Origin of the sequence: Desulfoferrobacter suflitae (assembly GCF_022603395.1) — a bacterium.
GTDB classification, from domain to species: Bacteria; Desulfobacterota; Syntrophobacteria; order Syntrophobacterales; family Syntrophobacteraceae; genus Desulfoferrobacter; species Desulfoferrobacter suflitae.
The window spans coordinates 57,672-115,042 of record NZ_JAIBKA010000002.1 but is presented as its reverse complement, the minus strand read 5'-3'; the positions used below and the strand labels follow the sequence as shown (position 1 = coordinate 115,042).

The following is a 57,371-nucleotide window of genomic DNA, read 5'->3' as shown; positions in this document are numbered from 1 at the left end:
ACAATGCTCAGGCCATCATCGATCAATATGTAGTCAGCGCTGAAGTCAAATGGGGACGGCGCAGCGGTTTGGTCATGCTGCTGCCGCATGGTTTTGAGGGCCAGGGGCCGGAGCACTCCAGTGCAAGGCTGGAGCGGTTTCTGCAGCTGTGCGCCGAGGACAATATTCAGGTGTGCCATCCCTCCTCTCCCGCCCAATATTTTCATTTGCTGCGCCGGCAGGTGAAGCGCCGCTTCCGGAAGCCGCTGATCGTCATGACGCCCAAGAGCCTGTTGCGACGTCCATTGGCGGTTTCAACCCTGCAGGACATGGCGCAGGGCCATTTCCGCGAAGTGCTCGATGACCCCCTGGCAATAACGGATCCGCAAAAGGTGCTGATGTGCAGCGGGAAAATCTATTACGATCTGTTCGAGCGAAGAGAAGAGCTGCAGGAGCATCGCACTGCCATTGTCAGAATTGAGCAGTTCTATCCCTTTCCGTCACATCAATTGAAACAGCTGATTGAAAAATATGCCGGCGCCAATCACTGGTTTTGGGTGCAGGAGGAACCGGAAAACATGGGTGGCTGGAGATTCGTACAGCCCTATTTGCAAAGCATGATCGACACACGGGTGGGCTACACAGGAAGGCGCGCTGCCGCCAGTCCTGCCACCGGCCATTTTTCCGTGCATAAAGTGGAGCAGGAAAAAATTTTGCAGGAAGCAGTTGGAGGCGGTAGCAAGCCAGTTTAGCCAAACTTCAGTGCAGGAGCTTCCATGAAGATAGAAGTCAAGATCCCGGAAGTGGGTGAATCGGTCCAGGAAGCTCTCCTGGCCGAATGGTTCAAGCGAGACGGTGACAGGGTTGCGAAGGATGAGGTGCTGTTTGTTATTGAAACCGATAAGGTGACGCTTGAAATAGCCGCTGAAGCGGACGGCATTTTGCATATCGAAATCGGAGCAGGCGAGACGGTTTCCGTCGGAACGACCGTTGCGACCATAGAAACCGAGGCCGCCGGGCGGGAGGGGGAAAGGACGAAAGCCGCTGAGGAGCTTCGCCCAGAGACACCGCCTGGAGCAGTGGACGCTCGTCAAGAACCTCAAAGGCCGGAGGAAAAAACGGTTCCTGCAGAATCGGGGGAGACCAGGTCCCCTGCTCAACCTCAAGAGCCAGCCGTCGGAGAGGACCAGGGCGAACCGCCTCTGTCGCCCGCCGTTCGGCGGCTGGTGTCGGAAAATCAAATTGATGTGGCCGCGCTTTCGGGGTCGGGCCCGGGAGGAAGAATAACCAAAGGGGACGTCCTGCTGCATTTGGAGGGAGCGGCTGCGAGGCAACCTTCAACCGCGGCGGACGATACAGAAGCAGCAAAAGACAAACAGGCTGCTGCGGAAGACGAGGAGGAAAGTGCCGCGAGGTCGGCTACGACCGGGACACGACGTCAATTAGAACAGAGCCAACAGACTACCCGGAAAGCGATGACTCCCATCCGGCAGAAAATTGCTCAGCGTTTGCTCGAAGCCAGACAAAACACGGCCATGTTGACCACTTTCAATGAAATTGACATGAGCCGAGTGCAAGAGACAAGGGGCCGGTTCAAACAAAAATTCCAGGAAAAATACGGAATATCCCTGGGCATCATGTCTTTTTTCATAAAGGCCGCCGTTGCCGCCTTGAAAGAATTTCCCGAGGTCAACGCGGTGATTGAAGGTAAAGATATCGTCTATCACCATTACTACCACATCGGAGTTGCGGTAGGGGGAGAACGGGGACTGGTGGTGCCGGTCATCCGTCATGCCGACGGTTTGACCTTTGCTGAAATCGAACGGGCGATCAGCGACTATGTGCATAAGATCAAGGAAAATCGGCTGGAAATCTCGGATTTGGAGGGAGGGACCTTCACCATCAGCAATGGCGGCGTCTACGGGTCGCTTCTGAGCACGCCGATCCTCAATACCCCGCAAAGCGGCATCCTCGGCATGCACAAAATTGAAGAACGGCCGGTGGTCGTTGACGGGGAGATCACTATTCGCCCCATGATGTATGTGGCCCTGAGCTACGACCATCGCATCGTTGACGGCAGAGAGGCGGTATCGTTTCTCAAGCGTATCAAAAAATGTGTGGAGCAACCCGAACGAATTATGCTGGAGATATGATATGGCCGGGCGCGAGAGTTATGATCTGGTTGTCATAGGGGCTGGCCCCGGCGGGTATGTGGCCTGTTTGCGCGCCGCCCAGCTGGGATTGAAGGTTGCCTGTGTGGAAAAGAATAAGCGCCTGGGGGGGGTCTGCCTCAACGTCGGCTGTATTCCAAGCAAAGCATTGCTGGACTCCAGCGAGTATTTCTATTTGGCGAAGAATCGCCTGGCCGAGCACGGCATACGGGCAGGCCGGCTGGAGCTCGATCTGGGGGCAACGATGGCCCGAAAAGACCAGGTGGTCGAGGATTTGACCCATAGCGTGCGAAAACTTTTGGAGGGTCGCAAGGTCAAGATTTTTCACGGCTCTGGCCGTTTGCTTGACGAGCATACTGTGGAGGTTCGTGCCGACGCGGAAGGGTCGGCCGATGCCAAAGGTTTGCTACTGACTGCGGATCATGTTCTTTTGGCTACCGGCAGTGAGCCGATAGAGATTCCGACTGCTCCATTCGATGGAAAGCGCATCGTCAGTTCCACAGAGGCCCTTTCCTTTGACGCGGTGCCGGAGCATCTGGCAATAGTCGGCGGAGGCTATATCGGTTTGGAGCTTGGGTCACTGTGGAGTCGTTTGGGCGCTGCGGTTACCGTGATCGAAATGATGCCTAAAATTGCCACCGTTTTGGATGGTCAGATCAGCCGGTCGCTGCAGCGCGTCCTGGCAGGACAGGGGCTCTCCTTCAAACTAAAGACCAAGGTCCTCGGGGCCGAAGTAAGAGAGGGGCGTGTGGTGCTGACGTTGGAATCGGATGAACAGAACGATGAGATGACCTGCGACCGCTTGCTTGTTGCAACCGGGCGCCGGCCCCTGACGCGTGGCCTGAACCTCGATCAGGTTGGGGTGAAAATTGAGGTCAAAACCGGGCAGGTGCTGGTGGACCACACCTATCGGACCAATATCGGCAGCATTTATGCCATCGGCGATCTGACAGCGGGACCCATGCTGGCGCACAAGGCATCGGCAGAGGCAGTTGCCGCCGTCGAGGGGATAGCGGGGTTGGCAGGAGCAGTCAATTACGACGTCATTCCCTCGGTGATCTATACTTCTCCCGAAGTGGCCGGCGTCGGGTTGACTGAAGAACAGGTCAAGGAACGGGGCATTGACTACTGTGTGGGCTCCCGCCCGTTCTCCGGGGTGGGGCGCGCCCGCTGTATGGGGGAAACGGAAGGCCTGGTCAAGGTCATAGCCCACAGCAGAACCGATCGTGTTCTCGGCATCCATATCATCGGCGCGCGGGCATCGGAGATCATCGCCGAATGCGCGCTGGCCCTGGAATTCGGTGCCAGTTCCGAGGATATTGCGCGAACCGTTCATGCTCATCCAACTTTTGCCGAAGCGCTGCGCGAAGCCGCCTTATCCGTTCAGGAATGTCCCCGTTACGCCTCCTGAGCCAACATTCTCAGGATTTGTATGATCCCTGCCATCGGGACATTATGGAAGCCGCTGACAATGGATTGCTGGAGGCGTTCCTGCTCCGCACCGGGTGAGCCGAGTGATTCAACGGCGGTGCATTGTCCCGGCGATTGAGCTGCGGCGGGCTCAGAGCGCAATGTGGGTAGCGGCAGTTGCCCGAATAAAGATTATCGGATATCATCCCATTCTAGCTCTCCGCCTGTTGACATACTGGTTAAGGATGACGGATCACATGTTTACCGGGGATTGCATGGTAGGCTCACGCGCTGCGCGTCACGAAACCCGTCGGAACATACGGCAAGGCAGATGGAAATCCGCATCCCGATACGGGTATGAGTCGGCTGATGGAGGGTTGAATGCTGAGGAAAGGAATTGAACGTTCGTTATGGAATGGTATGCTGTTGAAATGTGCAGAAGCTCCGTGCAGGCCGCAAGTCTTTTTGGTGCTGTTCAGCTGATCGCGATTGCTGCGATTTTTATCTTCGATTTCAGGTTTTCCAGGCCAAAGAAAAACAATTGACCGGAGTCCCGGGCTCTCCGGGCGATACAGGCGCCCATGCTGCGGGCTGATGTGACGCCTTTTTGACCAGTGCGCCTGGTGTGAACACGTCATTCAACGCAGAGTGAACAACAGGAGCTGTATGGCTGAGTGATGTTGCATCGACCGTCACTCAGCAAACAGTTCTGTACTCAGGTAGCGTTCACCCGTACTGGGCAGAATAGCCACCAGTTGTTTACCTTTGTTCTCGGGCCGGGCAGCCACGCGCAGTGCAGCTGAAACGGCGGCGCCCGAAGAGATGCCGCAGAGAATGCCTTCCGATTTGGCCAGATCCCTTGCTACCTCGAATGCTTCTTCATTGGTTACCGTCACGACTTCATCAATGACCCGGGTGTTCAGCACAGCAGGAACAAACCCTGCTCCGATGCCTTGAATCTTGTGAGACCCCGCCTGGCCACCGGACAGCACAGGGGATGCGGCGGGTTCCACGGCAACAGCCTTAAAGGACGGTTTCCGCTTTTTGATTACTTCCGCTACTCCAGTGATGGTGCCTCCCGTTCCCACTCCAGCCACCAGAATGTCGACGGCTCCTGTGGTATCGCGCCAGATCTCTTCTGCAGTGGTCTTGCGATGAATGTCGGGGTTGGCGGGATTGCTGAATTGGTCCGGCATGTAGCAACCGGGTATTTCGGCAACCAGCTCGTGAGCCTTATTGATTGCGCCCCGCATGCCTTCGCCGCCGGGTGTCAGGACGAGTTCGGCGCCGAGATGCTTGAGCAATTTCCGGCGCTCCTGACTCATGGTTTCCGGCATGGTCAAAATGAGTCGGTATTTTCTTGCTGCACAGACAAAAGCAAGTGCGATTCCGGTGTTTCCACTGGTCGGCTCGATGATGGTGGTATCCTTTGTGATCAGTCCGTTCTGTTCGGCGGCCTGGATCATCGCCAACCCAATTCTGTCCTTCACACTGCCTGCCGGATTTCTGAACTCCACCTTCACCAATACATCCGCCAGAAGGCCCCGGGCCAGGTAATTGAGACGAACCAGTGGTGTATGACCAATGGTCTGAGTGACATCGGCAAAAATTCCGCTCATCAATCTTCTCCATTTGATTTAAGGCGTACGGTTGTTTTGTCCGCCACTGCCCGCGGTCATTGATCGGACTCTCCTGGCGGTATACTCGGCCACGTCGGCCAGGCCATCCAATGGCATGAAGTCAATGGCATTGGCTGCAAAAAGACACGTCACGGAAGCAGGGAATTCATCGTCCGGCAGGTGAAAAATATAGTAGAGGGGAATACGAGGCAGCGGATAGAGGGTGAAGGAAAAATCTCCACTGACTGCATCAGCGTTCACATGTCCCGCGAATGAGGCGACAATTTCTTTTTGTTTGTGCGCAATCGCGGGCACATGGGGCACCAGAATACGTTCCGCATTAGCGTAAAATGCTCCATGGTAAGGCAGGCTGCCGGGAAGCTCCTTAAAGGATATGGGAGGATGAATCTGCACCTGTTTATCCACGGTACAGCTGGCATACATGGCCACAAGCAGCCCCTCCGGGCCGGTGGCTGTCTCTTGCCCAAGCACAATGTGATCCCTGCAAAGGGCGCAGTGCCGGCCGAAGGCTTGAAAGTGCAGGCACTCCCGCCGGTGTTCTGCCGGAATACTACGTTCCAGTACCTGGCGCGGTCTCGTCCATGCTTTCTGCAGGTAGTCCTGCTGAATTTTCAAGTAATTTTCACTCATTTACCCCTCTCTCGCGGAAGCTTGAATCATCGCATGGTTCGCTGACGCTGGACCTCGGCCAGGGCAATAGCTCCCGCCGTCGCCGCATTTAACGACGGCAGCGGACCTCGGGGAGCAATTTTCGCCAGGAGATCGCAGGTTTTTCGGACCAGCGGTCGAATGCCCTTCTGCTCGTTACCTACAACCAGGCACAAGGGGACCGACAGGTCAACTTCGTAGATCGTGCTTTGCGCCTCAAGGTCCAAACCGACTACCCAAAGGCCCTTGGTCTTTAACTGCTGGAGGCAGCCCGCGATATTGGTGACTCTCACAATCGGCAAGTAGGCTGTTGCTCCCGCAGCAACCTTAATCACGCTGGCGCTGACCTGGGCCGCCCGGTCTTTGGGAATTATGACGCCGTTAGCGCCCAGAAAACAGGCACTGCGGAAAATCGCCCCGAGGTTCTGAGGATCCTGGATGGAATCAAGAACCAAAAGCGGCTCCAGGGCATCGGTCGAGCGCGCCATAACTTCCTCCAGGGACGCATAAGGGAATTCCGCAGCAAGCAGGGCTATCCCCTGGTGATGGGGATGACCGATCAGCTTGGTCAGCTCGGTGCGGCTCTGGTGCCGCAGTGCAATATTTTTGGCGCGGCCCAATTGAACAAGACGTTCGATCCTTGTGTCCATCCGGCTGCAGATCATTTCCAGGATGGCGATATGCCCGGACTGCAGAGCCGCTCTTACAGGATTGACTCCGGCAATCCAAATGCCTTTACCGGGGGCAGGCTTGGAGTGTTTCATGACTGGCACATTCGGCTGTCGGTCCCTGGCGGATTCAAATGTCACTGATAGAGCGCAGGAAAGGTCTTACTTTCGAGGCTTGAAAAGCCATTTTGCAGTGGCAGGCACGGAGTATTGCGGCAAGATCCGCAACCGCCTCCTCGAGATCGTCGTTGACAATGATGAAATCGTACCATGCGGCCTCTGCCAGTTCCTTTCGAGCCACAATCAGGCGACCGGCAATTTTTTCCGCAGACTCGGTGCGGCGTGCCTGCAGCCGTTCCCGCAAGGTATCGATTGACGGTGGCAGGATGAAGATTGTGTGTGCCGGCGGGAAAGCACAACGCACCTGGCGAGCGCCCTGTACATCAATATCCAGTATCACGTCCTGGCCTTCCTGCAGCCACGTTTCTATCGGGGCACGGGCCGTCCCGTAATACTCTCCATGCACATGCGCCCACTCGAGAAAACGATCGGCGCGAATGTCCCGGACAAATTCCTCTCTGCTCAGGAAGCAATAGTCGCGCCCTTCGATCTCTCCGGGGCGAGGGGCGCGGGTGGTGGCGGAAACAGAAAAACACAAATCATTCCGGCTGGATTGCAGACGCCGAATCAAAGTTGTCTTACCCACCCCCGAAGGTGCTGAAATCACAAACAGTTGTCCGATATTGTCGAGTTTTCGCATCTACTTGCTTTTTTCGCGCTTGAGGAGATTGGCTTCTTTGACGGAGTTGTCCGAAAGAAGGCGTTGGGCAATGGTTTCCGCTTGAACGCCTGAAAGAATCACATGATTGCTGTCCGTTATGATAATCGAGCGAGTGCGTCTTCCCATGGTGGCATCGATCAACTTGTTCGACTGCTTGGCGTCTTCCTTGAGCCGTTTCATTGGGGCTGAAGCAGGGGACACAATGGCCACGATGCGGTCCGCCACCACAGTATTCCCGAAGCCGATATTGAGTAGTTTCCTGTCCATATAGACCTCAATTTGATCCTGGAAAGAGTTCAATGCTGTTTTCAGTCATGTGAAGCGGCCATTATTGGCAGAGCTTATTCAATGTTTTGAACCTGTTCGCGCAATTTGCCTATCTCGCCCTTCATCCTTACGATGCTTTGAATGGTCTCGAGATCTCCCGTCTTGCTGCCGATGGTATTGACTTCTCTGTGCAGTTCCTGGGTCAGGAAATCCAGTCTTCTGCCGTCAGCCGGTTGCGAACTCCGAAGCAAACCGTCGAACTGTTGCAGGTGACTCTGCAGTCGAACAATTTCCTCATTGATATCCGACCGTTCAGCAAAGTAAGCAACCTCCTGCAAAAGTCGATTTTCGTCAACCTCGGTTTCGCCAAGCAACTCCTTGATTCTGTCCCGGATGCGGCTTTGATACTCCAGCAATACTTCCTGCTTGCGCTCCGCCACAAACGCAAGTTCTCGGTTCAGGGCAGACAAGCGATCCTGGCAGTCCTGGAACAGGGACACGCCCTCTCTCGTTCGCATCGCGACAATTTGCCGAACGGCTTCACCAAGAGCATCGTTCAAAACCTCTTTTAAAGTATCATGATCAACAATTTCCTTTTGGGCTTCGAAAAGATAGGGGATGCTGAGGAGATCGCCGAGTCTGGGGGCATCGCTTGCGGGCAGCTGCGCATGCAAGTCCTGGAGTTGTTGCCAGTACAATGTGGCGATTTCCAAGTTGATATGCGGCGCTTTTTGCTCGACGGAAGTGGGTTCAATTTGAACGGAAACCTCCACGCGACCGCGGCGAAACGCTCGCGAAATCTGCTTTCGGATGACCGCTTCCAGATCAGAGTAGTTCTTGCCAATCCGAACCACAATATCCAGATTGCGGCTGTTGAGCGTCTTAACCTCGACCGTTACGGCATATCCGGACGACTCGCGCTGCACCCTCGCAAAAGCTGTCATGCTGCAAATCACGGAAAATCTCCCTGCTCCCTGGGGGCGCTCCTCGGTAATCGTTGGGTGCGCTGATAGCGGAGTTTCTGACGCAGCACACCGAGGAAGTGCAGCAGGTCAGGTCGCCGATAATCGGGATAGGTCCAGGGCAAAACTCTGTAGGAACCCTTTTGATAGATCAGGGTCAAATCAGCAAAAATCCCGTCGCGCAGGTAAATGCGATGGGTGTAATTTTTCCCTGTGGCCAGCACAAGTCTCTCTTCTGTAAGGAATCCGGGATCGATATTGACTCTCCTGCAATGGTCCTGGGCCAGTCGTTTTTCCAGTTGGTTGGTGAACAGCTTGATGTCCGGCAGCAATTCCGGTTTCATCAGTTTTTCAAAGCTCGCCGTTTGCCGATAAAGAGTTGGTCCCATCTCCTTTTGGTAGTAGTTTGTATAGTCGAAAAATTTAGGCTCGGTCAGAAAATCAACGGGACCAAATTGCTCGTTGAGCGAAATCAATGTCTTCATTTGAACGTCAACTTCGCGAAACAGTAATCCCACAATGAGTTTCGCATCCTGTGGTTCCCGCGGCACGCTCATGAATTGCACTCACCATCCGGAAGTATTTGCGCAATCGGATTTTTTCTGTGATCCGATTGTCATTTCTCCAAAGGTTTGGCCTCCTCGATCAGCATGATGGGGATACCATCCCGAATTTCATACAGCAATTGGCAGTGATCGCAGATCAAGCCATCCTGACTTGCATTCAAACGGATGTCGCCTTTGCACTTGGGGCATGCCAAAATGTCTAACAGCTCTTTGCTTATACTCATTGTCCAATTCCCGTCTGGTTTGGCGCGCTTGCACCCGCCGGCGCACCGAATTCAGCGATGCTTTGGTGTTGTCGAAATTAACTGGCCCCGGGGATGAGGCAGTCATGGGCTCGGCCTGGTACCGCACCAGCTTCACACTCCGAAGCGCAGGGCCAATCCAGCCAGGGAAGGTACCAGGAAATTATCCAGAAACATTATAGCCAGAATGGCCAGCAAGGGAGAGAAGTCGATACCGCCAAACGCTATGGGGACCCTTCTTCTGATGGTAGAGAGTACCGGTTCGGTCACATTGTAGAGAAACCGAACGATAGGATTATACGGATCAGGATTCACCCAGGAGAGTATTGCGCGGGCGATGATGATCCACATATAGAAGGTTAACAATAAATGCAGAATTTTAGCCAATGCAAGAAGCAGATTACCTATGACGAACATTTTCCACCTTTTCAAATCCTGGATCTAAACCGAATGTTTGCCGCTCTTACCCATGAATCCAACGTGGCGTGGTCATGCATCAGCCTGTACGCTTATGGCGACCTGAATCTATAGCTTCCAAGAAATGTTTTTGGTCGGGTTGATTCACGCGTTGGGCGTGACGAAACCCAACGCCTGTTTAGCCGGGTTTCGTACCTCAACCAGCCCCATTGAAAGCCAAAACATTTTGTTAAACACTCCAGCGATGCCTGCTGCGCAGGCCGGCAAGCGCCATTCCGGCGTGGCGGTATTGCGCCTGCATGACGCAGGGGTCATGAACGGAATCGTCAATATCATGAACGAGTCGGCCCAATCCCATGATCGAAGTCAAGCTACTGTTTTTATGAATAGTTGTCAATGTTAAGCCGGTCGTGGGTGGAAAATAATATGCCGCCGGCCAGAGCTATGCCGATTCTTTTCCGCTTGGCGTGAGAGCCAGGGAACAGAGGAGAATACCTGTTCCAAGGGTGATCAAGCCGATCGCTTTGAAGCCCGAAACGGATTCGCCAAAAAAAACGAAAGCCAGTATGGTAGCGCCTATCGGTTCTCCCAGGATGAGGACGGCTACCACGGTGGCGGACAAGAATTTCAACGCCCAGTTGAATGTGCTGTGACCGATCAACTGGGGTATGACTGCAAGGAGCAGCAAAAACAAATAGGTCCTCTGGGAAAATCCCATCAATGGGGTATCCGTCAGTAGGCAACAGACCAGTAAGATCAGAGCGGCTGCGGTATAAACGGCGAAAATATAAGCCGTCAGTCCCAGGGATCGTCTGACAAAACGGCCTGAGAGAAGATAGCCGGCCGCCATGAGCGCGCCCATGATTGCGAGGATATCCCCACGCAATGCATCTTTGGAAAAAGTGAAATCGGTGCCCGCAACCAGTATGCTGCCAACCAGCGTGATCAGGATTCCCCGGATGACTTGTTGAGAAGCTTTTTCCTTAAGGCAAATGGAGGAAAACAGCGCTACAAACAGTGGGGTCATACTAACAAGGGTCACCGAGCTGGCAACCGAAGTTAGTGTTAAGGAATGAATCCAAAATATGAAATGACCGGCCAGAAAGCCGCCGGATAAGGTGGTGAGGAGCATAGTCTTGCCATTCCACCGATCCTGTTTTCTATCGTGCCACAAAAAGAAATAGGGTGCCAGAAGAACCGCCGCCAGACCCACTCTGAAGGCTGCTATGGAAAGCGCGGGTGCGTCTGCCATGCGTATTAAGATCGAAGCCACGGAAATAGAGAGTATCCCTACTGACACCATGGACCACAGCACAAAGGAATTACCGGGGTCATTTGGTTTCATGCTGTTGGTCCGCTCGGGTCGCTCATCAAGTAGCGTTCTGCGCGAAGGCAAAGGGGATAAATCAGTCCGGAAAAAAACCTTGACATGGATTTGTCCTTTTGATTATACAAAGACGTTTAAGAATTACAATTCTAAGAGGAGGCGCACCATGCTTAAAAGCCCTTGCAGGGATTGTGATCGATCCAATGAAGACAAGAACAAGTGTTTAGAGAACTGTGAGAAGTTGCGAGAATACCAGGAAATGCTTCTGAAGCAAGGAATTTATGCAACAATGTAGCAAAGGACCTTCACCATTATTCGATAAGCGGCCGTGAAGGGCCGCTTTTTTTGTCCAGATTCAGGCCGGACAGCGAAACAAGGTTTGTGGTTACCGAGAGAAGTCGGAGGATGATCCCATGTATGCTATTTTTCAGTCGGGTGGTAAGCAGTACGAAGCCAAACCCGGAACCGTGGTAAAAGTAGAGAAATTACCGGGCGAAATTGGCGACCAGGTGGTTTTGGACGAGGTACTGCTGGCGGCCGACGGCGACGAAGTCCAAATCGGACAGCCCGTGGTGCAGGATGTGGTCATTCAGGGCCGCATCGTGGAGCAGAATCGATATAGAAAGATTATCGTCTTCAAGCACAAGAGACGCAAGGATTACCGCAAGAAACAAGGGCATCGACAGCACTATACGGCGGTGCTGATTGAAGCCATCAATAAGCAGGGCGCACAGCAAACTGAGACTGCTTCCGCAGAATTGTAAGCAAGGGCATGACCTGTTCGTCCACCCTGTGTGGCGTGGTTAACCAAACCAGAGGAAATGATGTGGTTTGCCGGTCCAGGCGGAACTCGTTGTTGAGAGAGTCGGCGAATCCACAAGCGTAAGGAGTAATCAATGGCGCACAAGAAAGCAGGAGGAAGCTCCCGCAACGGCCGAGACAGTGCCGGGCAGCGCAGGGGAGTAAAAAAATACGGCGGCGAATTTGTTCGTGCGGGGAACATACTGGTTCGACAATTGGGGACAAAGTTCCATGCCGGGAGGAACGTGGGGGTGGGTAAAGATTACACGCTGTTTGCCCTCACTGATGGAATAGTTGCCTTCGAATATAAAGACAAGACTCGCCAAAAAATCAGTGTTCACCCGCTTTCCAGCTCCAACTAGGCTGCTTTTGCGCGCCGTCCGCGGTCAAACTATTATCGATAGGCAGCGGCATCAGGGTTGCGAACAACGGGTGTGCACAGTCAATACCCAACCAAAATTGATCGTTTCGAAGATAATGTTTTTGGTGCAGGGGGGGTTGAGTCATGTGTTTCGCGAGACTCAACCCAACGCCTATTGTGCCGGGTTGAGCAGCTCAACCCGGTCCGCCTGAAAACCAGGATCATTTTCTTAAGCACTCTTAGGATGCGATAGTCTCCCCAGTTTAGCAGTTCCTCTGTTTTTGACAGGGAACTGCCGGGCTCATCCGGCAACTCTCCCCGCGAAGATGAGTGGTACGATTCGATCCGATGAAATTCCCGGCAATTTTTGAGAAGCAGTTCATTTAGACTTTTGGGTGACCAATGCGCTTTGTAGACGAAGTCAGGATTCGCTTAGAGGCCGGCAAGGGGGGGCAGGGTTGCGTGAGCTTCCGCCGTGAAAAATATGTGCCGCGTGGCGGACCTGATGGGGGGGACGGCGGCAAGGGCGGAGACATCTACCTTGAGGCTTCCGAACGTAAACACACCCTGCTGGATTTCCGCTACCGCCACTCTTTCATTGCACCCCCGGGCAAGCATGGACAAGGACAGAACAAACACGGCAAGGGCGGACAGGATCTGATACTCGAAGTTCCAGTGGGAACGGTCGTAAAGACGGTGGATACCGGAGAAGTCATTGCCGATCTGAGCAACCCAGGTCAACGGTGGCTGGCTGCCGGAGGAGGCCCGGGCGGGAAAGGCAATGCGCGCTTTGTCACTTCCGCAGTGCGAGTTCCGCGCTTTGCTGAGGATGGGTGCGAGGGGGAGCGCAAAGAACTGGTTCTGGAACTCAAACTGCTGGCGGATGTGGGACTGGTGGGGCTTCCGAATGCTGGGAAATCTACACTGATAGCCGCCATATCTGCAGCCAGGCCGAAAATTGCCGATTACCCATTCACCACCTTGGTGCCCAACCTGGGAGTTGTGCAGTATGCCGACTCTCCCCCTTTTGTGGTGGCCGACATTCCTGGATTGATCGAAGGGGCGCATCAAGGCGTCGGTCTGGGAACACGTTTCTTGCGCCACATTGAACGGACTCGAGTTCTGTTGCACGTGATTGACATTTCACGGATTCCCCGGGCGGAACCCCTGCTGCCGTTCAACCAGATTGAGAATGAGTTGGCTTGTTATTCACAGGAGATCGTTTTGAAGCGCAGGGTGATTGCCCTCAATAAGACCGACCTGGTAGCGGATGCGGGAACGATTGAGACGATCGCCTCAGCCTATCGCCAAACAAAGCACCCGGTAGTCGTTATCTCGGCTTTGCAACGAGAGGGACTGCAGGACTTACAGAAGCTGTTGGTGCAGATCCTCAATTCTGTGGAATGATTTTCGGCCATCGGGGCAAGCTGCCCCAGGACGATCCCAAAGTCGACATGTGCAAATTGGTTTGCTGTGTTTCCCCATTTTACTGTTAAAATAACTCGCGTCGACTGAACAACAACCTTACACAGCCTGACTTCACGGAGTTTCAACGTGTCCCAGGATTCTGCAGAACGCCGCACCATCTTTGATCGATGCCGCCGTTTGATCATCAAGATAGGCAGTGCCGTCTTGACCGGTCCGCGCGGCTTGAATTTGGTCATGATCCACCGCTTGACCGACCAGATTGCCGAGCTCAAGGAAAAGGGACTGGAGATAGTGATCGTCACCTCTGGGGCGGTCGCCTCCGGAGTGAGAAAGGTGGGGCTGACCGAGCGCCCGCGAACTATCCCGCAAAAGCAGGCGGCGGCGGCGGTCGGTCAGGGTTTTCTGATGGAGGCCTGGGAGGGGGCGTTCAATAAATTCGAACTGCTGGTTGCCCAGGTGCTGCTCACTACTGAAGATTTGGCGCACCGGCATCGTTACCTGAATGCTCGAAACACTCTGGAAACGTTGCTTGACTGGGGTATATTGCCCATAATTAATGAAAATGATACCGTGGTGGTCGAGGAGATCAAGTTTGGCGACAATGACCAGCTTTCAGCCATGATTGCCGGCCTCATCGGGGCGGATCTCGTGATCAATTTGACGGACACGGAAGGGCTGTATGAATGCGATCCCCGCCTGGATGCTTCGGCAAACCTGATCCAGCTGGTGCGCGGGGTCGATGCGCAGCTTATGGCTTGCGCCGGTTCAGGCTCGGGGCCGATTGGCACCGGCGGGATGTTGACCAAGATCAATGCCGCCAAAAAATGTCTTGCCTCCGGAATACCGATGATCATTGCACCGGGTAGAGAGCGCGATGTGATTCTGCGGCTGTTTCAAGGGGAAATGCTTGGCACCCTGTTTGTTCCGAAAAAGCGCATCTACCAGGGCAGGAAGCTGTGGCTGGCTAATCTGCCCAAGCCAGCCGGCGACATAATTTTGGACCAGGGTGCAGTCAGGGCACTGAAAGAGCATGGCAAGTCTCTTCTTCCCATAGGCATTGCCGAGGTGCGCGGGAGCTTCGGTGTCGGGGCGCCTGTGCGTTGCCTGGATGAGGGAGAGGCGATTGTCGGCATCGGTTTGAGCAACTACAAGTCGGCCGAGATTGAGCTCATAAAGGGACATCATACTGAAGACATAGAGAAGATAATTGGCTACAAGCATTCCGATGAAGTGATTCATAGAAATAACTTTGTGCTGACTGGTAATATCGGTGACATGGAATGAGGATCTGCTATGCGTGAGAAAATTCGAGAGATGGGGGAGCGTGCGCGTGAGGCTGCACATTTCATGGCAAAAGCAGGCAGTTCGGTCAAACGGGAAGCCCTCGAGCAAATGGCCGCCAATCTTGCAAGAGAGCACGAAGCCATCAACGCGGCCAACGAGATCGATCTCGGGCAGGCGCTGCAAAAGGGGTTGCCCCAGGCCAAGGCCGACCGCCTGAGGCTGAGCGAAAAAGTGGTGAAGGAAATGATCGACGGTTTGCGTCAGGTTGCGATGCTGCCCGATCCGATAGGCGAAGTGAACCGCATGTGGATCAGGCCCAATGGGCTCAGGGTGGGAAGAATGCGCATCCCGTTGGGAGTTGTTGGAATCATTTACGAATCCAGACCCAATGTGACGGTCGATGCCGCTGCGCTGTGCATCAAGGCGGGCAATGCGGTGGTGTTGCGAGGTGGGTCGGAGGCATTTCATTCCAATAAGTGCCTTGCGGACATCCTGTGTAAATCTCTTGCCGCTGTTGGGCTTCCCCCAGCCGCCGTCCAGCTGGTGGAGACCACCGACCGGCAGGCGGTTTTGGAGATGCTCAAGCTCGAGGAATGCATTGATGTGATGATTCCCCGGGGAGGCGAAGAGCTCATCCGCTTTGTGGCTGAAAACGCCCGCATGCCGGTTTTGAAGCATTACAAAGGGGTGTGCCATGTCTATGTGGATGCCAAAGCGGATCTCTCGATGGCCGAAAATATTTGCTTGAATGCCAAGGTGCAGCGCCCCGGTGTATGTAACGCCATGGAGACTCTTTTGGTCCATGGGGAGGTTGCGGAAAGTTTTGTTCCCCAGGTGGGCAAGAGTCTACGGGATGCAGGGGTGGAGATTCGCGGCTGCCAACGGACCCGTGCTTTGCTCTCCGACTGCACAGCGGCCGGCGAGGAAGACTGGTACGCTGAATACCTGGACCTCATATTGGCTGTGCGGGTGGTGGAGAGCATGGATGAGGCGATTCGGCATATCACCAAGTATGGTTCACAGCATACTGAAGCCATTGTTACTGACGACTTCGCCACAGCACACCGATTTTTGCAGGAAGTTCAATCATCCTTGGTGCTGGTCAATGCGTCGACGCGCTTCAATGATGGCTACCAGCTTGGCCTGGGTGCAGAGATCGGCATTTCCACATCGCGTCTGCATGCCTTCGGCCCCATGGGCATCGAAGAGTTGACCACGACCAAGTTCATTGCTCTGGGCGCCGGCCAGCTGCGTACATAACGCGTCGGGAGTAATGGCACATGCCTCGACGGTTGGGCATATTGGGCGGCACCTTCGATCCGGTGCATTTGGGGCACTTGAGAATTGCGGAGGAGGCTTCAGAGCTCTTGGGATTCAGCCGGTTTGTTTTTATTCCCGCAGCTGACCCGCCCCACAAAGGGGGGCAGTGCATCACCCCTTTTGAACATCGTTGGAAAATGCTGCAGTCAGCTGTCCGTGGTAATTCCCTGTTCGAGCTTTCCGATCTGGAGCAAAAATCATCCGGAAAATCCTATACCGTAGTCACTTTGACCAAGTTGACTGAAACCATCCCGGCAGATACCCAGCTCTATTTTCTGGTGGGTTTGGACAGTTTCATGGAAGTCGATACCTGGTGGCATTATCGGGAATTGTTCGAGTTGGCGAGAATGGTTGTTGGGCGGCGGCCTGGTTACCCCGAGGCGCTGCTGCAGGAATTCGTCCGGAAAAAAATCTCAGCCGGCTACGCATGGGACGATCAGGCCAGTGCATTCATTCACCCTCGATTCTTGCCCATCCACTTCATTGAAAACACTTGCATGGGGATTTCTTCGACACAAATACGTCGGCTTGTGCGGGAAGGACGATCCATCCGCTACTTGGTGCCCGACGATGTAATGAGTTATATTGCAAAAAACATTCTTTATGCGGCGCCGGAAAGGGAATGCTGAAAGTCCGGTCGTGCTTGGCGGTGACCGCAGTAACATTCCAGCTGCTGAGACTTTGGATGGTGCGTGTATCAAATGAAAGAAAATGAGAAACACAAGCAAATGAGTGCCTTGGAGAAAGCTTTGTTGTGCGTGGCGGACGTCAGCGAACACCAAGCACAGGATTTGGTCGTCCTGGATGTCTCCAAGCTTTCTTCCTTCGCCGATTATTTTGTGTTGTGCAGCGGCAGATCAAGCCGGCAAGTGCAGGGAATAGCGGAAAATCTGGCCGCTGCATTGCGCAAACAGGGCATCCGGCCCGACGGAATCGAGGGCGCGCGAGAAGGCCACTGGGTGCTGATGGACTACGGGGATGTGATCGTGCACATTTTTTATGAACCCGTCCGGCTCTTCTACGATTTGGAAAGTCTCTGGTCTGAGGCGGAGAGATTGCACCTGGACCAGCAGGAGACCGGTTCCGAAATCAACACTATCTGAGGGAGAGTTATGAAGGCAATGACCTTATGCAGGAGACGAAGGAGACCGTTATCCTTGGTGACCATTCTCTTGTACTGTGCTTTCGTTAACTTGTTTCTCAACCCTAATTTGGCATCGGCGCTTGACCTCAGTGATGAGAAGGAGTTGGGGCGTAAAGTTTTGGAGCAAGTGAAAAAGCAAATGCGTCTCATCGACGATGGTGAAATCGTGACCTATGTGCAGTCGGTCGGCAATAGAATTGTCAAGCAGTTGGGGACCACCCTTTATGATTACCAGTTCTTTGTTGTTGATGCGCCCGCCGTGAATGCCTTTGCCGTTCCGGGCGGATACGTATTCGTGTATCGAGGATTGATTGAAATTCTGCAGAGTGAGGGGGAGCTGGCAAGCATCATCAGTCACGAATTGGCGCATATCCAGGCGCGGCACATCGAGCGCCGCATGCAGCACGGTAGAATGGCCACCGTTGCTACCCTGGTGGGGGCCCTGGCCAGTGCATTTTTGGGGCTTCCGGGAAATGCGGCCGGCGCTGTCATGATGGGAACGATGGCGGGCTCCCAGAGCATGCAGCTGAAGTATAGTCGGGAGAATGAGGAGGAAGCCGATGAGCTCGGTTTTCGTTTCCTCAGGGATGCGGGATACGACCCCGGCGACATGGTGAAGGCCATGCAGGCGCTGGGCAAAAATCGTTTCAACAGCAGTGGCGGCGTTCCTTCCTACCTGTCCACTCACCCGCTCACCAGTGAGCGCATCCAGTACTTGCAGGTCATGGTGGACAATTACCGCAAAGACCATCCGGACGCTGTCGTCAAGAACTCCACCAGCGATAAGGAGTTCAATCTGATGCGCGCTGCACTGGTGAGCGAATATTCTGATCCGCGGATTGCAGAGCAAAAATTTAAAACGGAATTGAATCGTGGCCGGGATGCATCGGCCTATGGATTGGGGCGTTTGTACCTTCGAGAAGGGCAGATGGATGAGGCGATCACGTATCTTCGCCAGGCCGCAGGGCGCCATCCGGACAGCCCCATGGTTTTGAGCACGCTGGGTTCCGCCTATTATCAAACCGGGCAACTGACAGAAGCGCAAAGCGTGCTGCAATCAGCCCTGCTGCTGGATTCTTCCTCGACCAGTGCCAAGTTGCGCCTGGCCCTAGTGCTCAAAGAACTGGGAAAGAGAGAGGAAGCTCTGCAGAATCTTCAACAGATCGAAAAATTTGCCCCCAGCTTTCCCGAAATCGACTATCATCTCGGTGTTCTTCTCGGTCAGATGAATCAAGTGGGCCGCGCCCATTACCATTTGGGGCGATATCATCAGCAAAAGAACGATTTTGCTGCGGCGTCTTTTCACTACAACAAAGCGAGGACTTTACTGGCAGGAGACGCAAGACTGCTTGCCGAAATCGATGAGCAGCTAAAAGACATGGGAAAAGGGAACCGCAAGGTGGTGAGCGACAAATTCCACGATAACGTCAAACAAAAGCCCATGTCTGGTTTCAGATTCAACCGGCCTTGGACATTTGCAAATCCCGGCATTAGACCTTGACGATGCGATCCATGTGATGCTAACAAACTCGCTTACCTGTTTGATTGGACTGAATGTTGGTGGCTAGGATGAGCAACCTTTCACATGACAGAGCGGTATGATCTTGGGAGGGGGAAATGAGAGTTTTAGTCAGTGATAACCTCGCTGAATCCGGCATAGAAAGGCTTCAGAACGTCCCTGAGTTGGAGGTGGAAGTAAACACCAGCCTGACTCACGAAGAGCTGCTTCAAATCATTAAGGAATATGATGCCCTGGTCATTCGCAGTGGGACCAAGGTGACGGCCGATATCATCGAAGCCGCGGTGAATTTGAAGGTCATCGCCAGGGCGGGAATTGGTCTGGACAATGTCGATATTGCCGCCGCCAGCAAGCACGGCGTGGTGGTGATGAACACGCCTGAAGGAAACGTCATTACCACTGCCGAGCACACGATCGCGATGCTCCTGGCGGTCAGTAGGAACATTCCGCAGGCCAGTGCTTCACTTAAGGCCGGCAAATGGGAAAAGAAGCGATTTCGTGGCAAGGAAGTCTTCAACAAAGTTTTGGGTATCATCGGGGTCGGTCGCATTGGTCGGATTGTGGCGGATCGTGCCAAAGCCCTCAGGATGCATGTGATCGGCTATGACCCCTACATCAGCTCCGAAGTGATCGATAAGCTTGGAATTGAAGGAGTTTCCCTGGACGACGTATTTGCCAGGTCCGACTACATTACGGTGCACACTCCCATCACTCAGGAAACCCGCAATATAATCAATGCGGAAGCTTTCAAGAAAATGAAGAAGGGAGTGTTTGTCCTCAACTGCGCTCGTGGCGGGATTTTTGATGAAAAAGCCCTGTATGATGCCATCCAGTCGGGAATTGTGGCGGGAGCCGCACTGGACGTCTTCACCCAGGAGCCGCCGGTGGACAACCCTCTGCTGAGCCTGGAGCAGGTGGTGGTTACGCCTCACTTGGGCGCCTCTACCGACGAAGCGCAGGAGAATGTGGCAATGGCGGTGGCCGATCAGGTCATTGATTATTTGCTGGGCGGCACCATCCGCAATGCGGTCAATGCGCCGAATATCGACGGTGCCGTGCTGGCCCGCTTGCGGCCCTATCTGACGTTGTCGGAGAAGCTTGGAAGTCTGCTCATGCAAATCACTCGGGGGGCCATTGAAGAGGTTTCCATAGAATATATCGGCGAAGTCACGTCGCACGAAACCCAGCCGCTCACCATTTCGATTCTTAAGGGAATGCTTTCTCCTATTCTCGGCGATATGGTCAATTTTGTGAATGTTCCGATTCACGTCAAGGAGAGGAATATTCGGGTGACGGAAGCGACCAGGAGTGAAGCGGAAGACTTCACCAACCTCATCAATGTGTACGTTAAGACATCCGAAGAAGAAAATCTTGTGGCGGGCACCATTTTCGGCAAAAGGGACGCGCGCCTCGTCCGGATCAATGATTTTCGCCTTGAAGCGAATATGGAGGGGCATCTGGTGCTCATTTACAATATCGATACCCCTGGAACTATCGGCGCCATAGGGACTTGTCTTGGCAGGCATCAGATCAACATCTCCATGATGGATGTCGGGCAGGTGTTGGAAAGAGGTCAAAATATTATCTTCCTGCGCACCGACACGCCCGTTCCGCAGCACGTAGTGGATGAACTGTTGGCCATGGAAAATGTAAATGTAGTGCAAGTTCTGGAACTCTGAGCGCAAGGAGAATAAGGGGATGGAAGAACAGGGACCTAAAGGATTCACAGTCAAGGACCGTCGCAAAGTCTCGATGCAGGACGTCGATCGCGAAACGCCGCAGGCGGCGACTGCGGACCCAAAGGAAGGACCCACGAGCGAGCAGCAGGAGAAGGCTGAAAGGAGATTTGACCAGGCATCTGAGAAATGTGAGCAAAAGAGGAGCACGCCTTTGCCCGAGGTTTCCTTCGCTACCTTCATCCTGTCGCTAAGCTCTTCTGCTCTTGTGCATTTGGGCGAAATTCCCGATCCTGCATCACAAAAATCCGAAATCGATTTGCCCATGTCCAAGCAAATCATAGACACCATCGGCATGCTGCAGGAAAAGACCACAGGCAATCTCGATCCAGAGGAGGAGCGGCTGGTCAAGACTCTGTTGTATGATCTGCGGATGCGCTATGTGCAGAAGTGCCAGAAATAGGCGATCGAGTTGCCGATTCAAATCAGCATACCTGCAAAAATCAATTTGTGGCTCGAAATACTCGGGAAGCGCAGTGACGGTTATCACGAGCTGTCCAGCCTCATGCTGCCCATCGGAGTGTATGACCATCTGCAGTTGGATCATCGCTCGGCGGGTATTCAGCTGGCCTGTTCTCACAGGGAAATCCCCTCCGACCATAACAACCTGGCACACAAAGCCGCACGGTTGTACCTGGCAAGAGCGGAAAGTGGTTCGGGGGTGAGCATTCTGCTGGACAAGGGCATTCCGGTGGGAGCGGGATTGGGCGGGGGAAGTGCCGATGCGGCTGCCGTCCTGTTGGCCATGAACCGGCTTTTCCAAAACCGGCTAAGTCTCCAAGAGCTCTCTGAGATGGCTCACATGTTGGGTGCGGATGTGCCCTTTTTCCTGCATCAGAGTCCCGCGTTGGCAACGGGAATCGGCGAAAAGATCGAGCTCTTGGACGGCGTTCCAGAGTTTCCCATAGTACTCATCAAGCCCCCCATCACGGTATCCACCGGCTGGGTCTACCAAAGATTGAAGTTGACAAGAGGCGTGAGCCGCATTAGAATTTCGACGTTTTTGGCTCGTCCCTGGCAGCTTCGAGATTTCCTGGAAAATGACCTGGAATTCGTCACGCTGCACGAATATCCTTTGTTGAACAGCATAAAGGAATGGCTTGAAAATCACGGAGCCGAGGGCACTTTGATGAGCGGCAGCGGGCCCACTGTATTTGGGGTCTTTGCCGACGAGAGCCGGGCACAAGGAGTAGGAAAACTGGCGGAAATCCGATGGAAAGGGTGCTGGGTCGCGACCACGAAAACCCAATCCGCTCCCGCTGGCGTTTTCAGGTAATCGAGTGTTTGGGGTGTCGCCAAGCGGTAAGGCACGGGTCTTTGGAACCCGCATTCGGAGGTTCGAATCCTCCCACCCCAGCCATTTTTTTTATGTAATCGATCGGGGCAGGCCCGGTTGCCGATAGAAGTGGGTGATGGAATTTGAGATCTGGCAGTGCGTAACAAGGCGCTCATAGTCATAACGGGCAACTCCAACCCGCTGCTGTCCCACAGCGTGTGTTCGATCCTTGGCCTGACAGTGGGGCAGGCTCTGGTGGGGCGATTCAGCGACGGCGAAGTTCGAGTCGAGGTCAACCAGAATGTGCGCGGGTTGGATGTGTATGTGATTCAGTCGCTGTGCCCGCCGGTCAACGAAAATCTGATCGAGCTTCTGGTGTTGGTCGATGCGCTCAAAAGGGCTTCGGCCAGGCGGATCAACGTAGTGATCCCTTATTATGGCTACGGCCGTCAGGATCAGAAGGATAAGCCGCGGGTGTCTATCGCCGCCAAGGTTGTGGCCGACCTCTTGACCGTTGCAGGGCTGGATCGACTGGTGACCATCGACTTGCACGCCACTCAGATTCAGGGATATTTTGATGTTCCGGTAGATCATCTGTATGGAACCGAAGTTCTGGTGGAGGATGCAAAGGATAATCTGTTCGGCGATGATACGGTTGTCGCTCCGGATGCCGGTGGGGTGGAGCGGGCAAGGGTCTTTGCCAGCCGACTCAACGTGGATCTCGCCATTATGGATCATCGAGGGACGGAGGTTTGTCCTTCCTCTTCTATCGTGGGAGAGGTGAAAGGGAGACCGGTTATCATTTTGGACGATATGGTAGACACGGGGCAGACCCTTGTGCGAGCCGCTGAGGCGGCTCAGGCGGCAGGGGCTTCCTGCATCAATGCTTACTGCGTGCATGCGGTGTTGTCCGGTGACGCGTTGCGGCGTATAGAGCGCTCCCCGATTCGGTCTTTGACGGTAACGGATACCATCCCGCACAGCAAAGAAATCGCTCAGTCCGGCAAGCTGCGTATCGTGAGCATAGCGCCCCTGCTGGCGGAGGTCATCAAACGCGTGCACAATGAGGACTCGGTGAGTGCCCTGTTTCGATAAATCAGCGGTAGGAACACCCGTCTATTGCGGGGTGATCGCGTTTTTGGAGGTGTCTAGAAAATGAATGTGGAACTTGCGGTCGAAGTGAGACCCAGAACAGGTAAAGGAGCGGCGCGGAGTTTACGCCGGCAGGATAAAATTCCAGGGGTGATCTATGGCCCCAAAGCGGTCCCTCTTCCCATATCGGTTGCCGACAACGCTTTGGAAAAATTGTTGAGGGAGATGGGCGAGGAGAGCAAATTATTAAAGGTGACTGTTGCCGATGGGCAATCCCGGCAGATGCGCCAGGTGTTGATTCGTGAGGTGCAGGTCCATCCAGTTCGGCGCCAGTTTCTTCATGTGGATTTTTATGAAGTGCCGCTGGATCACCCGATCGTCGTGGAGGTTCCGGTGGAAGTGCTGGGTGAAGCCGCCGGCGTGCGAGATGGAGGACTCCTCAACGTGATCAGGAGGACCTTGGCGGTTCGCTGTCTGCCCGGCGATATCCCGGAAAAGGTTCAGATCGATGTGAGTTCGTTGGAAATAGGGTCCACAGTTCACGTGACTGATTTGATTCAACAAGTGCCTTTCGAGCTGGTGGATGAGGCACACCTGACAGTGGTGACCGTCAATGCTCCGGAGGCAATTGCTGAACCAGTTGAAGCCGAGGAGAGTGAAGAAGCGGCAGGAGAGAGTGCAGAAACTGCAGAAGGAGAGGAGGTGACAACTGAATAAGGGACACCGGGTTGTTAAACCCGCAACCGGCAGCTGAGTCAGTTTGACAGCTTATGGGGGAACAGGTAAATATCCAGGCTTTATTCGGGCTGGGGAATCCCGGTAAGGAATATGCCATGACTCGGCATAATGTCGGATTCCAAGTGTTAGATCGACTGGCAGAAACCCTTGGTATCAGCCTGCAGCAGCGCAAGTTCAGGGCAAACTGGGGGACGGGAGTATTCGAAGGGCGGAAGATTTTTCTTTTTGAGCCACTCACTTTCATGAATCGAAGTGGCGAAGTGGTGGCGGAAGTATTGAAGTATTTTGCGATTTCAGTTGATCGAATGTTGGTGATACACGATGATTTGGACTTGCCACTCGGACGTATGCGGTTGGTTTCGAGAGGAGGAGCAGGTGGGCATCGTGGAGTGGCGTCTATCATCCAACACTTGGGCCGGCAGGATTTCTCCCGGATGAAGCTGGGGATAGGAAGGCCTGGCAGGGGGGAGGCAGTTGAGAGTTATGTTTTGCAAGCCCCTTATCCCGACGAGGCGCCTTTGTTCCAGGAAATGGTACGACGCGGCGTCGATGCTGTGCAAGTGGCTTTGTGTGTTGGTTTGGATGCTGCCATGAACCGGTTCAACCGGCATGAGCCGCAGGTTTGACGGCTTTTTTTTGAGCCTACAAGTTAAAATTTGCACAAAGTAAAGGAGGTTGGAATCTATGTTAGGTTATACGGTATACGCACCGGCGCTGGGTCTAGCTGGCTTGATCGTTGCTTTTCTGATCTACGGTTGGATCAAAAAGCAGCCCAACGGGTCAGATCGCATGAAAGAACTGGAAGAAATGATTCACACGGGTGCCATGGCTTTCCTGAAGACAGAGTACTCGGTGCTGGTCGTCTTCATTGCGGTGGTGGCTGGCTTGCTCTATTTCTTCATCAATCATCAAACTGCTTACGCTTACCTGGCCGGCGCTGGTTGTTCGATTCTGGCCGGCTACACCGGCATGAGCGCTGCCACGCGCGCCAACAGCCGGACCTCCTGGGCTGCCAATCAGTCCGGGCAGGCCAAAGCTTTGACCGTGTCCTATTTTGGCGGTGCGGTCATGGGTTTGGCGGTAGCGAGCCTTGGACTGCTGGGCGTTGGAACGTTCTTCTACCTGTACGGTGGAGATCCGGTGACCGCCAGCTACATCAACGGTTTCGCCATGGGTGCCAGCTCCATCGCACTGTTTGCTCGTATGGGCGGTGGTATCTACACCAAGGCGGCGGACGTTGGAGCGGATTTGGTGGGTAAGGTCGAAGCGGGAATTCCCGAAGACGACCCGCGCAACCCGGGTGTCATCGCCGACAACGTGGGTGACAACGTGGGTGATATCGCTGGTATGGGTGCTGATATTTTCGAGTCGTATGTCGGATCTATCATCGCTACCATCGCCATTGCCGCCACCATGTCCGATGAGGCTCTCATGGGTGCGGATCGCCTGGCCTGGATGGCCATGCCGCTGCTGACGGTTATGGCCGGGTTGCTTGCCTCTTTCGTAGGTGTTTTCAGCCTGAAAGCCATGGCGAGCATGTCGCCTCAAGCGGCACTGCGCTATACTACCTTTGTGGCGGCCGGTATCTTCGTTGCCCTTGTCTATTACTTGAACACTGCGGTAGCCTTGCCGTTCGGCGTATTCTATGCGGTTGTGTCCGGGCTGGTTGCAGGTATCGTCATCGGCTTGTTGGCGGAATACTACACTTCGTCCAAGCCCGTTTGGAAGATTGCCGGCCAGTCCGAAACCGGACCGGCCACGGTCATCATCGCCGGGTTGGCGGTAGGTATGGAAAGCGTGGCACTGCCGGTACTTGGAATTTGTGCTGCGACCTACTTCGCCTACATCTCCGCTGGCGTTTATGGAATCGGTATTGCCGCGGTGGGCATGCTGGCTACCGTTGGTGCGACCATGACCGTTGATGCCTATGGTCCGATTGCTGACAATGCAGGCGGTATTTCCGAAATGGCCGAGCTTGGCCCGGAAACCAGGGAAATCACCGACAGTCTGGATGCTCTGGGCAACACCACGGCAGCCATTGGAAAAGGCTTTGCCATCGGTTCTGCGGCGCTGACCGCGGTGTCCCTGTTCGTAGCTTTCAGCCAGGCTGCCAAACTGGATGTCATCAATATCACCGACCCATACGTCATCATCGGCGCCTTCATCGGCGCCATCGTGCCGTTCCTGGTGGCGGCCATGACCATGACCGCTGTGGGTGACGCGGCGTTTGACATGGTCGAGGAAATTCGTCGACAGTTCCGTGAAATTCCCGGCCTGATGGAAGGAACGGGCAAACCCGATCCGGCCAAATGCGTGGCCATCGCCACCAAGGGCGCCATCCGCAAAATGATGCTGCCGGGGTTGGTGGGTGTAAGTGCGCCCGTTATCGTTGGGTTCCTGATCGGATCCCATGCGTTGGGCGGCATGTTGCTCGGTGTGACTTTGGCCGGTACCATGCTGGCGCTGTTCATGTCTAACGGCGGAGGCGCCTGGGACAACGCCAAAAAGTACATTGAAAAAGGTCATTTTGGCGGTAAGGGCTCAGCCAATCACAAGGCTGCGGTTGTCGGCGACACTGTAGGCGATCCGTTCAAGGACACCTCGGGCCCCAGCATGAACATCCTGATGAAGCTGATTTCGGTTATTTCACTGGTTATCGCACCTTTGTTGGTTGTCATGTAATATTTGACAATTTTCGCAGGTGAGTTGAGCCGGTTCCCTCCAGGGAACCGGCTTTTTTTTGTAAATGCCGGTAAGCGAAACATTCTTTGCTTTCACATTGTTTTCGGAACTGATAAATTAACTAATCGGGATACTTTAGTTTTCATTGGATCAGTTGGGACTTTGATGCACAACCATCCTATGCACCGCATGCCCGTACTTGGGATCTTCTCAGTTTTCCTGGTTTTCACAGGACTTTGCATGGACTGCGGCTGATGGTACAATTAAGTAATTTTTCCAAAAGCTTAAGCAAGCCATGGCAGGAATGGAAGCATGGAGGGTATGATGTTTAAAATCGGCGACTTGGCTGTTTATCCCGCCCATGGGGTGGGAAAAATCGAATCCATTGAAAGCAAGAGTATTGGAGGCAATCGACAGGACTTCTACATAATGCGTATCTTGGAAAACGACATGAAAATCATGATCCCCATCCAGAATGCGGAGTCGGTAGGGCTAAGAGAATTGATAGCGTCCAAAGATGTCGCCAAGGTCTACGATATTCTCAAAACAAAAGAAATTGCGGTCAACGGAGGCACGTGGAACCGTCGTTACCGCGAGTATATGGAAAAGATCAAGACCGGTTCCATCTATGAACTGGCTGAAGTATTGCGGGATTTGACGGTGTTAAAAAACGACAAGGAGCTCTCGTTCGGCGAGCGCAAAATGCTCGACACGGCACGCGGGCTTCTCCTCAAGGAACTTTCCATTGTGTTGTCCATCAGCGAGGATCAGGTAGAGAAGAACATTGTCGATATGCTGCAATAGGCGTCAGCCTTACTCCATGCTTTTCCGGGTTACTGATTCTAGCTTTTCAGGTTGCTTTCAGGTCCAGGTACAGCTTGCTCCGGCACCGCGTTTGTAGAGGAACGGCTGACCGGAAATTTCCAATTGTGACGTAAGCAAGATCCAGTTTAGGATCGATATTCAGACCGAGATGAAAGGAGGTGATTACGTTGAGATGGGCCTGGCTTGTGCTTAGAATTCTTTTGTTTGTTATCTGCAGCGTTGGCGGCTATCTCATAGCAGCCCAAATGGATACGCTGGCAAGGTTCTGGTGGGCGCCGTGGGCCGGTTTGATGGCCGGTGTGCTGTTTGCCCTGGCGGCGTTATCCGTGGAAAAGCTCATCAAGCATATTCCTCTGAAGGTCATCGCAGGAGGCACAATCGGCCTGGTTGTCGGCCTTTCCATCGCCAAGCTGATCAGCTTCACCTTCACCGGGTTGGAAAATCCTACGATCAGGGTCGCAATCTACGTCATCTTATCTTGTATTATAGGTTACATGGGTATGGTTTTAGGGAGTATTAAAATTGAGGAATTGCGTGTTCCCAACTGGCCCTGGTTTGGAAGAGCCACGGTGCGCGGCGGGCAGGTAAAGATCCTGGATACCAGCGTGATTATAGACGGCAGGATCGCCGACATCGTGGAGACGGGATTTTTGAGTGGGTCGCTGGTGATACCCGAATTCGTCCTGCAGGAGCTCCAGCACATCGCAGATAGCTCGGACAGTACACGGCGGGTGCGCGGACGTCGTGGGTTGGATGTGATCCGGCGGCTGCAACAGGAAGAGTTGGCCGACGTACGTATTGAACGGCAGGATTTTGAAAATTTGAGCGACGTGGACGCAAAACTGGTTGCGTTGGCGCTGCGCCTCAACGCCAAGATCGTGACCAATGACTACAACTTGTCAAAGGTTGCCGAAGTGCAGGGCATCAGGGTGCTCAACATCAATCAGCTGGCGAATGCCCTCAAACCGGTTGTGCTTCCCGGCGAGGTGCTGCGTCTGCAAATTCTCAAGGAAGGCAAAGAGCAGGGACAGGGAATTGCTTACCTGGAGGATGGCACCATGGTTGTTGTTGAAAACGCCAGCAGATATCTGGGACGCGAGGTGGAGGTCTCGGTTACAAGTATTTTGCAGACTACCGCAGGACGTCTGATTTTTACTACCATTAAGGATGCCGAATTGAGTCGGCACCAGCACTGATTTCTTGTTTTTTGAACGGGCATCGGATGCCGAGTACCGATCATCTCGCATCGGATGCCCCTGGTTTGCTTCTGTGGATGCGCCGGGCGCGCTGCCCGCGCAAACTTGAACCACTGCCTCGAACGGCTCGCAATGTCTGGTGAAAAAGAACCCAACAGTACTCGCCCCGCAATCGGACCCGCCCTTCCACCCGACCATGTTCTGGTAGCCGGTGAACAAGACGTGGGAGTGCGTCTGGATTTGTTTCTCTGCCGGGTAATTGATTGTTTTTCCCGCAGTCAATTCAAGAAGATGATTCAAGAACAGCGGGTCCTGGTCAACCATCTGCACAACAAGCCGAGCTATGAGCTGAAGGCGGGAGACATCATCCGGGTCCGGCTGCCGTCCACAAAACAGGATGATGCACTGGTTCCAGAAAAAATGCCGCTGGATATTCTGTACGAAGATGACGAACTGCTGGTCGTTAACAAAGCTCCTGGAATCGTTGTTCACCCGGGTGCCGGACATGAACGGGGCACCTTGATACACGGGATTCTGGCTCACGCTCCCAAATTAGCCATGCAGGGAGCTCCAAGAAGACCGGGAATCGTTCATCGGCTTGATCGCGACACCTCCGGTGCCATGGTGGTCGCCAAAACCGAGAGAGCTTATCTCAGCTTGATCCGACAATTCAAAGAGCACACGGTGAAGAAATTCTACATGGCTCTCGCCTATGGAAATTTCGCAGAGCGGGAGGGCGAGATCAGGGTGCCACTGGGTCGGCACCCCACTGAGCGCAAAAAGATAGCTGTACTCCCAAACAGAGGAAGGGAAGCGGTGACCCGCTGGCAATTAGAAAAGCAGTGGGAGGAGGCCGTTGCTCTTTTGCTGGTGACCATAGAGACCGGGCGTACCCATCAGATCAGGGTCCACCTTGCCCATGTGAATCATCCTGTGGTGGGGGATCAAACCTATGGGGGTGGCAAAAAAAGAGCGCGTTCATTGAGACGTAAACAGATCCAGGATCTGCTGGTCGGCGTCGACAGGCAGATGCTGCATGCTTGGCGGCTTGCTTTCTGTCATCCGGTTTCGCATGCCGACCTGTGTTTTGAAGCGCCCCTCCCCGATGATTTCAAGGGTATTCTCGACGGGCTCCAGTAGTGCTGCGAACCAGGGGATTGCGTCAATAGCTCACCCTTCTTTCAATGCGGCTCTTGAGGGATTCCAGCTTCTGTAAAAATTGGCCAGTCTGCCGAACTTCCTCATCTCTGTTGATGATGACATGCGGGGTGATGGCGATGATGAGCTCGGTGCGCTCGTATCGATCCCCCTTGGAGCCAAACAGGGGCGATATGAGCGGAATATCCTGCAGGAATGGGATGCCTCCCTTGGTGAATGTTTTGCGGTGTTCGATAATCCCCCCGATGACCGCCGTTTGACCATCTTTGGCCAAAAGAGTGGTCTTGACTTTGCGCTCACTAAAGCCTGGTGAATCAATATTGGAAAACTGGCCTGCCGGCAGTGGAGTGCGTATGGTCTGATCCACCTCCAACCGCACTTGCCCGCCCTCGTTGATATGGGGCGTGACATTGAGAATAATACCCGTCTCTTCATACTGAACCGAAGTTACTGTGGTGCCGCCTTCGGTGACGCTTGTTCCCGTGGAGATGGGCTGACGCCCGCCCACGGTGATGGACGCTTCCTGGTTGTCGCTGGCGAGCAGTGTGGGAGTAGAAAGAACATTGACGTCGGTCTTCTCGGCCAGGGCGTTAATGAGAAGCTTCACATTGGCACTGTCCCAGAATAATGCGTACCCATTGAAAGTCGACGTTCTGAGATCAATGTTGGTGAAGTTTGTGTCTCCGGATTTCAATCCCTGTTGCACGCGATCGTCTTTGAGAAACCATTCCACTCCATATTGAAGGTTCTTGTTCAGGGTGATTTCTGCCAGCAGAACTTCAATGAGGACCGCTCTCGGTACGATGTCAAGAGCCTCGACCACGTTGCTGATCATGGCGTAGTCAGCGGCGTTAGCTCTTATAACGAGAGCATTGTTGACTTCATCGGCAATGATGACCACTTCTCCGGTTAACGTGGTGGATATGGAAATCCCTTCGCTCACCTGGGTCTTGGCTTCTCCTTCCTGCTGTGCAGTTTTGGTCGCACTGACGATCTGTTCGGAAGGGCTTTTCTTGTCTGATTTGCCACCCGTCTTGAAAACCTGGTTGAGAATGTCGGCGATATCCTTGGCCAAAGCGTTCTTGGAAAAGTAGACATAGACCTGCTCTCCGGTCTCCTGACCGCGCACGTCCAGGGCCGTGAGCCAGCGCTTGGCCGTTTGCAGCACTTCAGGATTCTGGGCCATGAGCAGGACGCCTCCATACTTTTCCAGCGGTACAAAGGCTATATCCGTCTTGAGCCCACTTTGCTTGAAGATGTCCAATTTGCCCATCAACGATTCGAGGCTCTTGACCGCCTCTTCCGGAGTCAAGGCCTGCAGAGGCACAACTTCCATGCCCATTTCACGGAGTATGTTGACGTCCAAACTGCGAAGAATATCGATGACCGTTTTGGCGTTATCCGTTTCATCGGCAAAAATAACGCTGTTGGTGAGGGGGTCGGTGGCGATGGGCCGCCCCGGGGTAAGGAATAGCTTGATAGTGTTCACCGCCTGGTTGACGTCCACGTATCTGAGTCTGTAGATGACAATAACCGGGCTGATGCCGGACGGATCCTTTTCCACATAGAATGAGCCGGCAAATGGCAATCCGCTTGAAGTGCTCCTTTGCACCGACTGAATGTAATAGATGCCTTTTTGCGGTACTACCGAGATATTACTGGCCGCGTAGGCCTTGGTGACCAACTGGAGCAACTCCTGCTTGCTGAAGTCGCCTTCCAGGTACAGGCTGATTCTCCCCTGCAACGCGGGATCCAGCACATAGTTGAGCTTGAGGTAGTCGCCGAATATTTGAGCGGTCACCTCGGCAACATCCGCCTTGTCGTAGTTCAAAATGACCTTCTGTTTCTCCGCTCCGCCGGGAATGCTGCTGGGCACTGCCTGCGCCCCCGGTGGAGTGATTAAACCGGTGTCAAGCTGGGCCGGTTTACTCATCATGGGGGGTCTGGGGGAAGCCGGAGGAGCGGTGCTGGGCCTTGCATATTTTGCAGGGTCTGGAGCGGATTGGGGTACTGTGGAGCTGGAAGGAGCTCCAAATTCGCTCCCGGGTCGGGGCGGCTGTTTGGTTTGACTGGATGCACAGCTCCCTAAGAATATGATTGAGAGAAGTAAAAATAAATACTTACATCCATTCATGAGTCGGCCTCTTTGGTTTCTGTTGTACTCTTGGGTAGAACATTATCCATTCCCGGGATTTCCTGTTGCAGCCGATGTCCAGGGTATGAAAAAAAGTTGCTGAATGCCATTCAATCCTCGCCATCATGCACTTCTTCTAGCCTTTTTCCATCAGGGCCGCAAGGATTACATTGACCACCAGATCGGGTCCGGTCCTGCGCCGGATATTTTGGATGTTGATTTCTTTGACCAAAATAGATGTGTGAAAGTTCTTGATGCGCTCGAGAAAGTAGTACAAGCCTTCAATATTGGTCATGAAATTAAACCTGATGTGGACTTCCTGATAGAGCCCGAACTCCTTGCTGGCCAGAACCTGGTATGTCTTGATATCGAGTTTTGGCCCATCTTTTGTGGATAACAGTTCACTGAGGGAGGCAGCCAGCTGATACGGGTCGGTGCCTTGAAACAGTTGCGCCTGCATCTGTTTCAATTTGCTCTCCTGCTTCTGCATGTTCTCTTTGATGTCCTTGGCTTGTTCGAGCTTGCTTTGATACTTACCGATGAGCTCCTGCTGTTGGTCCACCTGGGTCTGAAGAGTCTCTATTTCGGCGCTGATGGGTGCCAGCCAGACCAGATAAATGGTCAACAGCGCCAGCAGCGTCACCAGTACGGTCAGAAAAGAAATGCGATACCTCTTCAGGTCGGTAAAACTTGGTAGCCGCAACATCATGACCGCCCAGCATCCGGGTCAAGGGTTTGATTGTCATCGCCAGGTGCCGGCGGCGACCTGCGGATAATCGTCTCGTTATCATCCGGCGGCATCATTGCCTGCCCTTCAGTACCCTTTCCATCCAGTTGTCGCAACGATGAGGACGGCGGTTGGATGGACTGCCCCGCTTCCTGTGGCAGCTCAATCACGCCCCCCTCCAGGGGGATTGCTTCAAGGGTTGTACCCAAGGTCTTTACATTGAGTTTGAGCTGTAAATTAAAACGCTCGTTATCGTTTGAAGGGTTGCGTGTCACGGGAGAGGCAAAGCGCACGTCCTCGAAACCTTTAATTTTCGAGAGCTCGGTGAGATACTTGATAGCAGAAGAGCTTTCTCCCCGCAGCATGAGCTCCCCTTCGCGCAAGGAAAGGTAATTCAGCCAAGTGTCCTGCGGTGTCAATTCGGTGAGCAATGTCAATACACCGAGCATGGGGTAGCCTTGATCGTTGAAGGTTGCCAGAGCTTGTTGGTCCTGCTCAAATTTGCTGACTCGGTTCTGCAGCTGTTCAATCGGCTTCCATTGAGCTTCCAGTTGGGTCCTTTGTTTCTTTAGCGTTTGTACGTTCTGCAGCAGGCTATCATAGGATTTGACCTGATAAAAGGCATAAGCCGAAAACAACACGATCACGGTAATGATCATCCACACGGCCTTGGGGACCTGCCAGGGTTTGAGGAGCAACGGTGGATTAAAAGTCTCGATCGCCTCCTGCTCCAGCAGATGATCCACCCAGAGCACCAGCGGTGAATCCTCGATCTCGATGACTTCCACCGGCAAATCTTCATTTTGCCATGCGGCCACGCGATTTCGTTCACTTTCAAGCGCACGGCAGATGAGCTGAACGGGACTCTGATTGGATGTTTCGGTCCCATCCAAACTGCGCAGATTCTCCCGAAACAGGCGGAATTGTTCCTGGCCTTTTCGAACGATGGTGGAATCCAGCAAAAGCCCTTTGTAGAACTTATGAATCTCGAGACGTGAGGAGTCGATCACACGGCCGAATATATGCAGGTCCTGCCGGGTTTTCTGCGCCTTGTTGTCGGGGAGAAACACCTGGTAGTGAGGGGCCGTAGGGACAACGCTGAATGTCTGGAAGCTGCTTCCTCCCAAGGCCTGAAAGAACTTCTCGTAAATGTCGGTGCGTAAGGAATAGATCGGGACAGAAAGGTGACCATTGACGGCAACCGCCTGCCCAAAAAAATGGAAGGTTTGTTCCGGTTCTTGAAAGACATTCTCCGGCCAATCGAACCCCAGAGCCTCTTCCAGATTGTTTTCCAAAGCGGCGGGGTAATGCTCTCGGTGAAAGCCATAGTAAAGGCGGGGTAACAACAACAACAGCGCGGTTGTACCTCTGCCTCTCGGTCTCAGGCTGAGCCGCTGGAGAAATTCAAAGATTCCCTCATTGTCAGGTACCGGGAATTGTTCGATCGAGTCGACCTGCCAGGATCTCCATTTGCGGTGTGCCCTGAGAATGTCGACTTGTCGGGGCTCGACGTATACCGCCAATAGCTGCTTGGGGCGTTGGCTAATGAGACGTCTTAGCAAATGGCTTCCTCTCAAATCACTGACTCAAACAAGCTGCAAACCGCTGCACAATTATCGATAAGCCAGGGTAACGGCATCAAAGGACTTTTCGATAAAGTACTTCATAGCCCTTTTCAGACTCCGGAGCATAACGAATAATCAGCCATAAGACAACCGGAGGCGGCCCTGTGGATGACTTGCCACAGGAAAGGATTCGATAAATTCCATCCGGCTCCCAAGTCACATACCTCACGTCGGCTTCTTCCAGGATCTCTTCATCTTCCAGGCTGACGTTTTTACCATGTACCGTAAACATCTGAAACAAAGAATCTTTGGTCGCGAAGAGCTGAAATTCGTCCTGTACAATATCGCTTTCAGGCTGCTCCTCCCCCAGATTGAAACCGTAAAAGAGCTGCTGGGTTATGCCGGGTATCAACAACATTTGGTCAATGCTGGTCAAGGGACCGTCAAACGGAACGTTGGGCAGCTCTTCTTTTGCATACCAATCTTTCTCGGCGCCATGCAGTCTGGGCGTCTCATCAGCGTCCAAAAAGTCTGCAATCACGTCCGCCAGAGTGTCCGCGTCCTCATCTTCAATCCCCCGTTTTTCGAGTACGGCTTTGATCTGCAGAGGGTTGGCCTCGTTCACATTGACTTTGTCCGTCTCTTTCTGAATGACTACCAGGGCCTTTCCGGTCTGGTAGTTTACTTCGTGCAAGGTGCCGTCGGGTTGCCAGGTCAGTTGCTCGTCGCCCTCTGTTTCCAGCGAAATGGGTTGCCCCATTCTGGCTATAGCTTCGTAAGCGCCGCCAATGGCCAGATAGAGCGCTTGCAACCTGCGCAATTGGTGCACTTTCTCCTCTGATTGCAAGCGCGTTTCCGCTCCAATCTGCAGAGCAAGCCACATGATCAGAGCACAGATCCAAAGGACCGCGACCATTACAATCCCGCTCTGGTCCCGCATCATGATCCCCCCACGATCTCACGCCGTTGGGAATTATCCTTGCTCTGAGGGAACAGCAGGTCTGGTACGATTATTCGACTCGCAGTCGTTTCCTCAAGACTCCATCGCACCATGACGGTTCCGGGCAATTTTTCCGGATCATCCCAGGAATTGGTATACCCTTCGTCTTCTTCCCCGGAATATTCGAGGGCAAAATTGTCCACTTTGACGGGGTAAAAGCGTGGCCGTTGACTCTCCACATCTGGAGCCATTTCGATGAATTCCCTGAGCTCCTCGTGATGGTAAGGATCCAGGGGTATTTCGGCATAATATAAGGTCTTGTCTTGTGGCAGATAGGTGTATTTTGCCACCACAGGAACACCTCCCGACAAGGCCTTGACGGAATGATCCGTGGCCACTACCAGGGAATGCTCACTCCCCACAAACAGAGGACCGGCGGCGCCAAACTCCGAGGAGACGGGAGTGGCATCGAATTCGGCCAGCTGCATCACCAACAGTTCCATAAGCAAGGAAAATTCATTCGGCTTCTGGTCCTGCCTCCGTTCCCACATTCTCAGGGAAAAGGTCAGGGCGACCGAAAGGATGCCAATGACCAAAGTGGAAATCAATGTTGCCAGCACCAGTTCCAGCAGAGTAAAGCCGCGGCACTGGCCCAGCACTTTGGGTGCAGCCCGTTTACCTCTCATGGTTCAAATCCCGAAGAGCTCAAACGTTCCCTAAAACTCAGTCCGCGGAATGATCAGACTAAATTCAAGCAGGTTTCCTTGATAATCGATCTGAACACGATGCAGATCTCCCGCGCGATTGCTGATATCATACCCGTCCGGTCCCTGAACAGTGGCTGTGGTTACCTTCACTGAGGGTTCCCCGGGCAGCTCATCCAGGGTGAGAATTCCTTCCTTGGCTTTTTCCGGGTAGAGGATGATTTCCTGGGCCGCTGCTTCCAAAACGGGCTGAACGGCGCTTTTTTTCTCCACCCGTTGGATGAATTGCAGAGAAACGGAGATCACACCCATCACGCCCCCCACGATTAGCGTTCCCAGGATCAAACTGACCAGCACTTCAAGCAGGGTGAAACCGGCCGTCGCCTTCCTGCGGGAAAACCTATGCGCCGTAGTCCTGCAGGCCTTGTGGCACTTGTTCCCGTAATTATGCATTACCGCTCCCCCCGGCCGTTCCAGCCGAAACACCGAACTTCCTGTCGGACGATTTCACACAGCACGATCGCGTTCCTAATTCGAGTCCCCCTGAGACAACTCAATGATTCCGAAGAGAGGATTGATGGAGATGCGGAAAGACCGCTTCTTATCGAAGACAATTTCCAGGTCACTGCCCACCAGGCTGCCGTCGGGATAAAACAAAATCAGTCGGTCACGCGTTTCGGGGTCTTCTTCCAGGTTGTCTGCATAAATGTCGACATTTTCCGGTATCGGCTTCCCTGGCGGAGCCTTTAGATCATATAAACGTTCGAAACCCCTTATGCGGAAGGCCGTGACTTCTCCACGGTTCATTGATTGCAGACGGGCACGCCTGATGGTTTGTACGAATTCCTGCAGAAACTCCCGATCTTCCATGCGCTTCCAGCCGGCCCCGATGCGCGGGATGACCAGCCCTATTGTGAGCGTTAGGATAAACATCACAAGGATCAGTTCCACCAGAGTGAATCCACGGTCCACACCCAGGTCTTCGGGTCCGGGCAAAAGGCGTGACCGCTGATTGTTGACATGGCTCATGTGGCTCATCAGTTCGCCGGCCTGGCAGCCTCCGTTGGAAACCACCTTAAAATTGGATTTCATTGATCCCAAAGATGGCGCTGAACATACTCATGACCATGGCTCCGATGATCAGACCGGTGAAGATTATGACAGCCGGTTCCATCAGGGTCATGATTCTCTGCAAAGTCCTTTGCAGCTCGCCTTCAAAATAGTCGCCCAAGGAAATGAGACCTTCCCCAAGATTGCCTTGCTCTTCAGCAATGCGCAGCATGGTGCCGATCCGGGGTGGGAAGGGGCTGCGAGTACGAAAAAAATTGCTCATGGAATGCCCTGCTTTTATTTCCTGGTGCAGCGTTGAAATGGAATTCTTGAGCACGGAGTTCATCAGCAGCTGTTCTCCCAGGCTGATGGATCGGAGTAAAGGCACCCCAGCTTGTACCATGGTGCCCAGGGTCCGGCAAAAACGAGTGAGCTCGCTGTGTAGAATCAGGTAGCGTGTCAGAGGGATACGAAAAAGGATCTGATCGACTTTTTGACGAACGGTGTTCTTGCCGTATAGATATTTCCCTCCCCAAATTCCCAGGGCCATCAACAGGGGGATAACCCACCCGTATTCTTTGAGGAAAACCCCGGCTTGCAGGAGTATCTGGGTAAGCAGCGGAACCTCTTGATTCAGATCCTCAAAGATTTGAGCGAATCTCGGTATGACGTAGATCAGGAGGATCACCATGGATATCAGGCTGATGCCTATCAAAATCAACGGGTAAATCATTGACGAAATAAGACTTTGCCTGAAAGCGCGGCGTTGTTCCAGATACAGGGCCAGTCTCTTTAAAATGGGTGCCAGCGTGCCGCTGGCTTCTCCGGCTCTAATCATGTGGTCAGAGACATTGCCGAAAACATCCCGATACTTGCCCAGAGCGGTCGATAGATCGCTACCCCCCTGCACTTCTTCCAGGAGATCCTGGACTACTCTCTGGAAGGCTTTGTGCGTTTGATTGGTGCTGACCAGAGCGAGGGCGCGGTCAACCGGCAGGCCGGCATGGAGAAGGTCCGACAGCTCGCCGAAAAATCGAATAACATGCTCTTCGGGGATCCGTCTGCGCGTGCGCCTCTTGACCGGCTTGATTTTGATGGGATAAAGACGGCTCGATTTGAGCTTTCGCGCCGCCTCCATTTCCGATAAAGCTTCGAGAACTCCGCGGTGTGTCTCTCCCTGGACATCGCGTGCCTGATACTGAAAATAACCCATGATGCTAACCCTGTCTTGGTCGCTGCATGACTTCTGCAAGTCGACATCGGAAGCAAAGAGTGCCAAACCGGGCCGGGCGGAACATGATCTTCCCGGTAATGCCTTTCACCATATGCTGTCGGCCATCCAGCAGTCCGACCGGGAATGACGGGCGTTCCCTCTCCCTCGACGGAGAGGGGGGCGCGGACAGGCTTCTAGGAAAGACTGGTGACCCGCAGTACCTCTGAGAGTGTGGTGACTCCATCGAGGGCTTTCCTGTAACCATGATACAGAAGAGGCCGATAGCTCTGCTGAAACGCCAGCTGGGAAATATGCCCGGCACTCTTACCGGCGACTATGGCGGATCGTATCAGCTCGGTTATGGGCAGAAGTTCAAAGATCCCCTGGCGCCCCCGAAAGCCGGTATAACCGCACTTGTCGCAACCTTTATTGTGATACAGCGTGGGTGATGGGGGGAGATCCTCGATGACTTCTTTCAGACGGACTATGTCCACATCCCTGGCAGGATAAGATTCCTTGCAATGAGGGCAGAGCACCCTCACGAGGCGCTGTGCCATGATCCCCAAAAGAGAGTCCGCCATAAGAAACGACTCTATCCCCAAATCTCTGAGCCTGGAAATGGCGCCCGGTGCATCGTTGGTATGCAGGGTGGACAGCACCAGGTGCCCGGTGAGAGCAGATTCAATGGCAATGTTGGCCGTTTCGTGGTCGCGAATCTCGCCGATCAGCAGCACGTCGGGGTCTTGCCGGACGAGGGAGCGCAAAGCGTTTGCAAAGGTCAGATCGATCTGCGGCTTGACCTGGATCTGATTAATGCCGTTGATCTGGTATTCTACGGGATCTTCTACGGTTAAAATCTTTCGCTCCACGGAGTTCAATCTCTTCAGTACTCCGTACAGCGTGGTGGTTTTACCCGAGCCTGTTGGACCTGTGACGAGGATCATGCCGAACGGGCGCTCAATCATCTCTTTAAGGAGAACGAGCTGCTGATCGTCCATGCCCAGAGTGTCCAGCTTGTATTCGACATTGTCCTGCGCCAGCAGCCGGAGAACAATACTCTCGCCGTATATGGTGGGAACACTGGAGACTCGAATGTCAACTTCCCGGTTGCCGAACCTCAGTTTGATCTTGCCGTCCTGCGGCAACCGGCGCTCGGCGATATTGAGATTCGCCATGAGCTTCAGGCGGCTGATGATGGCCGGTTGCATTGTTTTGGGAGGCTGATCGAGATCAAACAGCACGCCATCGACTCGGCACCGTACTTGAAAACTCCTCTCGAACGGCTCAAAATGAATATCCGATGCGCGCATGTCCAAGGCGCGCGAAATCAAAACATTCACCAGTCGGACGATCGGGGCCTCCTGTGCCAGACCTCGCAGGTGCTCCAGATCTTCTTCAAACGGGTCCGCGTTGACCACCAAACCTTCGCCGTTTCGCGAAAGTGCTTCAGCTTCTCTAACGGCAGCGCCATAGAGTCGATCGATAGAGGTGCGAATCTCTTCCCGCTGCCCCAAGCACAAACTAATTTCCATGCCGCTGAAGTAATTGCCTAAAATCTCGAGCAGGGAGAAATTCATCGGATTGTTAATCACCACCCTGACTCGCCCGCTCTCAATCTGTATGGGCAGGATCGAATGTTTCCTCAGAAAGGACATGGAAACGTCTTCCAAAAGTACCGGCTTATCGGGATAATCCTCGCGGTCCAGCAAAGGCAGGTCTAAATATTCGGAAAGTACACTGAGTATTTTGCCTTCGTCAGTGAATTCAATGCGCTCGAACGCCTCGATCAGCGGCAATCCTTCGACAAAATAGGAGGTGCGGAGTTGTTCAACCTGTTTGTCGATCAAGCCCAATTGGTTGCGAAAAGTTTCAATGAGAGGTAACGAACTATCCATGATAATACCTCGATTCATGAGTCAATATTGTTGCGTCTCTTATCAAATCGTGGGTTAAAAGTAAACTTTGCCGGCATCGAGAGCAGGGCAATCGCCCGTAATAGGGCCGGACATCCGGGAGAAAGTGTGCAAAGCTACCTTGGTGAACCATATTATCCCCAGGAGGACTTGCCATGGCAGAGAACGTTTGCACAACGATCATCGATCATTTCTCCGAGTTGCCCGATCCACGGATACTGTTGAACGCAACGCATAAGCTGGTAGACATCGTGGCCATGGCCTTGTGCGCCGTCGTTACCGGGGCTGATGACCGGGTGGAGATTGCCGCCTATGCAAAAGCCAGGGAGGCCTGTTTCAGAGAACTTCTGGACTTGCCGGGAGGCGTACCTTCCCAACCTGCTTAATCTCATCTATTATCCCTTCGCGTGTGTGCATGTGTAACAAACTCTCCTTTCCGACCTTTGAGCACTGGGCTAAGCAACAGCTTAAGCGGCACGCAACCACGCGGTCCGAGAGCTTGCGAATAGCACCACAGAATGTCTCCCACGTGGTTTCGGGTCCGGTTCAAGCATTCGTTGGGCGATTCTACTTGAACCTGCTTATGAATTCTTGAGGCGTCAGAATCGCCACCCCACGGAATGGGTTGAGAACCAATAGATCGCTGTCACCGCTCACGATGCAGGCGGCATTGCCACTTATTGCCAGTTCGAGAAATTTGTTGTCCTTGGGATCACGGCATTCTGTCAGTTTCTCGGTGATGTCTATCACCTTAGCATCTCGAATGAAAGCTGCGAGGAACAAGAGCCTTTCTTCTTCGCGTAGGTAGCGATTAAATTTGGGGCGACGAAGCACTTCATCCAGTTCGTCGATCGTATCAGTCGACACGAGAACAATCCCTTGGGCAAAGGCTGGATCGACCGCTTGCCGCGGAATTGATCGCGGTAAAACGACGGCACTAACCAGCACACCGGTATCCGGGACAAAGCGAGCGTTACTCGTCATGGAGGAGGGCTTCCAAGATCTCGGGAGTCAAGCCGCGTTCCTCGGCCTTGGCGCCAATGTCGTCCATGATTTCAACAAGTGAATTCTTCGGCAGTTCAGCCAATTCGCGCAGCCGCAATCGAAGCAGGAGTTGGATTTTCTTTTGGTCATCCGGTGATGCCGTGCGATACGCGCTTGCAGTCTCAACATCAACGGGAATCGTGATGAGTGCCTCTGGCATTGAGTCTTCCTTCCATCTGTTTGTTGAATCCCCGTGCACCTGCTTCCATTATAGCCCAAGCCTTGTGCAAAGCGCACAGCTCGATGATGCGTGTGCGAGGCATCCGATCGGGTAGGTCGGGGGCTTCTCAGCCCCTTTCCCCCCTTAAAACCGTGCGTGAGACTTTCGCCTCACACGGCTCAAGCATCTCAAAAGGCAGCCCTGGTGGGGGGCGGCCCGGCTATGTTACCTCCTAAGCCGAAACCATGGCCCGATATTCCCGGGCGGACATGGCCGGCAGCAGTTTGCTTCCCTTCTTGTTCCGACGACGCCAGAAGTAACCAGCGTACTCCGGGAGATAAGGATTGGCAGCCGCTTTGATTTTGACGTATCTCCGAATTCCTATGGCACGGACTCGCAGGACCTTGTAGATTCTTTCCTTGGCCTCGGCGGTCTTGGCTTATGATAACTGTTTTGACTGCAACCTCTGCGGCAGAAACTGCGATCAGAACTGCGCTCCTCGGGCTGCTAAACTGGAGTTCTTTCGCCTCCCTCAGTAACTCATGTCCGACCGATTCTTGTGAATTGGATTCGAGAAGCTCCCGGATCTCCACTTGATCAACTTTGTGGGGTTCAAGAATGGAATGTGGTGGAGTGACGCTCTGAATCGAATACCGACCGGGAACCGGATGCCAGGCCACCCCATTATTGTCGGAGCAGAACAATCCTCGACTCGCAATTGGGGCAGGCGGGCCTTCCTGCGCATATCTCCAATGCAGTATGTCTACCAGTGCACGGCCGATTGAAGATAGCTTTTCACTTACGGCATCAACAAACGATACGAAAGGGTCTGGATAGTATTCAAGGCCATAGGACGAACCCTCGCGATGGACCATATCCTCAGCAGACCTTGCCTTTTCTCGCTCTAGAGGGCGTTTCCCCTCAAACAATGCATTGAAGACTGGTAGGGACCTTTTTGTCAGTTCAAAATCTCCAAGTATATCGAGGAATGCATTGAAGCTATGGTAACCTTTCGATCTTTCCTCGGTGGTGGGGGCTCTGATGAGCACTCGAATGTTCTCCGGCCCTTCTAGCTCAAAGCTCAATGTACCGTTAGATGTCCCTCAGAATCCGATGAACAGAAAATCAAGTGCAGCAATGATCTCGTGACGCTGATCTTTTAGTGAACTAACCTTCTTCCCCATAGACCGTACTGGAACACCGGCCAATTCTGCTGTGGACATAAATACTTCGGTGCCTTCAATCACAAACCCTGGATTAAGATGCTTGATGGCTTTACCCACGGTTGAAGCGGCGACAAGCGGTATCACTACACGTGTTGAAAGCGTATCGAGCAGGTCAGCCTGGACGTCGAGCACATAAGGAATGGCCTGATTCGTTTCTTCATTGGGGTTTTCAAAGACATCAAACTGTGCCATCAAAACCTCCTCAAGCCGTCACTGAACACCCCACCTGCTTCAATGCGACGATTATAGGCTTCAATGGCATCGCGATTCTCTTCCTTCCACTCTCGGCGCTTTTCCTCGATCAGCATCTCGACCAGGCGCTGTTCCAGAGCGTTGGAGAGGTTGATGTGATAGTCCTTCGCCTGGCGAAGAAGGTCGCTGTTGATGCTTAGATTTGTCGGTTTTTTCGGTGCATTGGTATTGTATAGACTCTCTTGCATGATATCCTCCCTATGCGCATTTATGATGCGCATATATTACCCATCTTGGTGAGCACTGGCAAGACATTTTCCTGAGCAGCTACTTGCCTCGCTCAATCGGGTAGGTCGGGGGCTTCTCAGCCCCTTCCCCCCCTTAGAACCGTGCGTGAGACTTTCGCCTCACACGGCTCAAGCATCTCAAAAGGCAGCCCTGGTGGGGGGCGGCCCGGCTGTGTTACCTCCCAGGAGGAACAGACGCAAATTGGCAACTCATCTCGACACGTTTGCTGTGCTGATGCTCTCAGCCAAAAGCTAGCAATAGATTTTAACGCTCCAGTATTACCATTTTCCCGGAACAACCGTGGTTATGTTTTCTCTCCGTATATAGCACTCGTTGCAAACAATGTATTTTCCGGTCTGCGGATTTCTGATTGGAGCAAATATGATTTTCGCCCATCCGTTGCCAACATTTTCTACAGTGACAGCAGCTTTCTTTAAAATAATCCCAATTACTTTTGCATTGTTACTGGGCTTCTTGACGACCCGGCAGGTTTCGCTTTTTATCCATCCCTTTAATTCTGCACAAAATGCTGGCAGACAGAAAAGACGATGATCAGCGACACGGCGCTATCGATCATTTCTCCGAGTTGCCCGATCCACGGATACTGTTGAAAACAACGCATAAGCTGGTAGACATCGTGGCCATGGCCTTGTGCGCCGTCGTTGCCGGGGCTGATGACCGGGTGGAGATTGCCACCTATGCAAAAGCCGGGGAGGCCTGGTTCAGAGAATTTCTGGACTTGCCGGGTGGCGTGCCTTCTCATGACACCTTCGAAAGAGTGTTCGCGCTACTCGATCCCGATGCATTTGGGAAATGCTACGTGGATTGGGTTCGTACCTTGATCAGCATTCCAGATGAGCTGGTGGCTATTGATGGCAAGACCTTGCGCCGATCTCATGATCGTTCCAACGGCAAGTCTGCAATCCATATGGTGGACGCCCGGGCGGTTCATTGTGGGTTGGTTTTGGGTCAGGTGAAGAGGGATGCGAAATCTAATGAGATCACGGCCATTCCAGCACTCCTGAAACTTCTGGATCTGAAAGGCTGCGTTGTGAGTGTCGATGCTATGGGCTGTCAGAAAGACACCGCCGAACAAATCGTTGAGCAGGAGGCCGATTATGTGTTCTCTCTTAAAGGCAATCAGGGAAATCTCCACAAAGAGGTTGAGCTTCTCTTTCAAGATGCCAAGAACAACGACTTCAAGGATCCGCCCCACGACTCATTTACCACTGTGGATGGTGAACATGGGCGGATAGAGACCCGTCGTTACACCGCTGTCGGCGATGTGAACCGGTTTGAAGAGAAGAACAAATGGGCCAAATTGACCAGCTTCGGGATGATCGAGTCGAAAGGTGAAGTTGATGGCAACATCACCGTAGAAACCCGCTACTTCATTTCCAGTCTGCCCAGTAACGCAAAGGGTTTCGCTGCCGCAGCACGGGGACACCGGGCGGTCGAAAATAGTCTCCATTGGTCTCTCGACATTGCTTTCCGTGAGGATGAGCCGAGTAAGATCCGGGCACGCTCCGGCGAACCTCGCGACTATTCGTCGCTTGGCTCTCAGCCTGATTAAGCAAGATCCTAACCGGAAAATCGGTATTAAAGCCAGCCGAAAGCGGGCTGGCCGGGACCTGGAGTACATAAAGCGGCTTCTCGGGGTTGCATGATTTCATGCAATTGTCCTGGCATTGAGAGCTTAACAAAAAAGGATTGTTGAGGAAAAATAGGTACACTTAAAAGCTTAATTATTTTATCATCCTGAAAAGGTTGAGTTGAGGAGCGGAGCAAAGGATCGGGAGTGGTGCTTCATGAATATTGGCAAGTTATTATTATTTTTGATGATTACCTCTGTTGTGCTGGTTTGTGCTGTAAACACATGCAACACGGCCCCTGTCATTGTGGAGAAGAATCTCTTCTCGCCGGATCGTAAACCGGTTTCTGATGAAGAAGCGGCTCCCGAGAAACCTGGCGCAAAAGTTTCCGACGTCGGCTTGCCACCCCGGTCTGTGCAATTGGATGGGGTTTTCATCAGGAGCGGGGTGAAGAAAGCACTGCTGAGGGTGAACACCCGCATCCTTGGCGAGTCGGGGGGCAGAACAACCGATCCCTTTCCTTACATGACGGTGAGTGAAGGGGAATCCATCGGTGATTACAAAGTGTTTAAGATAGAGCCCAGAAGCGTTTCTCTGCAGAAGGATAACCAGCTGTATATCATAAGTCTGTTTATGGACGGAAAAGTTGCTCCTCCCGTTACCCCGCTGCCGGCAGCACCGATATCGCCGGAACCGCCGGCGAGTGCCCAGAGCCCTTCGGGTGCCGAGGCCGCCGGTCAAATCCAGCAGGGATCGCCCCCGAACAACCAGCCGCAACCCGTGCCGGATCCCAATCAGCCGGATCAAAGCCCGCAAATGACCCAACCTCCACAGCAATTACTGCAGCAGAGCGCGGTTACGCCTGCTCCGCAGCAGGTTCCACAGGCCCTCGCAAATCCTGCCCCGGCCGCTGTTCCTCAGCCGCCTGCCCCATCCATTAGGCAACCTCCGTCATCATTTAAATCTCGGCGCACGCCCGCTCCGGTGATGCAATAACACAAACGGTGCCACTCGGCGCCGGTACCGCCGCTGATCTGCTGTCTATCCCACTGACAACAGAAGACATGGGTTCTTAAGGATGGAGCCGGTGGGCAGGAGTATGGCAGCGTTTTTGTCAAACTTTTTCCATAAATCTTCGAGGGTGATTCCGTCCAGGGAAAAAAGGGACAGGGTCCTCCCCTGATTTTGCACGGTTCCGCAATGGGTGCAGCAGCTTGCCAGGCCGTCATGTAATTTGGATGCGGCTTCACCAAGCTCAGTCAGGCGAGTCGGGTCGCCGGGAGTTTCGAGAGCTTTTTCCAGTGCCTGGGCATAGGATGTGCGCAGGTCTGATGATTCCAGCTCGGCAAGCAGGGCTGAAAACCGATCGATTTCCAAATGGGATAGTGACGGAGCTGAGGCGAGGGGCAACTGCAACAGATTGACAGCGGGCTCAGCAATGTGTTCCGAAATGCCTGCAAAGGGATCGGAAAGTTCCTCTGCAACTTCTTTGGCTGTGGTCACCAAGACCGGCGAGCCTGTGGCTGGACTGGATCCGAACAATCGCAGCCAACAGGCGATGCGCTTGGGCAGCATGAAGTTCAGGTAAGTTTTTGCGGACACCAGAGGAATGTCTCCAATATTTTCGAATTCTTCCCAATCCTCTTCACTGGTGATTCCCAGGATGTTGCGGAACTCTTTCTCGAGGCTTTCAGCTTTGCTGATTCCTTCTTCCAGTTCCAGTCCCTGCAGGTCCAGATTGTGAGCCATCTCCATGAAAACGGCTGCTTCCACGAGGGTGGACTCGCTATCCTGCGGATCGTCATTGTCCGATATGCCTTTGATGGTGCTTTGCAGGTGAAAGCGGCTTTCGTGCCACGCATTATCCCCCCTGTTCATGTGACTGATGGAGGCGAGCACTGTACCCTCGCCGACGAGGTCTGCAAAGTTTTGGTATGCTCTCAGCAAAGTTCGAACTTTTTTCTGCTGCTCTTGAGGAATTGTCGGCGTGATTGAGAAAAAATGCTGCCCCCACGCTGGTGTCTGCGGTTGGCGAGCGACCTGCAAAACATGCAGATTTGGCAACAACACGGCCAGATGACGGTATTCAGCCTCTGGCAGAACCGTATGGGGGAACAGAAAATATTTAAACTCGGTCATTTTAATCACTCCCAATCACTCAAACGGCCTGAAGGCTTCATTCAGCGCCAATTTCCCCAAAGTGAATCGATGCGCGGGTCAATTCCCTGCTGCCTGGCGGATGCCTCGAGTAGCACCCGAATGGCTTCCTTTCCTTCATTGCCGAAATCCATGCTGAACTCGTTCACAAACATTTCTATGTGTCGGCGAATGACGCCGGTTTCCATTTCTTGCGCGAGGGATCTTATGTAGGGCCATGCTTCATCAATATGGGTGTGGGCATACCTTATGCTCTGTCTGATCAGTTGTTCCACTCTCTGTGCCGCCGCGTAACCAAAGCTTCGTTTCATCACGATGCCGCCAAGAGGAAGAGGCAGACCGGTTTTGTCTTCCCACCATGAGCCAAGGTCAAGGATGAGTTGAAGTCCCAGCGAAGGGTAAGTGAAACGTCCTTCGTGGATGATAAGACCTGCATCCACTTGTCCTGCAGCTACCGCCGGCATGATCTGATCAAAGGGCATTTCGACGATTGTTCCACCGTGCCCCCCGTGGAGCTGGAGGAGCAGGAAAGCGGTGGTCATCTTGCCGGGAACAGCCAGGGTCGCTTTGCGAAAATCCTGCGTGGAGAACTTCTTGCGCGCCACCACCAATGGTCCGCAGCCTCTTCCCATGGCTCCTCCTGCTGTGAGCAGCAGGTAGTGCCTCTGAACATTGGGCAGGACACTCATGGAAACCTTGGTTACATCGAGTGCACACTTGCTTGCCTTGCCGTTCAGTTCTTCCACATCGGCAAGATGAATTTCAAAGCGCGTGCGCCCCGTGTCAATGAGCCCCTGTGACAGGGCGAAAAATATAAAGGTATCGTTAGGACATGGCGAATAGCCCAGGCTCAGCACTTCAGTCATAAGAGCTCTTTTCCGCGTTTCAGATTTCCTTGGAACACCAGCATGACGGGGGCGCAGCGCTCGGCAAACATGAGTCGCCACAAGCAGGTGATCGATCAATTTTGTTGGTTCATGAAGTAATGCATCACCACAGCATGGCAGTGTGATATGGCCTTTTTCAGCTCCCAGTTGGCTTTATCTCTATCACCGGCTTTGTTACTCACCCCCCTGCACTCTATGAAGGGAATTTTGAAACGGCAGCACGTCTGTGCGATGGCACTGCCCTCCATATTTTCGGTCAATGCGCCATGATTCAGGAATCGCGCGCGGGCCACCTGGAGGTCTCCGCTCACCATGCCAACGGTCAGGCTGGGGCCATAGGCCAGGCGAAAGACTCCTTCGGCCGGGCAACGCTTGCCATCTTCCATCGCGGCAGCGGTGATGCCGCCGCCTGCCCGTGAGCGATACAACCCGGGAGCAATTTGTTGGCGAAGTTGATGCACCGCAATACTTGGGGGCAGCACATCGAAAAAAGTCCCCTCTTCCGTCTCAAGTATTGGAATGCCTATGTCCCTGGATGGGCGGACAGCGTCGCTGGTCAAGACCCCTTCGTCACCGCAGATGAGAGTTTCCGCAATCAAGACATCCCCGATCTCCAATGGTCCTTCCTGAAAGTAACCGCTCCACCCTACATTCCAAACCTGTTCGATGGTAAAACGAGTTAGCAGCGCCGCCGTTGTAATGGCGGCATTGACCTTGCCGATTCCGGTGGTGCCGACAAGCAGGATTTTCCCGTGAAGATTCCCAAGGGCAAACCTTTCTCCCACCATCTCGACGCTCTGCCTATTTTCCAAAGCATCTGTCAAATATTGTACTTCCGGTCGGACGGCTCCTAGAATGGCGGCAAAGATCCTGTCTGGAAAGAGCAATCTATATTTCCTTGCAGCGGAGATGGTGTATTCAAGGCCGGCTGCATATGGTTTTTTCAGTGCCCGTTCGGGCCGACCATCCGGGCGACCGTGCCTACCCGGAGACAAGATGCGTTCAACATCTTTGCATCGTTTCAAAACTTATCATATCTGAATCGTCGGCAAGCTAGCAAACGCCCTTTTTTGTGTCAATCCATAATGCATTAAAGCAGCAATTCTCATTTTGGGCTCCGCTGGTTTGCCGCAGGGTGGGTGGAGGCGCGGTTTTTCGCGCCGCAACCCGCTAAAAGCTTCCTCAATGATGGGTTGCGCTATCGCTGTACCCATCCGACACCAGGTCTGCCGTCCAAAATGAGAATCGCTGGCATTAAAGTCGCTGGGAGGTACAAAAAGACCTGTTCCAGTGAGCACGTTGTCAAGATCTGGAGGAGTTGTTACGATGACCTGAAAATTATTCCCGTGAGCCTCTTTAGAAGCCCTCCCCGGGTCTTTTGCCGGCGTGACGCTTGCACCGAGGTTTGTGCGAGGCTCACATGAAAAGGTTATTATTTATATGCATGAAAGCCAACCCTTGATTCGTCCGGGGGCCCTCGAAATTGGTTCGGTCAAAGTAGATCCTCCCTTGATCCTGGCACCCATGGCAGGAATCACCGACGACATCTATCGGACTCTGGCAGCCCTTTGCGGAGCCGGCATGGTCACCACTGAAATGATCAGTGCAGAAGGACTGAGACGCTCTCAGTCGGCCACACTGCGGCTTTGCAGGCAAAACACCCCGTTGCATGTGCCGCTTGCCGTTCAGTTATTTGGCAGCGATCCCCAGGCCATGGCGCAGGCGGCCGGAAGGGTCGCATCCGACGGTGCACAGATCATTGATATCAATGCGGGTTGTCCTGTCAAAAAAGTGGTCAGACAAAAAGCCGGGGCTTTTCTGATGAAAGAGCCGGATCGACTTATGGAGATTGTTGAGCAAGTCAGAAAGACGGTGGACATTCCTTTGACCGTGAAACTGCGCTTGGGCTGGAGCCAGCTTTCCATTAATATCGTTGCGATGGCACAGAGGCTGGAATCCGCCGGCGTCGACGCTGTCACCATTCATGCCAGAACAGCCGCTCAGCTCTACAGCGGCAGTGCCGATTGGCAGTGGATCGGAAAAAGTAGAGCCGCAGTCAGAATCCCGGTAATTGGCAATGGGGATGTTCGTTGCGCCTCATCAGCTGCCAGAATGATGCGGGAAACGGGCTGTAACGCGATCATGATAGGCAGAGCAAGCCTCGGCAACCCATGGATTTTCAGCCGTATCGCCCATGACTGGGGCTATCAGGTGCCTTCGGCCGTCCCCGGCGACTGGCGGGAGTATTATGACACTGTTCGCGCCCATTTTGACAATTATGTCCTGGAAAAGCGCAAACCTGCGGGGCACTGCAGACAAATCTTGCTGTGGTATTCCAAAGGACTTCCCGAATCGGCCAGACTCCGTTCAGAGTTGTACGCGTTGGACAAAGTGGAACAGATGCTTCCCCATTTCCATACCTGGATCGAGGGCTTGGATGCCCGAGGCTATCGCTTCGACCGCCTGCGGGAGCTGCCTTCGGTCACCCGGTGAAATGCCTCTTGAAAGACGATGGGTGTCGCTCTATAAAGCAAGACGTGGTCTTTTACGTGGTTCGAGGGGGCGTTTGTCCTCCTTTTTTTTGCATGGGATGAGGTCTTGATGAAAGTGATCGTGGCCAGAACGGCAGGATTTTGTAGAGGGGTTAGAGACGCTCTCGATGTGACATTGGAGGCCATCAAGAGCCCGCAAACAGGTGAAAGTATCTGCACTTTTGGTCCCTTGATTCATAATCGCCAGGTTTTGGCCATGCTCGAAGAAAAGGGAATTACTGCCGAGGACCAAATCGAAAATTGTGCCGGCAAGAGGGTGGTCATACGCGCGCATGGCATTCCCCCTCAGGAGCGCAAAAAATTGCGCAAGCTTGGAGCCAGTCTGCTGGATGCTACTTGCAAGCGCGTGGCCAGAGTCCAGGCAGCCATCAAACGACATGCCCGGAAAGGCTTCCATACGGTCATCGCCGGGGATGCAGATCATGCTGAGGTGATCGGTTTGATGGGATACACCGAGGGGCGCGGCGTTGTGATCAACCGTCCTGAGCAGGTTGATGACCTTCCGGCGAATTGGGAGAATGTTCTATTAGTTGCGCAGACCACCCAAAATGAAGAGATCTTCAAGGCTATTCAGGAGAAATTTCGCCAGAAATATCCGAATGCCATGATCAAGAACACTATTTGCGGTTCGACTCACGAACGCCAAAGCGAAGTGAGAGAGATGTGCTCCAGGGTGGAAGCCATTGTCATCGTTGGCGGCTATCATAGCGGAAACACCATTCGGCTGGCTGAGGTGGCAAGAGAGTGCAAGATTCCCACTTATCATGTGGAAACAGAGGCCGAATTGGATACCCAGGAGATGGCCCGCTACACTTCTGTGGGTGTGTCAGCCGGTGCCTCAACGCCCAACTGGATGATTCGCAATGTCGTTCGCCTGCTGGAATCAATCGAACCTGAACGCAACGGCACCAGGTACAGGATCAATAGAACACTCGAACAACTGGTCTACAGTAACGTTTTTGTGGCTTTGAGCGCGGCTCTCCTGGCGTCTGCCGGTCAGGCCCTGACCGGGTTTCCCATTGCCCTCGGGCAATGCCTGATGGCCGCCTTTTACGTTTTTGCCATGCATACCCTGAACCTCTACCTGGATCGAGATGCCATGCGATTGAACGATCCCGGGCGAGCCGCCTTTTACCAGCAATGGAAGGGCGCTTTTACCAGTATTTCCATCGTTGCTGTGGTGGTGTCGTTATGGATGGCGGTGAATACCGGCATTTTAACTTTCTTGGCGCTGGGTTTGCTGGTATTATTTGGAGTGCTCTACGCGGTACCGGTGTTTTTGCCGTCATATTGGCAAAATATATCGGCCCTTAAGATCAAGGATATCCCAGGTTCCAAAACCTTCTTTGTTCCCATCGCCTGGGCCAGCGCAACCGTCCTGCTGCCCCATTTGCCTCGCTTTTGGAGCGGCTTCGGAGGGGCCCTGTACGCTTTTTGGGTGATTGCTCTGTTGGTCTTGATAAGAACGGCGCTGCTCGATCTATTGGCGGTTCAAGGCGACCGTTTGGTTGGCAAGGAAACCATAGTGGTTTTGCTGGGTGAAAATAAGACCGCACATTTCATGAGTGCGATTCTGGTGCTCCTTGCGGTTTCCCTTTTGTTGGGCCCCGTGAGCGGGCTGAGCACAACGTTTGCTTATTTGATGCTTCCCGGCGTGGCCGCTTATGGCTGGTTTTTGCGAATGTGCTTTCAGAAGCCCCTGAAAGAAGATCCGGTTTTTGAGACGATGATTGAATCGGTGCTGATTGGTATCGGTACTGTGGCACTGTTGTGGACCTGATTTGAATCTGATGCTCATTTGCCCCCCTACCTCCTGCTGATGGATTACCTGCATCTCGAGTTGCGTTGCTCAGGGGCTTCTGCTATCCTTTGGCTACGAACCTTCGCTAGACAACATTTCAGGCTTTTTACCCACCATTATCGGAAGATTAAAATGACGTTTGTGGGTCGACTGAACTTCCAGACCAAAATCATTCTTATCACCTTTGCCATGGTCATGCTGATCGTTTTGGCCGGCGGCATAGCGATTGATCGAGTGGTTGTGCCTGCCATGGGAAGAGACGTTCAGGAAGAGGCCTGGAAGATAGCAAACGGCATTGTGGAACAGGTGCGGGAGGTGGTGGGAGAAGATCAGAGGACTCCTTCCAAGTCGCAGCTGGAGTCCCTCCTTTCCCTGATATTTAACGTGCGCGCCAAATTGCTCTACGTCGAACTGCTGGGTCAGGACGGGGAGACCGTTTACTGGATGGGCAGTGATGAGTACCGAGAGGGTGGACAGTCGGTTCTGCTTGAACAGAAAGAGACCGGCAATCTACTTATGAGGCGGTTGGCATCCTACCCGCCGATTTATGAAGTGTTCCGCGTGGGCCAAATGCCGCGCACCGGGCTTGCCATTTCTGCGTTGCGCGTGGGAGTCAGCGCTCGATCGGTGCAAAGGCTCAGTCGGCAGCTGTTCAAGGTTTTGTTTTTTGTGACGTTTTTCATTCTGATCATCAGCTTTTTTCTGATTCGATGGTTTTCGGATATGATCACCCGCCCGGTGAGTCGCCTTCTGCGGATGACCAATCTGCTCGCCAGAGGACAGTTGGAGGATGCCATCAGGGAAGTGGAAAGGGCTCCGCCCTGTTTGCAAAAGCTGCAAAGTTCCGGAGCCAAATTCCTGGGGAAGAGTCATATTCCGGCATGCTGCCCCGTCCTGGGGCCTTCGACCGTGGCGCGACCTTCGACTGCATTTCAGAAAGACTCTGAAACACCTTGTGACTTGTGCGAGGCATTCAAACGTCCAAGCGGAGATGAACTGAGCAAACTGCTTCTCGCCTTCCATTATATGGCAGTCAATCTCAAAGCCTACCAGGAAGAGTTGCGGCAGCGCTACGAATTTGAAGAAAGACTTTGTGAGGCATGCCCTGATGGAATCATGGCCAATGATATGGAAGGCAAAATCATCCTGTACAATGAAGGGGCTCAGCGCCTCATTGGCTACGACCCGGCCGAAGTGCTCAACAAACTATCCGTGCGCGAGATTTACCCGCCCGGAGAACCCCATAAGATCAAAAAGGCCCTTTTGATCGACGACTATGGCGGTCCCGGAGTGTTGCTTGACTACACGACCGAGCTGATCCGAAAAGATGGAACCCACATCCCGATCCGCCTGTCCGCAACGATCCTCTATGACGGAGTGCAGGAAATTGCAGTGGTTGGCTATTTTCATGACCTCTCCGAGTTGCACGAGCACATGCACGCCCTGGTCTCCACCAACGAACGTTTGAATAAAGCCAACAGGGAATTGGCGCGACTCAATCACCGTTATCTGGAAATGTTGGGATTTGTTACCCATGAGCTCAAATCCCCCATTGCCAACAGTTACATGAGCGCCAATGCACTCCGGCAGGAGATCTTCGGCTCGTTGGCTCCAGAACAATCGATCATGGTTGAGGCCATCTGCCGCAATCTTGACCAGTCGATGGAAATGATTCGCCACTACCTGGACTTGTCACGCATCGAAAAGGATGAGATGCAGGTCAATCCACAACCGACCAGGATACTCTCTGAAGTGATCGATCCCGTGGTAAAGGGGCTGGCCGGTGCGATTCTGGAACGAGGTGTGGCGCTTGCCACCGAAGTGCCTGGAGATTTGGTATGGACACTTGATCCCGAATTGTTCCGCGGTGTGGTGACCAATCTTATGAATAATGCCTTGAAATATGGCGAGAAGTCCGGAAGCATCCGTATTTCTGCCGAGGATTTGGGTGATCGCATGCGCTTGGAAGTGTGGAACAGCGGCCCCGGCATCAGTCCCGAGGACCAAAGTAAACTCTTTCAGAAGTTTCAACGCCTGCAATCTTCCAGACAGTCCTCGGTTCGCGGCACCGGCCTGGGATTGTTTATCACCAAAACCATTGTGGAAAGGCACGGAGGAAACATCCGAGTGGAAAGCCGGGAAGGAGAATGGGCCAATTTTATCATAGAACTGCCCAAAGAGAACCCTCCGCAGATCAGCCGACATTCGGCCTGAAGGGCCAGAGGAGGGGGCGGGCGCTGCAACCTGCCGGGAGAGGCCCAGGCCCCGACCAGTTTTGCAAGTTTCCCCGCTACACTCGATCAGCTCGTTTTGCACACACAGTAGAGCCGATGCTGTGAGGGGAGTTGTGCCATATTATCGGCGGCTCAGTTCAATAATCCAAACCCAATGAGAGGAGGTATGATGAATGGCTCAAGATAAGATTTTACTCATTGACGATGATCCCAGTTTCTTGGAGATCACTGGCGCCATTTTGAGGCGTTTTGGGTACGAGGTTTTGTCGGCCAACAATACTGCCGACGGGCTTAAATACATTGAAACCGAAAAACCCGATCTGTTGATTTTGGACATCATGATGGCGACCATCGACGAAGGCCTCCAATTTGCCGTAAAGCTGCGGCAGGATGAAGCGTTGCATCGGTTACCCATCATTATAGTTTCCGCCCAGCCTGATACCGAAAAGGGATACAGCCGCAGCCTGGAAGATGACATGGATTGGATTGCTGCCGATATCTTTATGGAAAAACCGGTCGATCCGCAGGCCTTGAAACACAACATAGAGCTCCTTTTGAAAAAGGATTGAAGCACCTGGATTTGTTCTCATGAGTGTTGCACCTGTTCCTGAAGTGGTCTCCTGCTCATTCATCGAGCACTGCTGACTCATTCTGACTACCCTGCCACTGCCGATCCTCTGTATTGTGACGTGATGGGCTCCGAGAGGGCCAATGAAAGCAATCACAAAAACGTAAAATCTGGAGGAAATGAATGGATAATATGTTTAAAATTCGCATAGATGGCAAGGCGGTGGAAGCTCCTGCCGGGAGCACTATCCTGGATGTCGCCAAGCGGGAAAGCATCTACATCCCCACCTTATGCCACAGTGAGCTCTTGCGCCCTTTGGAAAACTGTCGTTTATGTGTTGTTAAGGTCGCCGGCGAGAAAAAATACAAAGCAGCCTGCAGCACCCCCATCACGCAGGGTATGGAGATCACAACGCAGGGGGATGACTTGCAGCAAACCAGGAAGTTCCTGCTGGAGCTGCTGCTTGACACACACTACGGAGACTGCGTCGCTCCGTGTTCGGTCAGATGTCCGGCCAATGTGGACATCCAAGGTTACCTGGCCCATATCCGCCATGGTGAATACCGCGAGGCGGTGCGGCTCATCAAGGAAAAAATTCCCATGCCGGCAACCATTGGAAGAGTCTGTCCGCACCCGTGCGAAACCGTTTGCCGGCGCCACCTGGTGGATGAACCCATCGGTATAAACCTGTGCAAGCGATTCGCGGCAGACTTCGAATATACATCAGGGGAAAGAATCATGCCCCCGATGCCGCTGCTGAGCAACCATCGGGTTGCCATCGTTGGGGGTGGGCCGGCCGGTTTAAGTACCGCTTATTATCTACGCACGCTCGGGCACGCCAGTACGATTTTTGAAGCGCGTGACAAGCTGGGGGGAATGCTTAGATACGGGATACCCGAGTATCGACTTCCCAAAAAGATTCTCGACTGGGAAATTGAGGGAATTCTCAGTCTGGGGGTTGGAGCAAAGACAGGGGTCCGATGGGGGCGAGACTTCACACTCGATGACCTCAAAAAGGAGGGCTTTGACGCCATATTTCTGGCGGTTGGGGCCTGGGCCTGCCGCAAGCTCGGGATTGTCGGAGAGGATCTGGACGGTGTGGTGCCGGGTGTGGACTTTCTGGAACGGATCGCCTCGGGCAAGACAGTGAAAGTGGGCAAAAGAGTGGCGATCATCGGCGGCGGGAACGTTGCCATCGATGCCGCCCGTTCTGCCCTGCGACTGGGCTCCCAGCAGGTAACCATTTTATATCGACGCTCACGCAATGAAATGCCTGCAAGCCATGAAGAGGTCGAGGCGGCCCAGCGGGAAGGGGTAGACATTCACTTTCTGGTCGCTCCAACCCATCTCTACGGTGACGACGGCAAAGTCAATCGAATCCAGTTCATCCGCATGGAACTGGGAGAGCCGGATGCCAGTGGCAGAAGACGTCCGGTACCGGTCGAGGGGTCGGAGGTGACGATGGAAGTGGATCAGGTCGTCAGCGCCATTGGGCAGTCCCCGGATGTGCCCATGCCGGATCTGGATGCAGCCGTTTCCAACCTGCCCATGACCCGTTGGAGTACCTTCGGTGGAGACCCCAGGAGCATGCACACGGGATATGAAATGGTTTTTGTCGGTGGAGACGTTTTTCGGGGTCCGGATACCGTCGTTGCTGCCCTGGCCGATGGCCGCAAGGCGGCCTATTCCCTGGATCGCTATTTTCGGGCCGGCGTAGTTCAGCCCGAACCGCTCCATTTCAATATCAGCAAGGGAGAACTGGATACAATCGACCGGGAGCCCTTCAGCATCCTCACAACGGCGTCGCGTGAGTCGATGCCGGAACTGGAGCCACAAAAACGCACCAACAACTTCCTGGAAGTCGAACTTGGTCTGAGCGAGGCACAGGCCAAGAGAGAAGCGGCCAGGTGTTTGGTGTGCGGCTGTTCGGCCGCTTTTGACTGTAGGCTGCGGGAAATGATGAACGAATTTCAGGTCGACTGGCGTGACCAGCCGAGCAAGAAAATTCATTATCAGCGCGTGGCCGCCGTGGATGTTCACCCCACCATTGCCCTGGACCCGAACAAATGCATTCGTTGTGAGCGTTGCTATGTGGCCTGTTCCGAGTACCAGGTGTCAGATGCGATTGATTTCAAGGACTGGCCGCGATTTAATGAACGCTGTGTATACTGTGGACTCTGCGTGGACCTTTGCCCGACCGGCGCTCTCATGGAGAAGCGCGAAGGCCGTCCTGTAGAACGCCTTGACTGGGAAGCTGCAACGACCCACTGCATCCATTGCGGGTGCGGTTGTCAATTGAACCTCAAGGTCAAGGGAGAAAGGCAGGTATGGATCAGCGATGCGGCGATGGTGGCGCCAAACTGGGCATCTACCTGTCGGCAGGGACGATTCCGGATTTATGACTCACTTTGGTTTGGAGAACGCGTGCTGCATCCCAAAGTGCGCCAGAAGGGCCGCTTCAAGGAGATGACCTGGCCCAAAGCAATCAAGTGGCTCCTCGATGGCCTGCACAAGATACAGGACCAGTACGGTTCCCGGGCGTTGGGAGCTTTGGGCTCGCCGCGGGCAACCAATGAAGCGTTGTACCTGCTGCAGAAATGGATGCGGGTCGGTTGGCAAAGCAACGGCGTTGACTTCCCCGGCCGCAAAGTTCGGGAGAAAATGTGGGGCCTCATACAAGCATACCGGGAACACCAGGGGATGGTTCAGGACCTCGGCGGGCTCGAAAAGGCGCAAGCCATCTTCCTGTGCGGAGACAACATTGAAAGTTTGGCGCCGGTTGTGGC

At 53.5% G+C, this 57,371-nt stretch carries 55 protein-coding genes and 1 tRNA gene (2 of these 56 cut by a window edge); 30 read left to right on the top strand and 26 right to left on the bottom strand.

Annotation, left to right across the window (positions count from 1 at the left end; all coding sequences use genetic code 11):
- The 3 genes in view from K1V27_RS03460 to lpdA are tightly spaced (at most 24 nt apart) and all read left to right on the top strand, a layout consistent with a single transcriptional unit that may run on beyond the window.
- A protein-coding gene (locus K1V27_RS03460; protein ID WP_258928133.1) for a 2-oxoglutarate dehydrogenase E1 component crosses the window boundary here: on the top strand, positions 1–731 show its final stretch. The gene continues 1,993 nt to the left of window position 1, outside the view; the window shows 731 of its 2,724 coding nt (coding positions 1,994–2,724); its start codon lies beyond the left edge, outside the window; it ends in the stop codon at positions 729–731.
- A 24-nt stretch (positions 732–755) separates the two neighbouring features.
- On the top strand, positions 756–2,132 hold the full coding sequence (odhB, locus tag K1V27_RS03455) for a 2-oxoglutarate dehydrogenase complex dihydrolipoyllysine-residue succinyltransferase (protein WP_258928132.1): 1,377 nt from the start codon (positions 756–758) through the stop codon (positions 2,130–2,132).
- Position 2,133: 1 nt separating this feature from the next.
- Positions 2,134–3,561 (top strand): dihydrolipoyl dehydrogenase, encoded by a 1,428-nt coding sequence (gene lpdA, locus K1V27_RS03450; RefSeq protein WP_258928131.1) that lies wholly within the window; start codon positions 2,134–2,136, stop codon positions 3,559–3,561.
- Between the two features lie 691 nt (positions 3,562–4,252).
- Here lpdA and cysK read toward each other — a convergent pair.
- The 10 genes from cysK to K1V27_RS03400 all read right to left on the bottom strand — a co-directional run bounded on the left by cysK (position 4,253) and on the right by K1V27_RS03400 (position 11,096).
- Positions 4,253–5,179, bottom strand: coding sequence for a cysteine synthase A (gene cysK, locus K1V27_RS03445; protein WP_258928130.1), 927 nt, complete (start codon positions 5,177–5,179; stop codon positions 4,253–4,255).
- A gap of 18 nt (positions 5,180–5,197) precedes the next feature.
- Complete coding sequence (locus K1V27_RS03440) at positions 5,198–5,830, bottom strand: DUF3786 domain-containing protein (RefSeq protein ID WP_258928129.1); 633 nt, start codon at positions 5,828–5,830, stop codon at positions 5,198–5,200.
- A 26-nt stretch (positions 5,831–5,856) separates the two neighbouring features.
- Entirely contained in the window at positions 5,857–6,612 is a 756-nt protein-coding gene (gene rlmB / locus K1V27_RS03435; protein ID WP_258928128.1) for a 23S rRNA (guanosine(2251)-2'-O)-methyltransferase RlmB, read from the bottom strand.
- A 34-nt stretch (positions 6,613–6,646) separates the two neighbouring features.
- Positions 6,647–7,276, bottom strand: a complete 630-nt coding sequence (gene gmk / locus K1V27_RS03430; RefSeq protein WP_258928127.1) for a guanylate kinase — start codon at positions 7,274–7,276, stop codon at positions 6,647–6,649.
- Complete coding sequence (locus K1V27_RS03425) at positions 7,277–7,564, bottom strand: DUF370 domain-containing protein (protein ID WP_258928126.1); 288 nt, start codon at positions 7,562–7,564, stop codon at positions 7,277–7,279.
- Between the two features lie 74 nt (positions 7,565–7,638).
- Positions 7,639–8,508, bottom strand: coding sequence for a YicC/YloC family endoribonuclease (locus tag K1V27_RS03420; protein WP_258928125.1), 870 nt, complete (start codon positions 8,506–8,508; stop codon positions 7,639–7,641).
- 8 nt (positions 8,509–8,516) lie between these two features.
- Entirely contained in the window at positions 8,517–9,083 is a 567-nt protein-coding gene (locus K1V27_RS03415; RefSeq protein WP_258928124.1) for a DUF4416 family protein, read from the bottom strand.
- Positions 9,084–9,142: 59 nt separating this feature from the next.
- Positions 9,143–9,316, bottom strand: coding sequence for a Trm112 family protein (locus K1V27_RS03410; RefSeq protein ID WP_258928123.1), 174 nt, complete (start codon positions 9,314–9,316; stop codon positions 9,143–9,145).
- 132 nt (positions 9,317–9,448) lie between these two features.
- On the bottom strand, positions 9,449–9,751 hold the full coding sequence (locus K1V27_RS03405; protein ID WP_258928122.1) for a YggT family protein: 303 nt from the start codon (positions 9,749–9,751) through the stop codon (positions 9,449–9,451).
- A 442-nt stretch (positions 9,752–10,193) separates the two neighbouring features.
- Positions 10,194–11,096, bottom strand: a complete 903-nt coding sequence (locus K1V27_RS03400) for a DMT family transporter (RefSeq protein ID WP_258928121.1) — start codon at positions 11,094–11,096, stop codon at positions 10,194–10,196.
- 395 nt (positions 11,097–11,491) lie between these two features.
- Between K1V27_RS03400 and rplU the strand changes: the two genes are divergently transcribed.
- The 19 genes from rplU to K1V27_RS03305 all read left to right on the top strand — a co-directional run bounded on the left by rplU (position 11,492) and on the right by K1V27_RS03305 (position 29,620).
- Positions 11,492–11,842, top strand: coding sequence for a 50S ribosomal protein L21 (gene rplU / locus K1V27_RS03395; RefSeq protein ID WP_258928120.1), 351 nt, complete (start codon positions 11,492–11,494; stop codon positions 11,840–11,842).
- 132 nt (positions 11,843–11,974) lie between these two features.
- On the top strand, positions 11,975–12,241 hold the full coding sequence (gene rpmA, locus K1V27_RS03390; protein ID WP_258928119.1) for a 50S ribosomal protein L27: 267 nt from the start codon (positions 11,975–11,977) through the stop codon (positions 12,239–12,241).
- Between the two features lie 401 nt (positions 12,242–12,642).
- Entirely contained in the window at positions 12,643–13,647 is a 1,005-nt protein-coding gene (obgE, locus tag K1V27_RS03385) for a GTPase ObgE (RefSeq protein WP_258928118.1), read from the top strand.
- Positions 13,648–13,794: 147 nt separating this feature from the next.
- Positions 13,795–14,952, top strand: a complete 1,158-nt coding sequence (proB, locus tag K1V27_RS03380) for a glutamate 5-kinase (RefSeq protein ID WP_258928117.1) — start codon at positions 13,795–13,797, stop codon at positions 14,950–14,952.
- 9 nt (positions 14,953–14,961) lie between these two features.
- The gene (locus tag K1V27_RS03375; RefSeq protein ID WP_258928116.1) at positions 14,962–16,212 is read left to right on the top strand and encodes a glutamate-5-semialdehyde dehydrogenase; all 1,251 of its coding nucleotides are present in this window, start codon (positions 14,962–14,964) and stop codon (positions 16,210–16,212) included.
- A gap of 20 nt (positions 16,213–16,232) precedes the next feature.
- The gene (gene nadD, locus K1V27_RS03370; protein WP_258928115.1) at positions 16,233–16,901 is read left to right on the top strand and encodes a nicotinate-nucleotide adenylyltransferase; all 669 of its coding nucleotides are present in this window, start codon (positions 16,233–16,235) and stop codon (positions 16,899–16,901) included.
- 99 nt (positions 16,902–17,000) lie between these two features.
- On the top strand, positions 17,001–17,375 hold the full coding sequence (rsfS, locus tag K1V27_RS03365) for a ribosome silencing factor (protein ID WP_258928114.1): 375 nt from the start codon (positions 17,001–17,003) through the stop codon (positions 17,373–17,375).
- A 57-nt stretch (positions 17,376–17,432) separates the two neighbouring features.
- The gene (locus tag K1V27_RS03360; protein WP_258928113.1) at positions 17,433–18,917 is read left to right on the top strand and encodes a M48 family metallopeptidase; all 1,485 of its coding nucleotides are present in this window, start codon (positions 17,433–17,435) and stop codon (positions 18,915–18,917) included.
- A gap of 116 nt (positions 18,918–19,033) precedes the next feature.
- Positions 19,034–20,614 (top strand): phosphoglycerate dehydrogenase, encoded by a 1,581-nt coding sequence (serA, locus tag K1V27_RS03355; RefSeq protein WP_258928112.1) that lies wholly within the window; start codon positions 19,034–19,036, stop codon positions 20,612–20,614.
- Between the two features lie 19 nt (positions 20,615–20,633).
- Positions 20,634–21,074 carry a DUF1844 domain-containing protein gene (locus tag K1V27_RS03350; protein ID WP_258928111.1) on the top strand — a complete coding sequence of 147 codons (441 nt, stop codon included), beginning with the start codon at positions 20,634–20,636 and terminating at the stop codon, positions 21,072–21,074.
- A 9-nt stretch (positions 21,075–21,083) separates the two neighbouring features.
- Complete coding sequence (gene ispE / locus K1V27_RS03345) at positions 21,084–21,947, top strand: 4-(cytidine 5'-diphospho)-2-C-methyl-D-erythritol kinase (protein WP_258928110.1); 864 nt, start codon at positions 21,084–21,086, stop codon at positions 21,945–21,947.
- A 9-nt stretch (positions 21,948–21,956) separates the two neighbouring features.
- A tRNA-Gln gene (locus K1V27_RS03340) sits at positions 21,957–22,031 on the top strand.
- A 72-nt stretch (positions 22,032–22,103) separates the two neighbouring features.
- Positions 22,104–23,042 (top strand): ribose-phosphate diphosphokinase, encoded by a 939-nt coding sequence (locus K1V27_RS03335; protein WP_258928109.1) that lies wholly within the window; start codon positions 22,104–22,106, stop codon positions 23,040–23,042.
- 60 nt (positions 23,043–23,102) lie between these two features.
- Positions 23,103–23,756 carry a 50S ribosomal protein L25/general stress protein Ctc gene (locus K1V27_RS03330; protein ID WP_258928108.1) on the top strand — a complete coding sequence of 218 codons (654 nt, stop codon included), beginning with the start codon at positions 23,103–23,105 and terminating at the stop codon, positions 23,754–23,756.
- A gap of 53 nt (positions 23,757–23,809) precedes the next feature.
- Positions 23,810–24,403, top strand: coding sequence for an aminoacyl-tRNA hydrolase (pth, locus tag K1V27_RS03325; RefSeq protein WP_258928107.1), 594 nt, complete (start codon positions 23,810–23,812; stop codon positions 24,401–24,403).
- Between the two features lie 58 nt (positions 24,404–24,461).
- Entirely contained in the window at positions 24,462–26,459 is a 1,998-nt protein-coding gene (locus K1V27_RS03320; protein WP_258928106.1) for a sodium-translocating pyrophosphatase, read from the top strand.
- 324 nt (positions 26,460–26,783) lie between these two features.
- Complete coding sequence (locus tag K1V27_RS03315) at positions 26,784–27,263, top strand: CarD family transcriptional regulator (RefSeq protein WP_353740523.1); 480 nt, start codon at positions 26,784–26,786, stop codon at positions 27,261–27,263.
- A 188-nt stretch (positions 27,264–27,451) separates the two neighbouring features.
- On the top strand, positions 27,452–28,480 hold the full coding sequence (locus K1V27_RS03310; protein WP_435051658.1) for a PIN/TRAM domain-containing protein: 1,029 nt from the start codon (positions 27,452–27,454) through the stop codon (positions 28,478–28,480).
- 132 nt (positions 28,481–28,612) lie between these two features.
- Positions 28,613–29,620, top strand: a complete 1,008-nt coding sequence (locus tag K1V27_RS03305; RefSeq protein WP_258928103.1) for an RluA family pseudouridine synthase — start codon at positions 28,613–28,615, stop codon at positions 29,618–29,620.
- Between the two features lie 22 nt (positions 29,621–29,642).
- Here K1V27_RS03305 and gspD read toward each other — a convergent pair whose 3' ends face one another.
- From gspD to K1V27_RS03260, 9 genes are all read right to left on the bottom strand, one after another.
- Positions 29,643–31,514, bottom strand: a complete 1,872-nt coding sequence (gene gspD / locus K1V27_RS03300) for a type II secretion system secretin GspD (RefSeq protein WP_258928102.1) — start codon at positions 31,512–31,514, stop codon at positions 29,643–29,645.
- A gap of 394 nt (positions 31,515–31,908) precedes the next feature.
- Positions 31,909–32,481 (bottom strand): type II secretion system protein GspM, encoded by a 573-nt coding sequence (locus tag K1V27_RS03295; protein WP_258928101.1) that lies wholly within the window; start codon positions 32,479–32,481, stop codon positions 31,909–31,911.
- A complete protein-coding gene (locus tag K1V27_RS03290) occupies positions 32,478–34,061 on the bottom strand; it encodes a PilN domain-containing protein (RefSeq protein ID WP_258928100.1) in 1,584 nt (527 codons plus the stop codon). The genes K1V27_RS03295 and K1V27_RS03290 overlap by 4 nt, the downstream gene beginning before the upstream one ends.
- A gap of 76 nt (positions 34,062–34,137) precedes the next feature.
- Positions 34,138–35,007 carry a type II secretion system minor pseudopilin gene (locus tag K1V27_RS03285; RefSeq protein ID WP_258928099.1) on the bottom strand — a complete coding sequence of 290 codons (870 nt, stop codon included), beginning with the start codon at positions 35,005–35,007 and terminating at the stop codon, positions 34,138–34,140.
- Positions 35,004–35,690, bottom strand: a complete 687-nt coding sequence (locus K1V27_RS03280) for a PulJ/GspJ family protein (RefSeq protein ID WP_258928098.1) — start codon at positions 35,688–35,690, stop codon at positions 35,004–35,006. Before K1V27_RS03280 ends, K1V27_RS03285 begins: the two co-directional genes overlap by 4 nt.
- Positions 35,691–35,720: 30 nt before the next feature.
- Entirely contained in the window at positions 35,721–36,161 is a 441-nt protein-coding gene (locus K1V27_RS03275) for a PulJ/GspJ family protein (protein WP_258928097.1), read from the bottom strand.
- Between the two features lie 75 nt (positions 36,162–36,236).
- Positions 36,237–36,800 (bottom strand): prepilin-type N-terminal cleavage/methylation domain-containing protein, encoded by a 564-nt coding sequence (locus K1V27_RS03270; protein WP_258928096.1) that lies wholly within the window; start codon positions 36,798–36,800, stop codon positions 36,237–36,239.
- The gene (locus tag K1V27_RS03265) at positions 36,784–37,971 is read right to left on the bottom strand and encodes a type II secretion system F family protein (protein ID WP_258928095.1); all 1,188 of its coding nucleotides are present in this window, start codon (positions 37,969–37,971) and stop codon (positions 36,784–36,786) included. Before K1V27_RS03265 ends, K1V27_RS03270 begins: the two co-directional genes overlap by 17 nt.
- A 194-nt stretch (positions 37,972–38,165) precedes the next feature.
- On the bottom strand, positions 38,166–39,866 hold the full coding sequence (locus tag K1V27_RS03260) for a GspE/PulE family protein (RefSeq protein ID WP_258928094.1): 1,701 nt from the start codon (positions 39,864–39,866) through the stop codon (positions 38,166–38,168).
- A gap of 173 nt (positions 39,867–40,039) precedes the next feature.
- Here K1V27_RS03260 and K1V27_RS03255 point away from each other — a divergent pair, with 173 nt between their 5' ends.
- On the top strand, positions 40,040–40,270 hold the full coding sequence (locus tag K1V27_RS03255) for a transposase family protein (protein WP_258928093.1): 231 nt from the start codon (positions 40,040–40,042) through the stop codon (positions 40,268–40,270).
- A gap of 181 nt (positions 40,271–40,451) precedes the next feature.
- Here K1V27_RS03255 and K1V27_RS03250 read toward each other — a convergent pair whose 3' ends face one another.
- The 4 genes from K1V27_RS03250 to K1V27_RS03235 all read right to left on the bottom strand — a co-directional run bounded on the left by K1V27_RS03250 (position 40,452) and on the right by K1V27_RS03235 (position 42,754).
- Positions 40,452–40,868, bottom strand: coding sequence for a putative toxin-antitoxin system toxin component, PIN family (locus tag K1V27_RS03250; protein ID WP_258928092.1), 417 nt, complete (start codon positions 40,866–40,868; stop codon positions 40,452–40,454).
- Positions 40,858–41,088, bottom strand: a complete 231-nt coding sequence (locus K1V27_RS03245; RefSeq protein WP_258928091.1) for a hypothetical protein — start codon at positions 41,086–41,088, stop codon at positions 40,858–40,860. Before K1V27_RS03245 ends, K1V27_RS03250 begins: the two co-directional genes overlap by 11 nt.
- Positions 41,089–42,191: 1,103 nt before the next feature.
- Entirely contained in the window at positions 42,192–42,506 is a 315-nt protein-coding gene (locus K1V27_RS03240; protein WP_258928090.1) for a CcdB family protein, read from the bottom strand.
- On the bottom strand, positions 42,506–42,754 hold the full coding sequence (locus tag K1V27_RS03235) for a type II toxin-antitoxin system CcdA family antitoxin (RefSeq protein ID WP_258928089.1): 249 nt from the start codon (positions 42,752–42,754) through the stop codon (positions 42,506–42,508). Before K1V27_RS03235 ends, K1V27_RS03240 begins: the two co-directional genes overlap by 1 nt.
- A gap of 566 nt (positions 42,755–43,320) precedes the next feature.
- Here K1V27_RS03235 and K1V27_RS03230 point away from each other — a divergent pair.
- Complete coding sequence (locus tag K1V27_RS03230) at positions 43,321–44,367, top strand: ISAs1 family transposase (RefSeq protein ID WP_258928088.1); 1,047 nt, start codon at positions 43,321–43,323, stop codon at positions 44,365–44,367.
- Between the two features lie 235 nt (positions 44,368–44,602).
- Positions 44,603–45,382, top strand: a complete 780-nt coding sequence (locus K1V27_RS03225; protein ID WP_258928087.1) for a hypothetical protein — start codon at positions 44,603–44,605, stop codon at positions 45,380–45,382.
- Positions 45,383–45,427: 45 nt separating this feature from the next.
- Here the strand turns inward: K1V27_RS03225 and K1V27_RS03220 are convergent, their stop codons facing one another.
- The 3 genes from K1V27_RS03220 to K1V27_RS03210 form a co-directional block, all read right to left on the bottom strand.
- On the bottom strand, positions 45,428–46,525 hold the full coding sequence (locus K1V27_RS03220) for a hypothetical protein (RefSeq protein ID WP_258928086.1): 1,098 nt from the start codon (positions 46,523–46,525) through the stop codon (positions 45,428–45,430).
- Positions 46,526–46,566: 41 nt separating this feature from the next.
- Complete coding sequence (locus K1V27_RS03215; protein WP_258928085.1) at positions 46,567–47,409, bottom strand: 1,4-dihydroxy-6-naphtoate synthase; 843 nt, start codon at positions 47,407–47,409, stop codon at positions 46,567–46,569.
- Positions 47,410–47,504: 95 nt separating this feature from the next.
- Entirely contained in the window at positions 47,505–48,317 is an 813-nt protein-coding gene (locus K1V27_RS03210) for a phosphorylase family protein (RefSeq protein ID WP_258928084.1), read from the bottom strand.
- 553 nt (positions 48,318–48,870) lie between these two features.
- Between K1V27_RS03210 and dusB the strand changes: the two genes are divergently transcribed.
- The 5 genes from dusB to K1V27_RS03185 form a co-directional block, all read left to right on the top strand.
- On the top strand, positions 48,871–49,923 hold the full coding sequence (gene dusB / locus K1V27_RS03205) for a tRNA dihydrouridine synthase DusB (protein WP_258928083.1): 1,053 nt from the start codon (positions 48,871–48,873) through the stop codon (positions 49,921–49,923).
- A gap of 108 nt (positions 49,924–50,031) precedes the next feature.
- A complete protein-coding gene (gene ispH, locus K1V27_RS03200; RefSeq protein WP_258928082.1) occupies positions 50,032–51,762 on the top strand; it encodes a 4-hydroxy-3-methylbut-2-enyl diphosphate reductase in 1,731 nt (576 codons plus the stop codon).
- Between the two features lie 153 nt (positions 51,763–51,915).
- Positions 51,916–53,997 (top strand): PAS domain-containing sensor histidine kinase, encoded by a 2,082-nt coding sequence (locus K1V27_RS03195; RefSeq protein WP_258928081.1) that lies wholly within the window; start codon positions 51,916–51,918, stop codon positions 53,995–53,997.
- A gap of 193 nt (positions 53,998–54,190) precedes the next feature.
- The gene (locus K1V27_RS03190; RefSeq protein WP_258928080.1) at positions 54,191–54,586 is read left to right on the top strand and encodes a response regulator; all 396 of its coding nucleotides are present in this window, start codon (positions 54,191–54,193) and stop codon (positions 54,584–54,586) included.
- A 182-nt stretch (positions 54,587–54,768) separates the two neighbouring features.
- Positions 54,769–57,371, top strand: the 5' portion of a protein-coding gene (locus tag K1V27_RS03185; protein ID WP_258928079.1) for a molybdopterin-dependent oxidoreductase. 919 nt of this gene lie beyond the right edge of the window; only the first 2,603 of its 3,522 coding nucleotides appear in the window; the start codon lies at positions 54,769–54,771; the stop codon falls past the right edge of the window.

What these genes read in the sequence shown, in the direction of transcription:
- K1V27_RS03260 (WP_258928094.1), bottom strand. Translation starts at nt 39,866, where the DNA reads ATGGATAGTTCGTTACCTCTCATTGAAACTTTTCGCAACCAATTGGGC.
- serA (WP_258928112.1), top strand. Translation starts at nt 19,034, where the DNA reads ATGAGAGTTTTAGTCAGTGATAACCTCGCTGAATCCGGCATAGAAAGG.
- K1V27_RS03215 (WP_258928085.1), bottom strand. Translation starts at nt 47,409, where the DNA reads ATGACTGAAGTGCTGAGCCTGGGCTATTCGCCATGTCCTAACGATACC.
- K1V27_RS03225 (WP_258928087.1), top strand. Translation starts at nt 44,603, where the DNA reads ATGAATATTGGCAAGTTATTATTATTTTTGATGATTACCTCTGTTGTG.
- rlmB (WP_258928128.1), bottom strand. Translation starts at nt 6,612, where the DNA reads ATGAAACACTCCAAGCCTGCCCCCGGTAAAGGCATTTGGATTGCCGGA.
- pth (WP_258928107.1), top strand. Translation starts at nt 23,810, where the DNA reads ATGGGGGAACAGGTAAATATCCAGGCTTTATTCGGGCTGGGGAATCCC.
- K1V27_RS03350 (WP_258928111.1), top strand. Translation starts at nt 20,634, where the DNA reads ATGGAAGAACAGGGACCTAAAGGATTCACAGTCAAGGACCGTCGCAAA.
- K1V27_RS03400 (WP_258928121.1), bottom strand. Translation starts at nt 11,096, where the DNA reads ATGAAACCAAATGACCCCGGTAATTCCTTTGTGCTGTGGTCCATGGTG.
- obgE (WP_258928118.1), top strand. Translation starts at nt 12,643, where the DNA reads ATGCGCTTTGTAGACGAAGTCAGGATTCGCTTAGAGGCCGGCAAGGGG.
- K1V27_RS03190 (WP_258928080.1), top strand. Translation starts at nt 54,191, where the DNA reads ATGGCTCAAGATAAGATTTTACTCATTGACGATGATCCCAGTTTCTTG.
- nadD (WP_258928115.1), top strand. Translation starts at nt 16,233, where the DNA reads ATGCCTCGACGGTTGGGCATATTGGGCGGCACCTTCGATCCGGTGCAT.
- K1V27_RS03265 (WP_258928095.1), bottom strand. Translation starts at nt 37,971, where the DNA reads ATGGGTTATTTTCAGTATCAGGCACGCGATGTCCAGGGAGAGACACAC.
- K1V27_RS03295 (WP_258928101.1), bottom strand. Translation starts at nt 32,481, where the DNA reads ATGATGTTGCGGCTACCAAGTTTTACCGACCTGAAGAGGTATCGCATT.
- K1V27_RS03280 (WP_258928098.1), bottom strand. Translation starts at nt 35,690, where the DNA reads ATGAGAGGTAAACGGGCTGCACCCAAAGTGCTGGGCCAGTGCCGCGGC.
- K1V27_RS03285 (WP_258928099.1), bottom strand. Translation starts at nt 35,007, where the DNA reads ATGATGCGGGACCAGAGCGGGATTGTAATGGTCGCGGTCCTTTGGATC.
- rplU (WP_258928120.1), top strand. Translation starts at nt 11,492, where the DNA reads ATGTATGCTATTTTTCAGTCGGGTGGTAAGCAGTACGAAGCCAAACCC.
- K1V27_RS03240 (WP_258928090.1), bottom strand. Translation starts at nt 42,506, where the DNA reads ATGGCACAGTTTGATGTCTTTGAAAACCCCAATGAAGAAACGAATCAG.
- rpmA (WP_258928119.1), top strand. Translation starts at nt 11,975, where the DNA reads ATGGCGCACAAGAAAGCAGGAGGAAGCTCCCGCAACGGCCGAGACAGT.
- dusB (WP_258928083.1), top strand. Translation starts at nt 48,871, where the DNA reads ATGCATGAAAGCCAACCCTTGATTCGTCCGGGGGCCCTCGAAATTGGT.
- cysK (WP_258928130.1), bottom strand. Translation starts at nt 5,179, where the DNA reads ATGAGCGGAATTTTTGCCGATGTCACTCAGACCATTGGTCATACACCA.
- lpdA (WP_258928131.1), top strand. Translation starts at nt 2,134, where the DNA reads ATGGCCGGGCGCGAGAGTTATGATCTGGTTGTCATAGGGGCTGGCCCC.
- K1V27_RS03420 (WP_258928125.1), bottom strand. Translation starts at nt 8,508, where the DNA reads ATGACAGCTTTTGCGAGGGTGCAGCGCGAGTCGTCCGGATATGCCGTA.
- ispH (WP_258928082.1), top strand. Translation starts at nt 50,032, where the DNA reads ATGAAAGTGATCGTGGCCAGAACGGCAGGATTTTGTAGAGGGGTTAGA.
- K1V27_RS03230 (WP_258928088.1), top strand. Translation starts at nt 43,321, where the DNA reads ATGCTGGCAGACAGAAAAGACGATGATCAGCGACACGGCGCTATCGAT.
- K1V27_RS03315 (WP_353740523.1), top strand. Translation starts at nt 26,784, where the DNA reads ATGTTTAAAATCGGCGACTTGGCTGTTTATCCCGCCCATGGGGTGGGA.
- K1V27_RS03195 (WP_258928081.1), top strand. Translation starts at nt 51,916, where the DNA reads ATGACGTTTGTGGGTCGACTGAACTTCCAGACCAAAATCATTCTTATC.
- K1V27_RS03250 (WP_258928092.1), bottom strand. Translation starts at nt 40,868, where the DNA reads ATGACGAGTAACGCTCGCTTTGTCCCGGATACCGGTGTGCTGGTTAGT.
- K1V27_RS03375 (WP_258928116.1), top strand. Translation starts at nt 14,962, where the DNA reads ATGCGTGAGAAAATTCGAGAGATGGGGGAGCGTGCGCGTGAGGCTGCA.
- K1V27_RS03245 (WP_258928091.1), bottom strand. Translation starts at nt 41,088, where the DNA reads ATGCCAGAGGCACTCATCACGATTCCCGTTGATGTTGAGACTGCAAGC.
- odhB (WP_258928132.1), top strand. Translation starts at nt 756, where the DNA reads ATGAAGATAGAAGTCAAGATCCCGGAAGTGGGTGAATCGGTCCAGGAA.
- K1V27_RS03255 (WP_258928093.1), top strand. Translation starts at nt 40,040, where the DNA reads ATGGCAGAGAACGTTTGCACAACGATCATCGATCATTTCTCCGAGTTG.
- rsfS (WP_258928114.1), top strand. Translation starts at nt 17,001, where the DNA reads ATGAGTGCCTTGGAGAAAGCTTTGTTGTGCGTGGCGGACGTCAGCGAA.
- K1V27_RS03305 (WP_258928103.1), top strand. Translation starts at nt 28,613, where the DNA reads ATGTCTGGTGAAAAAGAACCCAACAGTACTCGCCCCGCAATCGGACCC.
- gmk (WP_258928127.1), bottom strand. Translation starts at nt 7,276, where the DNA reads ATGCGAAAACTCGACAATATCGGACAACTGTTTGTGATTTCAGCACCT.
- K1V27_RS03220 (WP_258928086.1), bottom strand. Translation starts at nt 46,525, where the DNA reads ATGACCGAGTTTAAATATTTTCTGTTCCCCCATACGGTTCTGCCAGAG.
- K1V27_RS03320 (WP_258928106.1), top strand. Translation starts at nt 24,462, where the DNA reads ATGTTAGGTTATACGGTATACGCACCGGCGCTGGGTCTAGCTGGCTTG.
- K1V27_RS03410 (WP_258928123.1), bottom strand. Translation starts at nt 9,316, where the DNA reads ATGAGTATAAGCAAAGAGCTGTTAGACATTTTGGCATGCCCCAAGTGC.
- K1V27_RS03235 (WP_258928089.1), bottom strand. Translation starts at nt 42,754, where the DNA reads ATGCAAGAGAGTCTATACAATACCAATGCACCGAAAAAACCGACAAAT.
- K1V27_RS03425 (WP_258928126.1), bottom strand. Translation starts at nt 7,564, where the DNA reads ATGGACAGGAAACTACTCAATATCGGCTTCGGGAATACTGTGGTGGCG.
- K1V27_RS03330 (WP_258928108.1), top strand. Translation starts at nt 23,103, where the DNA reads ATGAATGTGGAACTTGCGGTCGAAGTGAGACCCAGAACAGGTAAAGGA.
- K1V27_RS03415 (WP_258928124.1), bottom strand. Translation starts at nt 9,083, where the DNA reads ATGAGCGTGCCGCGGGAACCACAGGATGCGAAACTCATTGTGGGATTA.
- K1V27_RS03270 (WP_258928096.1), bottom strand. Translation starts at nt 36,800, where the DNA reads ATGAAATCCAATTTTAAGGTGGTTTCCAACGGAGGCTGCCAGGCCGGC.
- K1V27_RS03405 (WP_258928122.1), bottom strand. Translation starts at nt 9,751, where the DNA reads ATGTTCGTCATAGGTAATCTGCTTCTTGCATTGGCTAAAATTCTGCAT.
- K1V27_RS03440 (WP_258928129.1), bottom strand. Translation starts at nt 5,830, where the DNA reads ATGAGTGAAAATTACTTGAAAATTCAGCAGGACTACCTGCAGAAAGCA.
- K1V27_RS03275 (WP_258928097.1), bottom strand. Translation starts at nt 36,161, where the DNA reads ATGCATAATTACGGGAACAAGTGCCACAAGGCCTGCAGGACTACGGCG.